We start from the raw sequence: 55831 nt of genomic DNA, 5'->3' as shown, positions 1-55831 counted from the left end.
GGCAGCTGCGGTCCGGGGAGGCGTACGCCGTCGTCACGCAGGAGGGCACGACCCGCATCGCCACCGCCCGGATCGTCCCGCGCGCCGACGGCACGGTCGGGTACGCGGAGGTCGAGCACCTCGACCTGCCCGCGTCGTTCGAGCTGCCCGACGGCACCACGTGGACGCCCTGCGACGAGCCGGGGGTGGGCCCGCAGCTCGAGGGGCTGTCCGTCGACCAGCGCACGGGCACCCTGTACGCCGCGCAGGAGGACGTCGGCCTGTGGCGCCTGCCGCTGCCGCTGGGGTCCGGCGAGGCCCGCCTCGTCGACACGGTCACCGACTTCGGGGTCCAGGACGCCTACGACCCCGGGACCGAGGAGTGCTCCCCCGCCGACGGCTCGTCCGAGGCGGAGGCCGTCGCCGCGAACCCGTTCGGCGGCGACCTGCTCACCGCCGACGCCGAGGGCGTCGACGTCTACCACGGCCCCGGCCGCACGGGGTACGTCATCGTGTCCAGCCAGGGCGACGACACCTACGCCGTGTACTCCACGACGGGCCGCAACCGTGCCCTCGGCTCGTTCCGCGTCGCGGGCACGGACGGCGTGGACGACGTCAACGGCTCCGACGGCCTCGCGGTGACGAACCGCCCCGTCGGCCCGTACCGCCAGGGCCTGCTCGTCACCCATGACGAGCCGGAGACCGGCGCCGACGTCGAGCCGGGCCGCGGCGACGCGACCGGGTTCTCGTACGTCGCCTGGGACGACGTCGCCGACGAGCTGGGCCTCGTCGTCAGCACCCGCACCGGGAACGACCCGCGCTTCCGCTGACCCCGTTCGCCATCGTGCGTGCCGAATTGCTCCTCAAACGGGCCGTTTGAGGAGCAATTCGGCACGCACGATGCGCAGGCGGGTCAGGCGGTGCGACGGCGCAGGGTGGCGACGCCGAGCACGACGGCGCCGACGATGAACAGCGCGATGGCGCCGACGGCTCCCCGCACGTCCGCCCACGCGCCGCCGGCGGCGAGGGTCTGCATCGCCTCGACGGCGTAGGTGAGCGGGAAGACGCGCGAGAGCCACTCGAGCACCTGCGGCATCTCGTCGCGCGGCATGAGCAGCCCGCAGGTGATGAGCTGCGGGAAGATCACGGCGGGCATCATCTGCACGGCCTGGAACTCCGTGCGCGCGAGCGCGGAGGCGGCGAGGCCGAGGCAGCAGCCGAGGACGGCGTCGAGCATCGCCACGACGAGCACCAACCAGAGCGGGCCCAGCACGTCCATCCCCACGGCGAGCGCGAAGCCGACCACCACCAGCGACTGCAGCAGCGCGAGGCCGGCGAACGCGAGCGCGTAGCCGGCCACGAAGTCGCCCTTGCGCAGCGGCGTCGTCATCAGCCGCTCGAGGGTGCCCGACTGCCGCTCGCGGAGCGTCGCCACGCTCGTCACGAGGAACATGACGATCAGCGGGAACAAGCCCACGAGCATCGGGCCGAACTGGTCGAGCACGGGGGTGCCGTCGAACATCCACGCGATGAGGCCGAGCAGCAGGCACGGCAGCACGAGGATCAGCGCCACGGTGCGGCGGTCGAAGCGGAGCTGCGCCAGCACGCGGCCCGCCGTCGTCGTGGTGAGCGTCATCGGGAGCCCTCCCCGGTCGTCGCGGCCTGCTGGTCGATGAGCGCGAGGAACGCCCGCTCGGCGTCCGGCGCCCCGGTCGTGGCGAGCAGCTCGGCCGGCGTCGTGTCGGCGACGAGCGCGCCGTCGCGCAGCAGCAGCAGGCGGTCGCACTGGGTGGCCTCGTCCATGACGTGGCTGGAGACGAGGAGGGCGCGCCCCTCGCCCGCGAGGCGGCGGAACATCGCCCACAGGTCGCGGCGCAGGACGGGGTCGAGGCCCACGGTGGGCTCGTCGAGCACGAGGAGCTCCGGGTCGCCGACGAGCGCCGCGCCGAGCGAGACGCGCGAGCGCTCCCCGCCGGACAGGGTGCCGACGCGCTGCCTCTCGTGCCCGCCCAGGTCGACGGCGGTGACGGCGCGCCGCACCGCCGCCTCGGCGCCCGCGCGCGGCAGGCCGGCGAGCCGGGCGAAGTAGCGCAGGTTCTGCACCACCGTGAGGTCGGTGTACACGGAGGCCGCCTGCGTCACGTAGCCGACGCGGCGCCGCAGGCCGGGCGAGCCGGCGGGCGCGCCGAGCACGGTCACCTCGCCGGTGACGCGGGCCTGGACGCCGACGACGGCGCGCATGAGCGTCGTCTTGCCCGAGCCGGACGGGCCGAGCAGTCCCACCACCTGGCCGGCGGGCACCGACACGTCCAGCCCGTCGATGATCGTCCGGCCGCCGCGCTCGACCCGGAGCCCCCGGACCCGCACCGCGTCGCCGTTATTCCCCATGTGGAGAATTCTGCTCCCGCGGGCCGATGCCGCGCAATCCCCCGGGTGTTGTGGGCGCGATTTCGGGGACAATTCGAGCCCGGATTATCCCCGAAATCGCGCCCACAGCGTCAGGCCGGAGGGAGGTCCCCTGTGAGGTAGCGCTGCACGGACGGGCCGACGAGCGCCGCGACGCCCGCGGGTGACTCCGACGCGAGCGGCTCGATCGGCACGAGGTAACGCGTCATCAGCACCCCCGCCATCTGCGAGGCGACGAGCGAGGCCCGCAGCCGCGCGTCCGCGACCCCGAGGCGCGCGACGATCGGCCCGAGGAGCTCCGCCCCGAGGAACTGGGGCAGCAGGGCGCGCAGCCCCGGGTCGGACATCACCGCCGGGATCACCAGGCGCACCGTCTCGCCGTAGTCCGTGTCCCAGACGTCGACCACGGCGCGCACGAGCCGCTCCCCCAGGCTCTCCACCGGCCCGTCGGCCGCGGCGCGCACGATCGCCGCCGGGTCGACGTCGACGAGCCCGAGAGACGCGGTGAACAGCTGCGTCTTGCCGCCGAACCAGTGCCGCACCGTGCCCGGGTCGACGCCGGCACGCCGCGCCACCGAGCGGACGGACGCCGCCTCGTAGCCGCGCTCGCGGAACTCCTCGCGGGCGCCGGCGAGCACCACGGCGCGGGTGTCCTGCCCCGCCGGCCGCCGCCCCCGGCGCGCGCTCCCCGCGCCGTCGTCCGCCCGACCGCCGCTCACCACCGCTCCACCTCGGACCCGGCTCAGGCGTGCTCGGCCGCGAGCTCGCGGGAGCGGTCGCGCGCAGCCTCGAGCGCGTCGAGGAACGCGGCACGCACGCCGCCGTCGTCGAGCTTGCGCAGCGCGGCGACGGTGGTGCCACCGGGCGAGGAGACCTTCTCGCGCAGCAGGACCGGGTGCTCCCCGGTCTCGTCGAGCAGCTTGGCCGAGCCGAGCACGGTCTCGACGGCCAGGCGGCGCGCGACATCGCGCGTGAGGCCGAGCAGCACGCCCGCCTCCGCCATCGCGTCGACCACGTAGAACACGTAGGCCGGGCCCGACCCGGCGAGCGCGCCGAACGCGTCGATGTCCTTCTCGGCGACACGGAAGACGTGACCGGAGCCGGAGAGCACCTTCTCCACCAGCGCGACGTCGTCCTCGCGGGCCGCGCTGCCGCCGACGACGGCGGTGACGCCCGCACCCACCAGCGCGGGGGTGTTCGGCATCGTCCGGACCACGGGCGTCCCGGCGGGGAGGCGCTGCTCGAAGAACGACAGCGGCAGGCCCGCCGCCAGGCTGACGACGACTGCGCCCGGCTCCAGGGCGTCCGCCACGCGGTCGAGCATCGCCCCCACGTCCTTGGGCTTCACACCGACGACGACGACGTGCGCGCCCTCGACCGCGGCGACGTTGTCCGTCGTCGCGCGGACGCCGAACCGCTCGGTGAGGTGCGCCCCCCGCTCCGCCCGGCGGGAGGTGGCCACCACGTCCTGCGGCGCGACGCCCGCGGCCAGCGCGCCCGCCAGCACCGCCTCGCCCATGTTCCCCGTGCCGAGGAACGCCATCTTCACGCCGCCCACCTGGTGGTTCGTGGGGGTTCCGGCCTGCTCGTCAGTCTGCTCGCTCACGGGCACCACGGTACGTCGCCGCGGCCGGTCCGGGCCGTCGTCGCCGGCTCCGCCCGGGCTACAGCGGGTAGGCGGAGTAGAAGTCCTCGACCAGGTCGGCCGGGCCGGTGGCCTGCAGCACCGCGGTGCCGTTGCGCCACGTCACGACAGCGGTGCCCTCGGTGGAGCCGGGCGTCACCACGTAGGCGCCGGTGGCCTGGCCGTCGACGGAGACCTCGCCCTCGCCGGTCGGCTCGCCGGCGGCCTTGACCAGGGCCCCGTAGGCCGCGGTCGCCGCGTCGTCGTCCTCCCACTGCCCGGCGTGCACCTCGACGGACGTCGCGCCCTCGCCGTCGCCGTCCGCGTAGACGAGCTGCCACGACTCGACGGCGTCGGCGTCCTCCTCCCAGGACTTGTCCTCCGTGACCTCGCGCAGCGCCAGCGCCAGCACGGAGTCGGGCTGCGCCTTGACGAACGCCGTCTGGTCGCCCGGGCGGCCGCTCGGCGCGATCGTCGGCGTCGGCACGGGCGCGGTCACGGTGGCCTGCGGCTCCGGCTCGTCCTGCGCGAACCCGGGCCACACGAAGGCGGTCAGCAGCACCACCAGGAGCACCAGCGCGCCCGCGGCCGACGCCACCACGATGCGCCGGCGTCGGAACACCGCCGGCGACGGGCGGCCCTTCCCGCCCGTGCGTGCCTGGCTCACGATGTCCTCCTGCGGGGTCGGCGGCGTTGCACCCCGCAGCCTAGGGCGCCGTGCGCGGCATCGGCCGCGTCCGGCCACAGCGTGTCGACGACGCCGGCTCAACGCAGCAGCAGCTCCACCTCGGGGTGGTCGGCGAAGACCTCGAGGACGAGCTCGGCGTAGGTCTTGCCGCGCCCGGCCTCGAGGTCGTCGAGCCGCTGGCGGAACAGCGCCGTGTCGAACCACGGGTCCGCGAGCTTCGCCCGATAGTGGTCGCGCGTCGCCGCGAAGCCCAGGGCGTCGCGGGAGCGGGCGAACCCGTGCCAGACGACGGTGAGCCGGTCCGCGCCGTGCGCGGCGCCGAAGCCGCCGTGCAGCAGGTCGTCCAGCGCGTCGAGGCTCGGCCCGAGCCGCCAGTCCTCGCCCGCCATGAACACGCGGTTCAGCTCGTCGTAGAACGTGGCGATCGAGTCGACCCGGGCGGCGTCGAGGTGGAGCGTCACGTGCCCGGCGTCGTCGGCCGGGCCGACGTCGTCGAACTCCGTGACCTCCGTGCGCCAGTACTCCGCGCCGTCCCGGGTGCGGTGCACGAGGCCGAGGTCCACGAGGGCCCGGCGCGCCCCGACCGGGTCGTCGGCGATCTCCGCCAGCCGGCCGGTGAGCTCGCGCTCCCCCACGGTGTCGAGGAGGACGGGCAGGGCCCCGTGCGCGAGCCACCGGGCCACCGTCCTGCGGCGCTCCCGCCGCCGCGGCATCGTCTCCAGGCGGCCGTCGCGCAGGAAGCGGCTCACCTCCGGGGGCACGGGGACCATGCCGTCATCATCGCCGCCGTCATCGTGCGTTGTCATCGTGCGCCGTCATCGGGCGTCGTCGTCCGGCGCCACGATGGAGCGCTGTCGGTGCCAACCCCTAGCGTCGGACGACGTGAGCACCACGACGTCGTCCCGCACCCGCGCCAAGCAGTCGCGCCCCGGCTACCGCTGCACCGAGTGCGGGTGGACCACCCCCAAGTGGGTGGGCCGGTGCGGCGAGTGCCAGGAGTGGGGCACGGTCACGGACGAGGGGCCGGCGTCGGCCGGGCCGCGCACGGTGGCGACGAGCCCGGGGCGCGCGCCCGCGCGCCCCATCGGGGACATCGACGTCGCCGCCGCGCAGGCGGCGCCCACCCAGGTGCCGGAGCTGGACCGGGTGCTGGGCGGCGGCCTGGTCCCGGGCGCGGTCGTGCTGCTGGCCGGCGAGCCCGGGGTCGGCAAGTCGACGCTGCTGCTCGACGTCGCGGCCGCCTACGCGCGCGGCGCGGACGGCCACGACGCCCGCACCGTGCTGTACGTGACGGGCGAGGAGTCCGCCGGCCAGGTGCGGCTGCGCGCCGAGCGGGTCGGCGCGCTCGCTCCCACGCTGCTGCTCGCCGCCGAGACCGACCTCGGCACCGTGCTCGGCCACATCGAGGCCAACGAGCCCGACCTGCTGGTCGTCGACTCGGTGCAGACCATCGCGTCGGCCGAGGTGGACGGCGCCCCCGGCGGCGTCAGCCAGGTGCGCGAGGTCGCGGCGTCGCTCATCGCCGTCGCCAAGTCCCGCCAGGTCCCCGTGCTGCTGGTCGGGCACGTCACCAAGGACGGCACGGTCGCGGGGCCGCGCACCCTGGAGCACCTGGTGGACGTGGTGTGCCAGTTCGAGGGCGACCGGCACTCGCGGCTGCGGATGGTCCGGGCCGTGAAGAACCGCTACGGCCCCACCGACGAGGTGGGCTGCTTCGAGCTGTCCGAGCGGGGCATCATCGGGCTCAGCGACCCGAGCGGCCTTTTCCTCTCCCACCTCGGCGCGGGCGTACCGGGCACGTGCGTCACCGTGACCCTCGAGGGCCGCCGCCCGCTCGCCCTGGAGCTGCAGTCGCTGGTCGCGCCCTCGCCGCTGGCCAACCCGCGCCGCACCACCAGCGGCGTCGAGTCGTCCCGCCTCGCCATGATCCTCGCCGTCCTGCACCGGCACGCGGGCCTGCGCCTGGCCGACCAGGACGTCTACGTCTCGACCATCGGCGGCGCGCGCGTGACCGAGCCTGCCGCCGACCTGGCGACGGCCCTCGCGATCGTCTCGGCCCGCACCGGGGAGCCGCTGCCCACCGGCACCGTCGCGGTCGGCGAGGTGGGTCTCGCGGGCGACATCCGTCCCGTCACCGGCCTGGACCGGCGGGTCGGCGAGGCCGCGCGGCTCGGCTTCGTGCGCGCCGTCGTCCCCGCCGGGACGTCGGTCAGGGCGCCCGCGGGGATGCAGCTGCTGGAGGCCCGTCACCTCGCGGAGGCGGTCGAGCTCGCAGGGGTCGGCGTCCGATCGGCGGATCGCCGGGGCGAGTGACTCCTGAAGCCGTAGGATGCCCCCGTGGCTCCCTCCTCCGTGCACTCCGATGCCCTGCTCAGGGAGACCCTTGCCGCGGTCGCCCCCGGCACCGAGCTGCGTGACGGGCTGGAACGGATCCTGCGTGGGCGCACCGGCGCGCTCATCGTGCTCGGTCTCGACAAGACGGTCGAGCAGATGTGCTCCGGCGGCTTCGAGCTCGACGTCCAGTTCTCGGCCACGCGCCTGCGCGAGCTGTCGAAGATGGACGGCGCCTGCGTGCTCGACCACGACGCCACCCGCATCCGCCGCGCCGCCGTGCAGCTGCTGCCCGACCCGTCGATCGAGACCAGCGAGTCCGGCACCCGGCACCGCACCGCCGAGCGCGTGGCCAAGCAGTCCGGGCTGCCGGTGATCTCGGTCAGCCAGTCGATGCGGATCATCGCGATCTACGTCGGGTCGCACCGGCACGTGCTGGAGGACCCGGACACGATCCTCGGCCGCGCGAACCAGGCGCTCGCCACGCTCGAGCGGTACCGGTCCCGCCTCGACGAGGTGTCCGGCACGCTCTCCGCGCTCGAGATCGAGGACCTCGTCACCGTGCGCGACGTGTGCTCCGTCGTCCAGCGCCTCGAGATGGTCCGCCGGATCTCCGAGGAGATCGACGGGTACGTCGTGGAGCTCGGCGCCGACGGCCGCCTCCTCGCCCTGCAGCTCGACGAGCTCATCGGCGGTATCGGCGCCGACCGCGACTTCGTCGTGCGGGACTACGTGGAGCTCGAGCGCAGCGGCCGTTCCCTCGCCGGCGTGCACGCGGACCTCGCCGCCCTCGACTCCGCGCAGCTGCTCGACCTCGGCCACATCGGGCGCGTGCTCGAGCTGCCCGGCGGCGGGGTGGCGCTCGACGCCGCCGTCGCACCGCACGGGTACCGCCTGCTGTCCAAGGTGCCGCGCCTTCCCGCCGCCATCATCGAGCGGCTGGTCGGGCACTTCGGCGGCCTGCAGAAGCTCCTCGCCGCGAGCGTCGACGACCTCATGGCCGTCGACGGCGTCGGCGAGCAGCGCGCACGCGCCGTGCGCGAGGGCCTGTCGCGCCTCGCCGAGTCCAGCATCCTCGAGCGCTACGTCTGACACCGGCCGTCCCGCCTGCCGCCGGGCGCGACGACCCGCGGGTCACCCCGCCAGCGCCAGGCGCCACGCCACCTCGCGGTCCAGCTGACCGGTCTGCCGGAACAGCCGCACCTGCTGCGCGTCGGGCAGGGCGGCCGCGAGCGCGTCCGTCGTCGATCGGACGAACCCGAGCCGCTGCCAGAACGGCCCCGAGCGCCGGGAGAACAACCACGCCGTGGAGGCCCCGGAATCCCGGGCGCGCTCGACGGCGAACGTGGCCGCCGCGAGCCCGGCACCCCGGCCGCGCAGGTCGGGACGCACGGCCGTGCTGCGAATCAGGGCGTGCCGACCGTCCCCGCTGAGCTCGTAGCCCGCGCTCGCCGCGATCCCCGCATCGTCGCGCCGGACCCACAGCCGCACCGCCGGCGCGTCCAGGCCGGCCACGGTGAGGTCGGCACCCCGCAGGAAGTCGGACAGGTCGGGGACGTCGCCGGGGCGGACGGGTTCGAGCACTCCGGCACGCTACGCGAGGTTCGCCGCGCCGCGCCGCACGGTCCGCGGTCGGGTCGCCTCGCGGTCAGCGCGCGGCTTTCTCGTCCTCCGCAGCCTTCTTGGCGGCCGCACCGTCGGCGCCGTCAACGCCCCGGTCGCGGGTGCCGGCGTCGGCCTTCGCCTCCGCGTCGCTGTCGTCGTCCCCGTCGTCGGTCCCGGCAGCGTCCCCCTCCGCGCCGGCCGCGGCGGAGTCCTTCGCCTCGCCGTCCGACGCCGGGGCGCCGCTCGCGCCCGGCTCGGGCGTGGCCCGCGGCTTCGCCTTCGCCGCGACCGTGAACGTCACGGGTTCGCTCGCGGCGCCCGGGACGTCCTCGAGCGTCGCGGTGGCCTGGTACGTGCCCGCCCCGACGGCCGGCGCCTTCTGGGCGCAGCCCTGGACGGACTTCCAGTGCACCTCGCCGGCGTCGACCCCCTCCGGCCCGAGCAGCAGCGGCCGGGACCCTTCGGCGCAGTCCGCGGACGACCAGATCGTCTCCTTGCCGGTCTCGTCGGTGATCGTCACCGCCCGGCTGGCAGCGGCGCCGTCGAACAGGCAGGGCACGCGGCCCACGTTCGTGACGCGCACCATGAAGGACATCGGGGTGCCCTCGGTGACGGTCGTCGCGCTGGACGACAGCCGCAGGTCCACCGCTTCGGCCCGGCACGTGGTGGCGGGCCCGCCGACGTCCAGCGGCTCGGGCGCCGCCACCTTGTCGGCGGGCAGGCTCTCGGGACCGGCGAGCAGGTTCCGCGCGCCGTCCACGGCCAGGCCCACGCCGTAGCCGCCCGCGGCGCCCACCGCGCACAGCAGCACCACGACCAGCATCGAGACGATCAGCGAACGGCGGCTGCGGCGCGGCGCCGTCGCGCGCGGCCGACGGCTCGCTGTCCTGCGGGACGACGCCGAGCGTGAGCCCGCGCGCGACCCTCCCGGGGCCACCAGCTGCGACGCCGTCGCGACGCGGCGGTCGCCACGGCGAGCGCCTCCCGCGCGGGACGACGGCGAGCCCGACTGCCGCGACGAGGCCGCGCGCGATCCCGAGGAGCGCGCCGCCGAGGAGGACGAGGTGCGCGACGTGGCCGACCGCGACGTGGCCGACCGCGACGTCGACGAACGAGCGCTGGACGGCCGGCCCCCCGACGCGCTGCCGGAGGACCGGCCGGACGCCGTCGCGCCGCCCCGCGAGGCGGCGCCACGCGAGCCGCCCTGCGCCGATCCCTTCGAGGCGGGCCGCCCGCCGCCCTTCGGAGCGCTCTTCTGGGTGCTCTTCTGGGTGCTCTTCTGCGCGCCCTTCTGAGGCCCCTTCGCAGCGCTCTTCGATGCGCCCTGGGTGCCCCCCGACGCCGTCCTGCGCGCCCCGCCGCCGGACCGCCCCGTGCCCGCGGAGCCGGTCCGCCCTGCTCCGGAGCGCGCGCCGGAGCCGCGCGAGGTGCCGGCACCTCGACGCCCGTCGTCCGCACGTGCCACGGGCCATCCCTCCGTCTCGATCGTGCCGCGGCGCCACCGTACGACGCACGCCCCCACCTGCGGCGGAGCCGCGCCGCCGTCGCACCCACCCGCCGACCTGTCAGGACCAGCGCCCGGTATACGTGGCGCTGGTCCTGACACCTCGCGCGCGCCCCGGACCTGTCAGGGCCAGCGCCCGGTATACGTGGCGCTGGTCCTGACAGCTCGTGGGCGAGAATGGGCGCCGTGCCCGTCAGCTCCGCCCCGCTCCGCCCGACGTCGTCCGCGCCGGAGACGTCGGACGCGCTCGTCGCGCGCACCGTCGCGTGGTTCGACGACGCCGCCCGCGACCTGCCCTGGCGGCGTCCGGACCGCACGCCGTGGGGCGTGCTCGTCAGCGAGGTGATGCTCCAGCAGACGCCCGTGGTCCGGGTCGAGCCGGTGTGGCGGACCTGGCTGGAGCGGTGGCCGACGCCGGCCGACCTCGCCGCGGCGCCCACGGCCGACGTCCTGCGCGCCTGGGACCGGCTCGGCTACCCGCGCCGCGCGCTGCGCCTGCAGCAGTGCGCGGCCGCGATCGTCGAGCGGCACGACGGCGCCGTGCCGGACGACGAGGAGGCGCTGCGGGCCCTGCCCGGCATCGGCGAGTACACGGCGGCCGCGGTACGCGCATTCGCGTTCGGGCGCCGCTCCGTCGTCGTCGACACCAACGTGCGGCGCGTGCTGGCCCGCACCCTCGGGGGCACCGCGCTCGCCGCGCCCTCCCCCACGGCCGCGGAGCGCGACCTCGCCGCCGGCGTCGTGCCCGACGACGACGCCGACGCCGCGCGCTGGGCGGCCGCGTCCATGGAGCTCGGCGCCGTCGTGTGCACCGCGCGGGCCCCGCGCTGCGGCGCCTGCCCGGTCGCCGACCTGTGCGCGTGGCGCGCCGCCGGCCACCCGCCCGACGCGCACGCGCACCGCCGGCGCACGCAGGCCTGGCACGGCACCGACCGCCAGGTGCGCGGCCGGGTCATGGCGGCGCTGCGTGCCGCCGTCGAGCCGGTGCCCCGCGCCCTGCTGGCCGACTCCGGTCCCGACCAGGCCCAGGTCGACCGGTGCCTCGGCGGCCTCGTCGAGGACGGCCTCGTCGAGCAGGACGACGCCGGCCGCTACCACCTGCCCACCTGACCCGTTGTGAGCGCAATTTCGGGGACTATCCGGCCGCGGATAGTCCCCGAAATCGTGCTCACAACATCGCGGGCAGGGCCGTCAACGGTCAGAGCTCGAGCAGCATCCGGGTGTTGCCGAGGGTGTTGGGCTTCACGCGCGCCAGGTCGAGAAACTCGGCGACGCCGTCGTCGTGGGAGCGCAGCAGCTCGGTGTACACCTCGGCGTCGACGGGCGTGCCGTCGATCTCACGGAACCCGTGGGTGCGGAAGAAGCCCACCTCGAAGGTCAGGCAGAACACCCGGCGCAGCCCCATCCGGCGGGCGCGCTCGACGAGCCCCTCGACGATCGCGTGCCCCACCCCGCGACCCCGCCAGGCCGGGTCGGCGGCGAGGGTGCGCACCTCGGCGAGGTCGTCCCACATGACGTGCAGCGCACCGCACCCCACGACGCCCCCGTCGGCGTCCGCCGCCACCAGGAACTCCTGCACGGCCTCGTAGTAGCCGACCATCTCCTTGGCCAGCAGGATGCGGCGCTCGGCATACGGCTCCACGAGGCGGCGCACCGCCCGCATGTCGGCCGGCAGCGCGGCGCGGACGGCGAACGACGCGCCGTGGTCCTGGGGCCGGCGGTCCCCGGCCGGTTCCGGAAGCACGCCGTCACTCTACGGTCGCGCCCCCGCCCCGGCGCGGGCGTCCCGGTGCACGGACGTTCACCCTTCCTCCACGAGCGCGGCGGCCGTGACCTCGTCGATGACGAGGTCCGTGACCACCCCGGCCGCGAGCGCCGCCCGCAGGGCCGCCACCTTGTTGCCGCCCGCGACGGCGCACAGCCGCCGCGGGACCCGGCGCAGCTCGGCGGGGGCGGGGCCGGTGGCCCGGGCGTTGAGGGGGATGTCGCGGTAGGTGCCGTCGGCGCGCACGAAGACGGTGCAGACGTCTCCCACCACCCCCTCGGCGTCCAGCACGGCCACGTCGTCCGGGTCGAGGTACCCGGCGGAGTACACGTGCGACGGCACGCCCCCGGTGAGGGCGCCCACGGAGAACAGGGCGATGTCGGCGCGGCCCTGGACGTCGAGCACGCGGCGCACGGACCGCTCGCGCCACATCGCGGCCTTGGTCTCGGCGAAGTCGAAGAAGGCCGGCACGGGGAAGTAGTGCACGGACGCGTCGAAGGCGGTGCCGAAACCGGAGATCAGGTCCCCCGCGTAGCTCATGCCGGAGGTCCGCATGTTGGCGGCGCCGTTGAGCTGCACGACGGCGGACCCACGGGTCGGCTTGTGGGGCAGGTGCTCGGTGATCGCCGCCAGGGTGGTCCCCCAGGCCACGCCGAGCACCATGTCGGAGTCGAACCAGCGCGCCAGGAGCCGCGCGGTCGTGATGGAGACCTGCTGCAGCCGGTCGTCGTCGGTGGAGGAGTCCGACACGGGCACCACGTAGGCGTCGATGCCGTGCCGCTCGGCGATCTCCTGCCCCAGCCCGGGCGCCCGCGACGGGCCCGGGCGCAGCGTGATCTCGACGACGCCGGTCTCCCTCGCGCGCTTGATCAGCCGGGACACGGTGGAGCGTGACGTGCGCAGGTGCCGCGCGATCGTCTCCATCTTCATGTCCTGCAGGTAGTACATCGTCGCGGCCATGACCACGTCGCGTTCCCGGTAGGTCGCCATGCCCTCAGCATGCCCCACTGCACGTTTGTGCACCCAGGTTGCGCGGACGTGCTGGCGGTGCTGACCTGGGAGCGTCGTCGATCGGAAGGAACCCACGATGGCCTCCACCCGGCTCACAGCCGAGTCACGCACCCAGGCCCTCGCCGCGCTCAAGGCGTCCCAGGACCCCAGCGGCGAGCTCGACGTGCTCGTCGTCGGCGGCGGGGTCACCGGCGCCGGCATCGCGCTCGACGCCGCCACCCGCGGCCTGTCGACCGCGATCGTCGAGGCGCAGGACTGGTCGTCGGGCACCTCCAGCCGCAGCAGCAAGCTGGTGCACGGCGGGCTGCGCTACCTGCAGATGCTCGACTTCCACCTCGTCAAGGAGGCGCTCACCGAGCGTGACCTCCTCCTCAAGGACATCGCCCCCCACCTGGTCAAGCCGGTGCCGTTCCTGTACCCGCTGGAGCACCGGCTGTGGGAGCGCGCGTACGTCGGGGCCGGCATCGCGCTCTACGACACGCTCGCCTCGCTCGCCCCGGGACGCCGGGCCATGCCGCTGCACCGCCACCTGTCGCGGCGGCGGATGGCGACCAAGTTCCCCGACCTCGCGCACGACGCCGCCATCGGGGCCGTGCAGTACTGGGACGCGTCCGTCGACGACGCCCGGCTCGTGTCCACGCTCGTGCGCACGGCCGTGAGCTACGGCGCGCACGCGGCGGCACGCACCCAGGTCGTCGCACTGACCAAGGGCGCCACGGGGGCCGTGAACGGCGCCGTCCTCGTCGACCTCGAGAGCGGCGAGGAGATCACCGTCCGCGCCCGCCACGTCATCAACGCGACCGGCGTGTGGACCGAGGACACGGAGGCGCTGGCCGGCGACACCGGCGGGCTGCGGGTCCTGGCGTCCAAGGGCGTGCACATCGTCGTCCCGCGCGAGCGCATCAAGGGCTCGGTCGGCCTGATCCTGCAGACCGAGAAGTCCGTGCTGTTCGTCATCCCGTGGTCCCGCTACTGGGTGGTCGGCACGACCGACACCCCGTGGACCCAGGACCCGACGCACCCGGTCGCGACCGCCCAGGACATCGACTACGTGCTGGACCACGCCAACGCGGTGCTGGCCCACCCGCTGTCCCGCGACGACATCATCGGCACCTACGCCGGCCTGCGACCGCTGCTGCAGCCCGGCACCAAGGAGGGCACCAGCTCCGCCAAGGTGTCGCGCGAGCACACCGTCGCCAGCCCGGTGCCCGGCCTCACCGTCATCGCCGGCGGCAAGCTCACGACCTACCGCGTGATGGCGAAGGACGCCGTGGACTTCGCCATCGGCCAGCGTGCCGCCGCGCTGCCCTCGATCACGCACCAGATTCCGCTGCTGGGCGCCGTCGGCCTGCAGGCCACGCGACGCCTGGCGCGCACCTGGGCGGCGCGGTTCGGGTGGAAGCCGCAGATGGTGGACCACCTGCTGCACCGCTACGGGTCGTCGCTGCGGGAACTGGTCGAGCTGTGCGAGCAGGACCCGTCGCTCGCCCGGCCGCTCGAGCACGCCCCCGCGTACCTGCGCGCCGAGATCCACTACGGCGTCAGCCACGAGGGTGCGCTGCACCTCGAGGACCTGCTGCTGCACCGCACCCGCCTCGTCTACGAGGTCGCAGACCGCGGCGTGGCGGCGCTGCCCGAGATCGCCGACCTCGTCGCCCCGCTCCTCGGCTGGGACGACGCGACCAAGCAGGCCGAGATCGACGCCTACACCGCCCGCGCCCAGGCCGAGGACGCGGCGGAGGACGAGCCCGACGACGCCAGCGCGGAGGCCGTACGCCTCGGCGCCCCCGACGTCGCCGCCATGCAGCCCCTGCGGGGCTGATCCGAGCCCGGTCGGGCGTCCGGCCGGGATTCCCGCAGGGCTCTGCCTGTCGCGGGCGCTCTCCGACCCCGGAGAGGACAACGTGGTCCCTCAAGAGAAAGAGAACCGACGATGGACTCATTGATCATGCAGGCGTTCTGGTCCGAGATCCTCGGGACCGCGACGCTGATCCTGCTGGGCGCCGGCGTCGTCGCCAACGTGGTGCTCCCGAGAACCAAGGGCTTCAACGGCGGCTGGCTGCTCATCAACTTCGGGTGGGGCCTCGCGGTCTTCGCGGGTGTCTTCACCGCGTACAAGTCCGGCGCGCACCTCAACCCTGCCGTGACGATCGGGCTGTACACGGCGCAGCAGCCGTTCGCGACGCTCACCGGCCCCGAGGGGCGGGTCACCGCCACGATCGAGCCGACCGTGAGCAACATGTTCATCTACTTCGCCGCGGAGATGATCGGCGCCATCATCGGTGCCGTGCTCGCGTTCATCGCGTACAAGAAGCACTTCGACGAGGACGCCCCGGGCGCCACCAAGCTCGCGGTGTTCTCCACCGGCCCGGAGATCCGCTCCTACACCTGGAACTTCATCACCGAGGTCATCGCGACCTTCGTGCTGGTGTTCTTCGTCGTCGTCTCCGGCAAGACGCCGCACCAGCTCGGGCCGCTCGCGGTCGCGCTCATCGTGGTCGCGATCGGCGCCAGCCTCGGTGGCCCGACGGGGTACGCGATCAACCCGGCGCGTGACCTCGGCCCCCGCATCGCGCACGCGTTCCTGCCCATCAAGGGCAAGGGCTCCAGCGACTGGGCGTACTCCTGGGTGCCCGTCGCCGGCCCCCTGGTGGGCGGCGTGCTCGCCGGCCTGCTCGGCGCGGCCTACTCCTGACCGACCCCGCCGGCCGGGCCGCCGAGGCCCGGCCGGCACCCCGCACCACCCACACCGACGTGAAGGGCAACCCCCATGGCTGACTACGTCCTCGCCATCGACCAGGGCACGACGAGCTCGCGTGCCATCGTCTTCGACCACTCCGGCCGGATCGTCTCCACCGGCCAGCTGGAGCACGACCAGATCTTCCCCAAGGCGGGCTGGGTCGAGCACAACGCCGAGCAGATCTGGAGCAACGTGCGCGAGGTGGTCGGGCTGGCGCTCACGCGCGGCAACCTGGCGCACACCGACCTCGCCGCCATCGGCATCACCAACCAGCGCGAGACCGCCGTCGTGTGGGACAAGAACACCGGCAAGCCGGTGTACAACGCGATCGTGTGGCAGGACACCCGCACGCAGGCGATCGTCGACGAGCTCGGCGGCTCCGAGGGCGCCGAGAAGTACAAGTCGATCGTCGGCCTCCCCCTCGCCACCTACTTCTCCGGCCCCAAGGTCAAGTGGATCCTCGACAACGTCGAGGGCGCGCGCGAGGCCGCCGAGAAGGGCGACCTCCTGTTCGGCAACACCGACACGTGGGTGCTGTGGAACATGACCGGGGGCCCCGACGGCGGCGTGCACGTCACCGACGTCACCAACGCGTCGCGCACGATGCTCATGGACCTCGACACCCTGAGCTGGCGCGAGGACATCGCCGCCGACATGGGCATCCCGCTGTCGATGCTGCCCGAGATCCGCTCCTCCTCGGAGGTGTACGGGACGGGCCGTGCCCGGGGCCTGGTGCCCGGCGTCCCGATCGCCGGCATCCTCGGCGACCAGCAGGCCGCGACGTTCGGCCAGGCGTGCTTCGAGGTCGGCACCGCGAAGAACACCTACGGCACCGGCAACTTCATGCTGCTCAACACGGGCACGGAGAAGGTGCCGAGCAAGAACGGCCTGCTCACCACGGTCTGCTACAAGATCGGCGACGCCGCACAGGTGTACGCGCTCGAGGGCTCCATCGCCGTCACGGGTTCCCTCATCCAGTGGCTGCGGGACAACCTCGGCATGTTCGAGGACGCCCCCGACGTCGAGTGGCTGGCCCGCAAGGTCGAGGACAACGGCGGCGCCTACTTCGTGCCCGCGTTCTCCGGCCTGTTCGCCCCGTACTGGCGACCCGACGCCCGCGGCGCGCTCGTCGGGCTCACCCGGTACGTCAACCGCAACCACATCGCGCGCGCGGCGCTGGAGGCCGTGGCGTTCCAGACCCGCGAGGTCGTCGACGCCATGAAGAAGGACTCCGGCGTCGACCTCACCGAGCTCAAGGTCGACGGCGGCATGGTCCAGAACGAGCTGCTCATGCAGTTCCAGGCCGACCAGCTCGGTGTCGACGTCGTGCGGCCCAAGGTCGCCGAGACGACGGCGCTCGGTGCCGCCTACGCCGCCGGCATCGCCGTCGGGTTCTGGAAGGGCGAGGAGGACGTCACCGCGAACTGGGCGGAGGACAAGCGCTGGTCGCCGGCCATGGCCGAGGACGAGCGCGAGCGGCTCTACCGGTCGTGGAAGAAGGCGGTCACGAAGACGTTCGACTGGGTCGACGCTGACGTTGAGTAGTCCGTAGACCGAAACCTCGGTGCTGCCGCTGAGGGGACGGCATCGCTTCGCCCGGACGCGTTCACGGGCGCCAGGGCGCCCTCCACTTCGGGAGGGATACGTCCAGGCGAAGCGATGCCGTCCCCTCAGCTCTGCGTCCGGCCTCTGCCTGTGGTGGGTGCTGGGGGTGGGTGCTGTGCTCCGCTCCGCCGTTGGCCGGTGGCCCGTAGGCCGCCCGCCTACCCTTGCTCTCGTGAGCATCACGTCCCCGCGCGAGTACACGATCCCCGGCGTCCACGTCACCGACCGCACCCTGACGGTCCCGCTGGACTGGTCGCACCCCGACGACGGGCGCACCATCTCGCTGTTCGTGCGCGAGCTCGTGGACCCGACGAGGAAGTCCGACGACCTGCCGCTGCTGGTCTTCCTGCAGGGCGGCCCCGGCGGCAAGGGCCCGCGCCCCACCGGCCCGGACGGCTGGGTGGGCGAGGCGCTCAAGCGGTTCCGCGTGGTCCTGCTCGACCAGCGCGGCACGGGTCGCTCGACGGCGGTGCGCGCCGGCGCGCTCACCGCGCTCGGGTCCGCTGAGGCGCAGGCCGAGCACCTGACGCACTTCCGCGCCGACTCGATCGTCGCCGACGCCGAGCACGTGCGGAAGACCGTCTACGGCGGCCGCCGCTGGTCGACGCTCGGCCAGTCGTACGGCGGGTTCCTCACGCTCACCTACCTGTCGCGGGCCCCCGAGGGCGTGGCCGCGTCGTACGTCACCGGCGGGCTCGCGGGCCTGACCGCGAGCGCCGAGGACGTCTACCGCCGCACCCAGCCGCGCGTCGTCGCGAAGAACGCCCTCTACCGCGAGCGGTACCCCGACGACGTCGAGCGCGTCGCCCGGATCGCCGACCGGATCTCCGCCGGCGACGTGCGCCTGCCCGGCGGCGACCTGCTCACGGTCGAGCGGTTCCAGACCCTCGGCATGGCCTTCGGCATGGGCCCGGGCTTCGAGCGCGTGCACTGGATCGTGGACGAGGCCTTCGACGAGGGCGCTCCCGACGAGCTGACCGACACGTTCCTCGCGGAGGTGGAGGCGGCCACCGGCTTCGCCACCAACCCGATGTACGCCGTCCTGCACGAGTCGATCTACGCGCAGTCCGGCACAGGCGCCACGGCGTGGGCCGCGCAGCGCGTGCGCGACGAGGACGCGTCGTTCGACGCCGGCGCGCGCCCGCTGCTGTTCACGGGCGAGATGATCTACCCCTGGATGTTCGAGCAGCTCGCGGAGCTGCGCCCGTTCGGCCCCGCTGCCGAGGCCCTGGCGGCCCGCACCGACTGGGACGACCTGTACGACCTCGACGTCCTCGCCCGCAACGAGGCGCCGCTCGAGGCCGCCGTCTACCACGACGACATGTTCGTGGACGCCGGGCTCTCGCTGGAGACGGCCGCGCACGTCGGGAACGCTCGCGCCTGGGTGACCAACGAGTTCGAGCACGACGGCCTGCGCCTGGGCGACGTGCTCCCCAAGCTCCTGGCACGGATGGACGCGCGCGGCGGCGCACGGTCATGACCGGACCGGCGGCGGAAGGGCCGTCCGACAGCCCCGACGGAGATGACGGCTCCGGACCCGGCTGGTTCGCCTACGCTCCGCTGTCCGGCCAGGTCTTCATCCCCCGACGCGGGTCGGCGGGCATGCCCGTCCCGCCCTCGCACGACCCGTACCGGGTCCGACTCATGAACGAGTACACGGTCAAATGGCCGATCTGGGTCGGGACCGACCCCGCCCGGAAGGCCGTGGTCGCGGAGGCCGTGGACGACGCGCTCACGGCCCGGCTGCGCGCATGGGCGGACGTCTTCAACGCGCACTACAGCTACGAGCACGGCTGGGACGACCCGCACGTGGCCGCGGCGCACCGGACCGAAGGCGAGGCACTGCGCGACGCCCTCGCCGCCGTCCTTCCCGAGCCGTGGCACGTGGAGCTCCACTACTGGGAGACGAATGGCGCCTGACTCAGGTGGCCGCCGTCCAGGCCTTCCCCGGCCAGTACGCCCACTCCTCGAAGTCCGCCACGCGACCGTCGTCGGCGAAGCGCAGCACCCACAGGTCGCGGTACTCCTGCTCCCGCGGCGCCGTGTAGCGGACCTCCAGGCGCACGACGGCGACGTCGCCGTCGACGGCGAGGGTCTCGGCCGTCATCGTGAACGCGGCGCCCTCGTCCACGGTCCAGAACCCGCGGATCGCGTCGTGGCCGACGAGCTCCTCGGGGTCGTAGGGCGAGCGCGCGTACCTCGCGTCGGGCGTGAAGAGCCGCTCGACGGCGTCGGCGTCGGCGTCGCGCCACGCCGCCTCGTACGCGGCGACCCACTGCCGCACCGACTCCCGATCCACCATGCGTGCAGTATGACCGGCGCCGGGATACGTCGCCCGGGCGGGACGTCGCTGCAGGTGGGGGCACATTTTCGCTACCGTGCGGTGCGTCGAGTCCCCGAACGCCAGGAGCTGATCGCCCATGTCCCACGACTCCCCCGTGCCCGCCGACCACGCGCCCGACAGTCCGGTGCTCGAGACCGACGTCCTCGTCGTCGGGACCGGTCCGGCGGGCGCCTCGGCCGCCCTCTTCCTCGCGACGTACGGCACGCGGGTGATGGTGGTGACCAAGTACGGCCGCCTCGCCGACAGCCCCCGCGCGCACATCACCAACCAGCGCACGATGGAGGCGCTGCGCGACATGGGGGTCGAGGACGTCCTCCTGGCCGAGGCCACGCCGTGGGACTCGATGGGCAACACGACGTTCTGCACGAGCCTGGCCGGCGAGGAGCTCGGGCGCATCCCCTCCTGGGGCACCGACACCGCCCGGCGCGCCCGGTACGAGCTGCAGAGCCCGTGCCCGATGGTCGACGCGCCGCAGACCATCACCGAGCCGATCCTCGTGCAGGCCGCGCAGGAGCGCGGGGCGACGGTGCGCTTCGACACCGAGTACCTCGAGCACGTGCAGGACGCCGACGGCGTCACCACCACGGTGCGCGACCGGCTCACGGGGGCGACCTACCGGGTGCGTTCGCGCTACCTCGTCGGCGCCGACGGCGCCCGCAGCACCGTCGCGGAGCACCTGGACCTGCCCTACGAGGGGCCCGGAGCGGTGGGCGGGTCGATGAGCATCGTGTTCGAGGCGGACCTCTCCCGCTTCGTGGCCCACCGCCCCGCCGTCCTGTACTGGATGCTGCAGCCGGGTGCGGAGCGCGAGGGCGTGGGGCTCGGCGTGCTGCGCATGATCAAGCCCTGGAACGAGTGGATGCTCATGTGGGGCTACGAGGTCGCCGCCGGCCCGCCGGAGCTCACCGACGAGTTCGTGCGCGAGCTCGCCGTGAACCTCGTGGGCACCGACGACTTCGAGATGCGCGTGAAGTCGGCATCCCCCTGGACGGTGAACCACCACTACGCCACGACCCTGTCGAAGGGGCGCGTCTTCTGCGTGGGCGACGCCGTCCACCGGCACCCTCCGACGAACGGGCTGGGCTCCAACACCTCGATCCAGGACTCCTACAACCTCGCCTGGAAGCTCGCGCACGTCGTCGCCGGGACGGCCGACCCGGCGCTGCTCGACTCCTACGACGCCGAGCGGGCCCCGGTCGCGAGGCAGATCGTCGAGCGTGCCAACCAGAGCATCGCCGACACCGGCCGCATCCTGGCCGCGCTGGAGCTCGAGGACACGAGCGACCCCGCCCGGCTGGAGGCCCAGCTGGAGCTCCGCAAGGCGCCGGGCCCGGACGGCGAGCGGGTGCGGGCCGCCCTGCGCGAGGCGATCGCGTACAAGCAGTACGAGTTCGACGCCCACGGCGTGGAGCACAACCACCGGTACGCCTCGGGCGCGGTCCTGCCGGACGGCACGCCGGAGCCCGAGTACACGCTCGACCCCGAGCTCTACGCCCAGCCCACCACCTGGCCGGGCGCGCGGATCCCGCACACCTGGGTGACCGTCGACGGCGCCCGGACCTCGACGCTCGATCTCGTCGGCCGGGGGCGGTTCGCCGTCGTCACCGGGATCGGCGGCGACGCGTGGGTCGACGCGGCGCGAGAGCTCGGCGAGGAGCTCGGGCTCGACCTCACGACCGTCGCGGTGGGCCCCGGCCAGCAGGTCGAGGACCCGTACGGCACCTGGGCGGCCCTGCGGGAGACGGAGGACTCCGGGGTGCTGCTGGTCCGCCCGGACCTGCACGTCGCCGCCCGCCGGGCGAGCGCCCCTGCCACGGCGGCCGAGGCACGCGCGTGGCTCGCCGAGGCGCTGTCGACCGTCCTCGGCCGGGGCACGACCGCGGCGAGCACGACGTCCGGAGAGCCCGAGGAGCCCGCCGAGGCCGTGCTCGCCACCGTGTGACGGGCACCCTCGCGGCCCGGCGTGAGAGTCCCGCCGCCCTCGTCAGCGAGGGCGGCGGGAACCGCGGGGTACCGTCGTTCGTCGGACTGTCGGGCCGGCCCTGTCGTCCGGCGCACGCACACACGAAGGTGACACCAGCATGAGCTCGACCTCCTCCGCCCCGATCCTGCGCGCGACCGACCTCGTGGTCGGCTACGGCGGCCCCGCGATCCTGGAGGGGATCGACCTGGAGCTGCTGCCCGGGGCGGAGCCGGTGGGCGTCGTCGGCGAGTCCGGCGCGGGCAAGTCGACGCTGGTGCAGGCCCTGCTCGGGCAGCTGCGCATCCGTGAGGGCCACGTGACGTTCCAGGGCCGCACGGTGGCCAAGCTCGGGCGGCGGGACAAGAAGAAGTTCCGCGCGGCGGTGCGCACGGTCGCGCAGAACGGGCTCGACGTCGACCTGCGGTGGACGGTCGAGCGCGCCGTCTCCGGGGCCCTGACCGAGGCCCGCAAGGCCGGCCGGGCGAGCGGCCGCACCGTGACGGACCTGCTGGACGACGTCGCCCTCGAGCCGCACTTCGCGAAGCGCGCGATCTACTCGCTCTCCGGCGGGGAGAAGCAGCGCCTCGCGCTCGCGCTCGCCCTGGCCACCCGCCCGGGGGCGCTGCTGCTCGACGAGCCGCTCACCGCCGTCGACCCGGCGATGCGCGGCGAGATCGTGCGCCGGCTCACCGACGCCACCCGCGCCGAGGGCACCGCCGTGCTGCTGGTCTCGCACGACGTCGAGCTCGTCGGCCGCCTGTGCCCCACGGTGCACGTGCTCGCGGACGGCACGTTCGTCGCCTCGGGTCCGATGAGCGACGTCCTCGCGTCCGGCACCGACGACGACGCGCACCCCGCCGTGCGCGGCCTCGCGGAGGCCGCTCCCCTCGCGGCGCAGCGCTTCCGCTGACCGCCCGGTCCGTCCCGGCGGAACCGAGCCGCGCCGCGACGCGTTGACGGGGGTGACGACCCCGGGGCGACCGTCGGCGCCTCGGCCGGCGACCGACCGAGAGGATCCCGGTGGACGCGGACACCTGGTGGAACATCGCGCTCGTCCTGCTCTTCGTGCTCCTGGGCGGTGTCTTCGCCGGCACGGAGTTCGCCTTGGTCTCGCTGCGGGGCACGCAGATCGACCAGCTCGAGCGCAGCGGGCCACGCGGGCGACGTGTCGCGGGCATCGCCCGGGACCCCAACCGCTTCCTGGCCGCCGTCCAGATCGGCGTCACCGTCGCCGGCTTCTTCTCCGCGGCGTACGGGGCGTCCACGCTGGCGCCCGACGTCGCTCCCGCGCTCGAGGCCGTGGGGCTGCCCGCGGGCGTCGCGGCGCCGGCCGCGCTGGTCGGGCTCACCCTCGTCATCGCGTACCTGTCCCTCGTGCTCGGCGAGCTCGTGCCGAAGCGGATCGCGCTGCAGCGCACGGCGCAGGTCGCGCTCGTCGTCGGCCCGCCGCTGGACCGCTTCGCGGTGCTCATGCGGCCCGTCATCTGGCTGCTGTCCCGTTCCACGGACGCCGTGGTGCGCCTGCTGGGCGGCGACCCGACCGTGCGCTCCGAGGAGATCACCGAGCAGGAGCTGCGTGACCTCGTCTCCGCCCACCCGGGCCTGCACGAGGACGAGCGGCGCATCCTGTCCGACGTCTTCGCCGCCTCCGAACGCAGCCTCGGCGAGGTGATGCGGCCCCGCGGCGACGTCGTCTTCCTCCAGGCGGACCTGTCGCTCGCCGACGCCGAGGAGCGCACGCGCGACCAGCCCTACTCCCGGTATCCCGTCACCGGCGAGGACGTCGACGACGTGCTGGGGTTCGTGCACGTGCGCGACCTGGCCCGCGGCGCGGGATCGCCCTCCGGCGGTCGGCGCACCGTGCGCGACGTGGCACGACCGGTGCTCGACCTGCCGGCGACCGGACGGCTGCTGCCGACGCTCGCCGAGATGCAGCGCACGCGCACCCACCTTGCGCTGGTCGTCGACGAGTACGGCGGGACGGACGGCATCGTCACCCTCGAGGACCTCGTCGAGGAGCTGGTCGGCGACATCCGCGACGAGCACGACCCGCTCGCCGCGGTGCACGTGGCGGGCACCTACGACGCCGGGCTGACGATCGAGGACTTCGCCCGGCTCTCCGGCGTCGAGCTGCCCGACGGACCGTACGAGACCGTCGCGGGCTACGTCCTCGCCCGGCTCGGTCGCCTCGCCGAGGAGGGCGACCGTGTGGTCGTCGACGGCGCGGTGGCCGACGGCGAGGTGTCCGACGGCGAGACCGGCGACGACACCGGTGGCCGCGCCCTGCGCGTCACCGTCGTGCAGGAGCGACGGATCCGCGAGGTCCGTCTCGAGTGAGCGGCCCCCGGCCGCTCGTCAGGGCCGGGACGCGTCGGGCGCGTGGCGCTGCAGGAAGGCGAGGACGTCGGTGTCGTCGACGCCGGGGAACGCCCCGCGCGGCAGCGCGGCGAGCACCTGCTGGTGCATGCGGGCGCTCGGCCAGGCGACGCCGTCCCACCGCTCGGCGAGGTCGGCGGGCGGGCGCTGGCAGCACGCCGGGTCGGGGCAGGTGGAGGCGTGCCGCACCTGCGTGTCCCGGCCGCGGAACCACTTGGCGTGCGCGTAGGGCACGCCCACGGTGATGGAGAACTGCCGTCCGTCCGCGCCCGTGCCGGTCTGCACCGAGTCCCAGAACGTGCCCGCCGGGGTGTCGGTGTACTGGTACGACTCGGTGGCCCGGTCGCGGCGGGTGAACGCCTCGCGTCCCGCCCACCACCGGCACACCAGCTGCCCCTCGATCGCGCCGGTGACGTCCTGCGGCAGGGGCAGCCCGTCGTTGGCGTAGCCGCGGAACAGGGCGCCGTCGTCGCCCACCCGCAGGAAGTGCAGCGGGATGCCGAGGTGCACCGTCGCGAGGTTCGTCAGGCGCATCGCCGCGGCCTCGTGCGTGACGCCGAACGCGTCGCGGAAGTCCTCGACCGCGAGGTCCTTCTCGCGCTTGCGCCGCTGCAGGAACTCGACCGCTACGGACTGCGGGATGAGGCAGCTCGCCGCGAAGTACGTGATCTCCACCCGCTGGCGCAGGAACTCGGCGTAGCTGCGCGGACGCTCGTGCCCCAGGACGCGGTGCGCGATCGCCTGCAGCGCGAGCGACCTCAGGCCGTGCCCGCCCGGGATGGACGCCGGCGGCAGGTAGATCCGGCCGTTCTTCAGGTCGGTGACCGATCGCGCCGACCGCGGCAGGTCGTCGACGTGCAGCAGGGTGAGCCCCAGCTGCTCGGCCATGCGCGCCACCGTGCGGTGCGTGAGGGCGCCCGCACCGGCATACCCGGCGCGCTTGGTCAGCTCCTCCCCGAGCGCCTCGATCTGGGGGAAGTAGTTGTCGCGCTCCTGTCGCTCGTGGCGCAGCTCCGTGTTGGCGCGGCGCGCCTCCTCCGGCGTGGCGATCGCCTCCTCCTCGCGCCGCGACAGCTCGGAGTGCAGGCCGACGAGCTGCTCGAGCACCGGCATCGGGAGCTTCTGGCTGGGCTTGACCGACGGCAGGCCAAGGGCGCCGAAGAGCGGACCGCGCTGCGCCCGCTCGAGGGCGATCTCCAGCTCCGCCCGGCGCGACGGCGGCTCGTCGGCGAGGAGGTCGGGCACGGCCACGCCGACGGCCCCCGCGATCGACCGCAGCAGCGACAGCCGCGGCTCGCGCCGCCCGTTCTCGACGAGGGACAGCAGGCTGGGTGCCGCGCCCACGCGTTCCCCGAGCGCCTCGAGGGTGAGCCCGCGGGAGGTGCGGGCGTGCCGGATGCGCCGGCCGAGGGTGATGAGGTCCGGGGACTCCGCCCCGGGCGCGTCCTTCGCAGCCATGCTTTGACGTTACGTGAAGATCGGCCGATCTTCACGGCCGATCGGCTGGAAAGTCGGTTCCCCGGAGGAGCACGCTGGAGGGAGCCCACCCGGCTCAGCACGCCGGGGCCACGACGGACGGAGCATCCGATGACCTTCACCGCGAACCCGCGCCGCACGCGACTCGCGATCGCCGAGCTCGCCCCGGACATGCTGGCCCCCAGCACGACGACGCCGCGCGAGCAGGCGGGCCCCGCGCCGTCGCGCGCCGAGGCGGCCGCCGGGGTCTCCGCGACGTCCCGCCGGGACGCCCGCGCGTGGGTGCGCCAGGTCGCCGAGCTCACGCAGCCCGACGAGATCGTGTGGTGCGACGGGTCGGCGGCGGAGAAGCAGCGCCTGCTCGACGGCATGGTCGAGGTGGGGACGCTGATCAAGCTCGACGAGGCGAAGCGCCCGAGCTCCTACCTCGCCCGGTCGAACCCGTCCGACGTCGCCCGCGTCGAGTCGCGCACCTTCATCTGCTCGGAGCGCGAGGAGGACGCCGGGCCGACGAACAACTGGCGGGCGCCCGGCGAGATGCGCCAGGTGCTGGCGGGCCCCGACGGCGTCTTCGCGGGGTCGATGCGCGGCCGCACCATGTACGTGGTGCCGTTCTCCATGGGGCCCGTCGGCGGGCCGATCTCGCAGGTGGGCATCGAGATCACCGACTCGCCGTACGTCGTCGTGTCGATGCACGTCATGACCCGGGTCTCGCGCGAGGTGCTCGACCTCATCGACGCCGGCCAGCAGTGGGTGCCGGCCGTGCACTCCGTGGGCGCCCCGCTGGCCGACGGCGAGCAGGACGTGCCGTGGCCCTGCAACGACACCAAGTACATCGTCCACTACCCGGAGACGCGCGAGATCTGGTCGTACGGCTCCGGGTACGGCGGCAACGCCCTGCTCGGCAAGAAGTGCTTCGCGCTGCGCATCGCGTCCGCGATGGCGCGCGACGAGGGCTGGCTCGCCGAGCACATGCTGCTGATCCGGGTGACGTCCCCGGAGCAGCGGCAGTACCACCTGGCCGCCGCCTTCCCCAGCGCCTGCGGCAAGACGAACCTCGCCATGCTGCGCCCGACGATCCCCGGCTGGACGGTCGAGACGCTCGGCGACGACATCGTGTGGATGCGCCCCGGCCCCGACGGGCGCCTGCGCGCGATCAACCCCGAGGCGGGCTTCTTCGGCGTCGCGCCGGGCACCGGCGTCGAGACCAACCCGACGGCGATCGACACCCTCACCCACGACGTCATCTTCACGAACGTGGCCCTCACCGACGACGGCGACGTGTGGTGGGAGGGGCTCACGCCCGAGCCGCCCGCCCACCTGACCGACTGGCAGGGCAACGACTGGACGCCCGGCTCGGACACGCCCGCCGCGCACCCGAACTCGCGCTTCACCGTGTCGGCGGCGCAGTGCCCGTCCATCGCGGACGCCTGGGAGGACCCGGCGGGCGTCCCCGTCGACGCGATCGTCTTCGGCGGGCGCCGCGCCACCAACGTGCCGCTCGTGACCCAGGCGACCAGCTGGGACCACGGCGTGTTCATGGGCGCCACGATCAGCTCCGAGCGCACGGCCGCCGCCGAGGGCACGGTCGGCGAGCTGCGTCGCGACCCCTTCGCGATGATGCCGTTCTGCGGGTACAACATGGCGGACCACTGGGCGCACTGGCTCGCGGTGGGCAAGGGGCTCGAGGCCGACAAGCGCCCCAAGGTGTTCCAGGTGAACTGGTTCCGCAAGGGCGAGGACGGCGGCTTCCTGTGGCCCGGGTTCGGCGAGAACTCCCGCGTCGTGGAGTGGATCGTCACGCAGCTCGACCGGGCGCACGGGCTGCGCACCGACGCGGGTGCGGTGCACTCCCCCGTCGGCCTGCTGCCCGCGGAGGGCGCGCTGCGCACCGACGGCCTCGACCTGTCCGACGACGACCTCGCCGCCCTCTTCGACGTGCCCGCCGAGGCGTGGCTCGCGGAGACGGCCCTGACGGGCGAGTTCTTCGACACCTTCGGCGACCGCGTGCCCGAGCAGCTCTGGGCGCAGCTCTCCCTGCTGCGCGAGCGGCTCGGCGCGTGACCCACTGACCCGGGCCCGCCGGAGAGGCACCGGCGGGCCCGTACCCACCGAGGCATCGTGCGTTCCTGGGGTCGTCAGGCGTAGACCGTGCCCATGAGCTCGCGGACGTCGGCGAGCGTGCGCTCGGCGACCTCGTTCGCCCGCGCGTTGCCCCGTGCGAGGACGTCGCGGACGACGGCGGGACCGTCGGCCGCCAGCGCGGCCCGCCGCTCGCGCAGGGGGCGCAGGCCCTCGACGACGGCCTCCGTCACGACCGCCTTGAGGCGCCCCGCCCCGGCGTCGCCGACCGACGCGGCGAGCTCCTGCGGCGTCGTGCCCGCGAAGTGGGCGCCGATGCGCAGCAGGTTCGCCACCTCGGGTCGGCCCTCCGGGTCGTAGGCGACGTTCCGCTCGGAGTCGGTGCGGGCGCGGCGGAAGAACCGCGCCGTCTCGTCCTCGGTGGCGCGCAGCTCCAGGGCGTTGCCGCGCGACTTGCTCATCTTGGCGCCGTCGTGGCCGAGCACGGTGAGCGACGGCGTGAGCAGCGCGTCCGGCTCCGGGAAGTACGGGCTCGCCGCGGCGTAGCGCTGGTTGAACCGCCGGGCCACGGTCCGCGTCGTCTCCAGGTGGGGCAGCTGGTCCAGCCCGACGGGGACGAGGTTGCCGTGGCAGAACAGGATGTCCGCGGCCTGGTGCACCGGGTAGGTGAAGAGCAGGCCGGACATGCCTCGCCCCTGCCGCCGCTCGGCGTCGGCGGCCTCCGCCTTGACGGTGGGGTTGCGCTCCAGCTCCGCCACGCTCACCAGGGACAGGAACGGCAGCAGGAGCTGGTTCAGCGCCGGCACGGCCGAGTGGGTGAAGACCGTGGAGCATGCCGGGTCGATGCCCGCCGCGAGGTAGTCGAGCACGACCTCGCGCACGACGGCGGGCAGGTCGCCCGCGTCGTCACGGTCGGTGATGACCTGGTAGTCCGCGACGACGAGCACCACCTCCACCCCGGCGTCCTGCAGGCGCACGCGGCTGTCGAGCGTGGCGAGCAGGTGGCCCAGGTGCAGGGCGCCCGTCGGCCGGTCGCCGGTGAGGACACGGAAGCGGGAAGGGTCGCGGGCCAGCTCGCCCTCGAGCTCGGCGGACCGGGCCTGCGCGACGGCGGCGCTCGCCGTCGCGGCGTCGGGCAGGGGCATGGTCAGGACGGTCGGTGCGGTCATCGGGTCGGCTCCTCAGGGGATCGCCACCCGTCGGACCGGTCCGGACACGGAGGCGTCCCGGCTGCGACGGGCAGCTCGGGACGGGGACGTGGGCGCGTCGGTCAGGGCTGCGGAGGCAGCCACCACCAGCACGCGCGCGTCGTCATGACGTCAGCCTACGCCTCCGCGCCCAGGCAGAATACGGGTCGTGATCCGCTGCCTGTTCGCCCTGTCCCTCGGCGTGCTCGTGGCGTCGATCCTCGGTGACGCCCTCACGGGCGACCCGCTCTACGGCACTCTGCTCGTCGTCGCGATCGTGGTGGCGAGCATCGCCCTGCCCCTCACCATCATCGGCAGCGTGACGAGCGGGATGGGGCTCCACGACCCGAAGAAGGTGGCCGCGGCGAAGGCGGCCGGCCGCACGACGCTCGCCCGGGTGACCGGGATCAGAGCCACCGGCTCGGCCGTCAACGACCAGCCGGTGTGCGAGCTCGAGCTGCTGGTCGTGTCCCGCCAGGGGCACGGTCCGTACCGCACCACGCTCCGGCAGGTGGTGAACCTCGCCCGGCTGCCGTCCCTGCAGCCGGGGGCGGTGGTCGTCGTGACGCAGCTCGACCCCGAGCGGCCCGAGGTCGCGCTCGACGACGCCCCGGACCCCGACTGGCAGCGGCGCGCCGAGACCGACCGGCAGGTCCGCGACCTGCCCACCGCCGACGTCTGGGTGGCGCCGCGGCGCGGGCGGGCGCCGGGCGCGATCCGGCGCATCCCGTTCGTCGTCTTCCCCGTGCTGGCCGTGCTCGGCCTCGCCGGCGCGCTGTACCCGGCGTGGGACGAGGTGGGCCGGCTGGTCGAGACCCGCTCGATCGACACCGTCCGCGCGGAGCACGACGCCGCGGCCGCCGCCGAGACGTCGATGTTCACGCCGGGGAACCTGCGGCCGGCGCTGGACGCCGTCCTCGCGCTGTCCGGCGACGACGTCACGGAGGTCTACGTCTACGACCAGTGGGTGCGGGTCACCGCCCCCACCTCGCCGGGAGCCACCACGACCGACGAGTGGCAGTACCGCGACGGCGAGGCGACCCACGAGGGCGCGTCGCTCATCCAGCCGGAGCCCGAGGACGTCCCCCGGCAGCTGTTCGACGCCTCGGAGATCGACTGGGAGGACCTGCCGCCGCTGTTCGACGAGACGGAGCGCCTCACCGGCATCGACGACGCCGACGACCCGATGCTGTGGGTCGCGCGCAAGGTCTGGGCCGACGAGAAGCCCAGCGACCCGCAGGTCCACGTGTACGTCTCCGACGACTACTACGACGGCTCGGTGGACTTCGCTGTCGACGGCACGGTGGTCGACGCGTACGGCGGGGCGCCCGGCTCCGAGGTCGCCGCCGCGGCGGAGGACGACGCCTGAGCCCGCTCAGGCGGGCGGCGTGAGCAGGGGCTCGAGATCGGAGGCGTCCACCAGCGGGTCGTCGAGGTCGACCGTGAGCTGCGACCGCGCCATCACGCGGGCCGCGCCGGTGACGGCGGAGCGCAGCGCCGGGTAGTCGCCCACCCTGGTTCGCTCCAGCACCGTGCCCACGAACCGGCTGCCGCGCGGCGACACGGTCTCCAGCGACTCGCCCTCACGGATCTCCCCGCGCCGGGCCATGAGCGCGAGCCGCGCCGAGGTGCCGGTGCCCGTGGGGCTGCGGCAGAGCACGCCCGGGTGCACGTAGGTGGCGGACGGGGACTCCCAGCGGCCGTCGCCGACCCGGCGGAGCGGGCCCATGAAGTGCGCGAAGGGCAGGGGCCCGACGTCGCCCAGGTCGGGGTGCTCCTGGCGCAGGCCGGGCCGGGCCGCGCGGACGAAGGCGTCCCCGAACGCGGTGAGCGCGACCTGCTCCGTCGGGCCGATGTCGAACCCGTAGCGGGACGCGTCGACCAGGGCGTAGTACGCGCCGCTCCACACGAGGTCGAACAGGACGTCGCCGTGGTTCGGCACCTCGACGCTCAGCGCCTCGTCGGCCACGTACGCCGGCTCGCCCTCGGTGGTGATGGACACGACGCGGCCGTCGACCACTCGCGCGCTGACCCGGGCCAGCCCCGCGGGGGACTCCAGGGTCACGTCCTGCAGACCGTCGCCGTCACGCAGGGGGATGGCCCCGCTCTGCAGCAGGGCGGTGGCCGTGCAGATCGTGTTGGAGCCCGAGTACAGCGGGTACCCCATCGCCTCCATGATCACGTAGCCGGCCTGCGCCCGGGGGTCGCTGGGCTCCACGATCAGGTCCACCGACATCGCGGGGTCGCCGTACGGCTCCGAGAGCAGCAGGCGGCGCAGCCCGTCGCCCTGCCGCTCCAGGTAGCGCGCCTTCTCCAGCACCGTCGTGCCGGGCAGCGGCTCGACGCCGGACATGACGACCCGGCTGACGTCGCCGCCGGACTGCGCGTCGATCAGCTCGAGGGTGCGCTCACGGCTGCGCATACGGTGCCCCCACGCGGTCCCAGTGCCGGTCGGGCACGACGACGAGCTTGCCCACGTAGCGCTTGGACATGAAGGCGCGCTGCGCCTCGTGCAGGTCGGAGAGCCGGAACGTGCGGTCCAGGAGCGGACGGATCTCGGCGTCGGAGATGTAGCGCACCAGCCGGCGGAACGCCGTGCGCGTGCCCTGCGAGGAACCGTGCAGCTCGATCTGCTTGAGGTACATCGTGCGCAGGTCGAGCTGCACGACCGGCCCGCCGATCGCGCCCGCCGTCGTGTACCTGCCCTCGGGCCGCAGGATGCGCAGCAGGTCGTTGAACATCGGCCCGGCCACCAGGTCGGCGACGACGTCGATTGGCCCGTCCACCACCCGCCCCACCTCGGCGACGAGGTCGCCGGCGTCGCGCAGGACGACGTCCTGCGCGCCGATCTGCCGCAGCGCGTCCTCCTTGCCGGCGCTCGTCACGGCGTACGGGACCCCGCCGCGCACGCGGGCCAGCTGCACGATCGCCGACCCCACGCCGCCGGACGCCCCCGTCACGAGCACCCGCTCCCCCGCGGCCAGCCGCGCCCGGTCGAGCATCTGCTCCGCGGTGAGGTAGGCGCAGCAGAAGGTCGCGAGCTCCGCGTCGGCGATGTCGGCCGTGATCTCGTACGCGTTCTCGGCGGGGGCGGTCATGTACTCGGCGTACCCGCCGTCGCGCCCGTGCCCGATGTAGTCGATGTCCGCCAGGCTGTCGTCGCCCTCGGGCCGGTGGTAGATGCTGAAGTCCACGATGACGCGCTCGCCGACCCGCTCCGGCGGCACCCCGTCCCCGACGGCGGCGATCACGCCGACCGTGTCAGCGCCCTGGATCCGGGGGAAGGTGAGCGTGGATCTGCCGCGTCTCCAGGTCGAGACGGAACTCGGGTCCGTCTCCGTGCCGTACGCGCCCTCGCGGACCCACACGTCCGTGTTGTTCATGCCGCAGGCGTGCACGTCGATCAGCACCTCGCCCGGCGCGGGCGTCGGCGTCGGCACGTCCTCGCGGTACACCAGCCGGTCGAGGCCACCGTGGCCGACGAGCTGGACCGCCTTCATCACCGCCGGGATCTCCGCCATCAAGTGAGCCTAGGGGCGCGAGGGGCGTCCCGTCATCGGGTGCGGCGGCACGTCGCCCGGCCACGCTCGGCCGGTGGGAGAATCGGGCCCGTGCCCGACCAGCTCCCGCCCGCGCCCGCGTCCCCGTTCGCCCACGTCGTGTACTACGAGCCGCGGATCCCCGGGAACACGGGATCGGCGATCCGGCTCGCCGCCGTCACCGGCGCGCGGCTCCATCTCGTCGAGCCGCTGGGCTTCGACCTGTCCGAGGCGAAGCTCAAGCGCGCCGGGCTGGACTACCACGACCTCGCCGTCATGGACGTGCACCCGACGTACGACGACGCGCTCGACGCCCTGCCCGACGCCCGGGTCTTCGCCTTCACCGCGCACGCCGACACCACCTACACCGACGTCGAGTACCGCCCCGGCGACGTCCTGCTCTTCGGCCCCGAGCCCACTGGCCTGCCCGAGGAGGCCATGGACCACCCGCGCGTCACCGACCGCGTGAAGATCCCCATGCTGCCCGGGCGGCGGTCGCTCAACCTCACCAACGCCGCGTCGGTCGTCGTGTACGAGGCGTGGCGGCAGGCGGGCTTCCCCGGCGCCGTCTGAGTGCGGGGGCGCCGCCGGCGGTCACCCGGGGAGCACGTCGAGGACGCCCCGCGCCACCATGCTCACGTGACCGCCGACGCGGACGTCGTCCAGCGCGTCGGGCCGCCCCTGCGGCAGGACGGAGAGCAGGCTCGGGCGGCCGGTGAAGCGTCCCTGCCGCAGCACGAGCTCCTCGCCCACGGGCACGACGCCGTGACGGGCCAGGTAGGCGCCGACGCAGCCGGCGGCGCTGCCCGTGGCGACGTCCTCCAGGATCCCGTCGTTGTTCCAGTGCCTGCCCTCGAGCGCGCCGACGTCGAGCACGTACGCGTACTGCGCCCCGTACCGCGCGAGCAGCTCCGCGAGGTCCTGTCGGGCGATCCTCGCCTCCGCCAGCCCGGTCTCTACCGGCACCACCAGGTAACGCAGGCCCGTGGAGACGACCTCCAGCGGTAGGTCCGCGAGCGCGCGCTCGGGCAGGTGGAGCGCGGAGGCCACCTCCGCCCGGTCCCCGTCAGGCACCGTCCCCAGGAACTCCGGCGCGCCCTGGGCGAGCTCCGCGTGGTACCCGGTGGCGGTGGGCCGGGTGGAGACCTCGACCACCCGGCCGGGCAGTCGCAGTGCCCACGTCCGCGGGCCGGCGGAGCCGTCGCGCTCGTGCAGCACCGCGCCCGCACCCAGGAGCGGGTGACCGGCGAACTCGAGTTCCCCGAAGAGGTCGAAGACCCGGGCGGCGACGGCCCCGTCGTCGCCCGCCCGCAGGAAGACCGCCTCGAAGTGGCGCAGCTCCTGGGTGATGGTGAGCATCTGCGCGGCGGTGAGGCCGGAGGCGTCGGGGACGACCGCCAGCGGGTTGCCCGTGTACGCCCGCGAGGCGAAGACGTCGACGTGCCGGTACACCAGCGACGCACGATCCTGCACGGTCGTGCCCGCGCCGGTCACGCTCCCGCCTCCACGACGCGGACGCGCCGGGCCAGGCGGCCCATGACCTCGCTGCGGGGGTCGGCGTCGGTCACGACGCCCGCGACGGCGTCGAGACCGACGACCTCGAACGGGGAGGCGGCGCCGATCTTCTCGGACGAGCCCAGCACGTAGGTCTCGGCGGCGCGCCCGGCCAGCACCCGCTTCATCGCGGCCTCGTCCGCGTCGCCGGTGGTCAGCCCGGCGTCGGGATGGATGCCCGTGACGCCCAGCAGGAAGAGGTCGGCGGAGATGCGCTGCGCGGCCTCGACCGCGGCCGCACCGCTGGCCACCGCGGAGTGCTTGAAGAGCCGGCCGCCCAGCACGAAGACCTCGGCGACGGGATGCTCGACCAGCGCGGCAGCCACCGTGGGGCTGTGCGTGACGACGGTGCAGCGCAGGTCGGGCGGCAGCGCCCGCGCCACGGCGAGGGCCGTCGTCCCGCCGTCGAGGATGACGGTGCTGCCCGGGTCGATCAGCCGCACCGCCGCTACGGCGACGCGCTGCTTGCCGGCCGGCTCGACCTCCTGCCGGCCCGCGTAGTCCGCGACCGCCGGGGAGACGGGGAGCGCCCCGCCGTAGACCCGCTGGCACAGGCCCTCGGCCGCCAGCTCGCGCAGGTCGCGCCGGATGCTGTCCTCCGAGAGTCCGAGCTCTGCCGCGACCGTCTTGGCCACGACCTTGCCGTCTCGACGCAGGGTCTCGAGGAGGTGGTCACGTCTCTCGGCAGCAAGCATCGCCTATCCTCGTTTCTTCGTAGTTCTGCATGTTTATGCCTAGTCTACGACCATGACACGACCGATGCTCATCCTGATCGCCGGACCGTACCGCTCCGGCACCGACGGCGACCCCGCCGCCATGGAGGCGAACCTGCGCCGCCTCGAGGAGGCCGCGTGGCCGATCTTCGCCGCCGGCCACGTGCCGATGATCGGCGAGTGGGTGGCGCTGCCGGTGCTGCGCTCGGCCGGCGCGACGCTCGACGACGACCTCGCGGACGACGTGCTCTACCCGACCGCGCAGCGGCTCCTCGAGCACTGCGACGCCGTGCTGCGGCTGCCCGGGGAGTCGACGGGAGCCGACCAGGACGTCGCGATCGCCGAGAGCCTCGGCCTGCCCGTCTACCGCGACATCGCCGAGATCCCGCGCGGCGTCGAGGCCGCCCGGTGACCGGCCGGCCGGGCGTCGACGTCCCCGACCACCGCGGCCGCACCGGGCTCGACCAAGCCGGCAGAGACCTGCGCCGCAACCCCGACGTCGTCGTGCGCGACGTCGAGCTCACCTCCTCCGGGTGGCACGTGCTGCGCCGCACGACCCTCGACCACCGCCGCCGCGACGGGACCTGGCGCACGCTCGAGCGCGAGACGTACGACCGCGGTGACGGCGCGACGATCCTGCTGTACGACGACGCGCGGTCGACCGTGCTGCTCACCCGGCAGTTCCGGTTCCCGGCGTACGTCAACGACCACCCGGACGGCATGCTGCTGGAGACGGCCGCCGGCCTGCTCGACGGTGATGACCCCGAGACCGCGATCCGGCGCGAGGTCGCCGAGGAGCTGGGCGTCGCCGTCGGGCCGGTGCAGCACGTCTTCACGGCGTACATGAGCCCGGGGTCCGTCACCGAGAAGGTCCACTTCTACGCCGCGCCGTACACGCCGCGCGACCGCGTCGGAACCGGCGGCGGCGTCGCCCAGGAAGGCGAGGACATCGAGGCGGTCGAGCTCCGCCGCGACGACGCCCTGGCCATGATCGGCGACGGGCGCATCGTGGACGGCAAGACCATCATGCTGCTGCAGTGGTGGGCGCTGCGCGGCTGAGCCCGGCCGCAGGGTCATCCTCCTGGCGGATGCCCCCGGCGCCCGCGCACGACAGGATGATGACCATGCGCAGCAGCCTCTTCCACCACACCGAGCCGCAGGGCGAGCCCGGCAGCTTCCAGCTCGTCAACCCGCGGATGCTCAAGGTGGACCTCGCCGGCTCCGGCGGGTTCTTCTACGCCAAGCAGGGGTCGATGGTCGCCTACCAGGGCGACGTCGACTTCGCCTACGAGGGCGCCGGCGGCATGACCAAGCTGTTCAAGAAGGCGTTCACCGGCGAGGGCATGTCGCTGATGAAGGTCTCCGGGAACGGCGACGTCTTCCTCGCCCAGGACGCCGACGAGGTCTTCGTCCTGTACCTGGAGAACGAGAGCGTGACCGTCTCCGGCAGCAACATCCTCGCGTTCTCCAGCACCCTGACCTGGGACATCAACCGCGTCCAGGGCGCGTCGATGCTCAGCGGCGGCCTGTTCAACACCACGTTCACCGGCACCGGTGCGCTCGCCGTCACCGCCTACGGCACCCCGGTGGTGCTCGAGGTCGACGAGCCCACCTACGTCGACATGCAGAGCGTCGTGCTCTGGTCCACGACCCTGACCAGCACCGTGCGCAGGACCGCGAAGCTCGGCGCCGCCATCGGCCGCGGCTCGGGCGAGGCGTACCAGCTCGGCCTCACCGGCCAGGGCATCGTCGTCGTGCAGGCGTCGGAGGGCCACCCTCTCCCCACCCAGAGCTGACGCCGCGTCGGCCGTCGTGGACGAGGTGCGGCGACTGGGGGCATGCCCCGACACCTCGTGACGGCCGCTTGCGCGTTCCGGCGCGCCTGGGATGCTCGGCCCATGACGCCTCGCGACCGTGCGCTGCCGAGCGACCCCGAGCATTCCCGCGGACTGGTCCTGCGCTGGGCCGGTCCCACGGCGAGGCGGCCCGACGTCGAGCACCTCGCGGTCGACCTCGTCAACGAGGGCACCGAGCTCTGGACACCCCTGGAGGGGGAACGCCTCGTCGCCGCAGGCTTCCTGCTGTCGGCGGGGGACGAGCGCGAGAGCTTCGGCTTCGCCCAGTTCGGGAGCCAAGGCACGGCGGCCCCCTTGGACCCCGGCGACTACATGCGCCTCCCGGTGTCGATCAATGGCTCCGAGTGGGCGCGCGCGAAGGCCGGCCCAGCGCACGTCCGCGCCGTGCTCCCCATGCTCAGTCTCTGGACGGAGGATCCCCTCCCGCTGGACCTGACCACCGACGCCATCTCTCGCCATCGGCCCCCCGACCGGGCGAGCACGGACGGAGATGACACGGACCGGGAGGACACGACACGGCGCGCACTCGACATCATGTCCGCTCTCCACGCCGCGCGCGCCCGGCTGGCGCGAGTGGCGGACGAGGTGTTCGCCTCCGACTCCGACGACGAGGCCGTCGCCCGAGTCGCCGCGCTGCTGGGGTGCGACCACGCGTCCGCCCGGACCGTCCTGCACGCCGGGCTCCTGCGATTTCGGTCGAGAGAACATCTGGAGGCCGAGATCGCGGCCCTGCGCGAGGGGCTCGTCTCCCCGCCGGCCTGAGCACAGGCCGTGCTGTCGTCAGACGGGCGCAAGCACTTCCACGCGGTTTCCCGCTCCGTCCCGCGTGTGGAACCTCAGGTAGCCCGTGAAGGTCTCACGCTCGGACCGGTCGACGGCGAAACCCGCGCCCTCCAGCCGGTCCGCGGTCGCGTCGAGCGCGGCGGCGTCGTCGACCAGCAGCGCCGGGTGCGCCTTGCGCGCCGGGGCGAAGGGGTCCTCGACGCCGACGTGGATCTCGGCACCCACCACGCCGTCACCGTCGTATCCCCGGAACCAGCAGCCTCCGCGACCTGCCAGCTCCGGCGGCTTCGCCACCTCGGTCAGCCCCAGGGCCGCGCCGTAGAACGCGCGGGCCACGTCCTCGCCGCCCGGCGGGCACGCCACCTGCACGTGATGCAACCGCATGTCGCTCCCTGGCCCTCGAAAGTATCTCGACGTCAAGATATCCGGTCGCGGGCGCGCTCTCGACGACGGCGCTCCGCGGCGGCCCGGACGGCCAACCCGCCCCCCACGAAGATCGGCAGGTTGACCAGGAACCGGCCGAACGGCGAGATGTCGGGCGCGGGCGCCTCGATCACGTAGACCGACGCGCCCGCCGCGACCACGAACAGCAGCCCGATCACGAACACCCGCACGCTCAGCCCTCCAGCAGCCAGCGGGCCGCGCGGCGCAGCAGCTCGGTGTGCGACGGCGAGTCGTAGGCGCGCACGTCGTGCCCCAGCCCGCTGTACACGGTGCGGCCGCCGTGCGCGTCGGCGACCCACACGGCGGGGTGCCGCTCGCCGTCGTCGTCGACCACCCACCCCAGCACCTGCGACGACGGCGCCACGCGCAGGTGGCAGTACCGCTCGTCGACCACGTCGACGGCGCCCAGCCCCTCGGTGATCGGGTGTGCGCCGATCGCCAGCGGCACGGTCGTCGGGCCCAGCGGCGGGTGCATCGAGGTGCCGGGCACCCACCGGCCGCCGAGCACCTCCTCCCACGCCGGGTGGTCGCCGAACGCGTTCGCCGCCTGGTGCACGGCCAGGATCCGGCCGCCGTCGCGCGCCCACGCGTCGAGCCGCGCGTGGAACTGCGCCCACGCCGCGTCGTCGGGCCCGATCCCGGCCTCCCGCAGCCCCGGCCACGGGGTGCCGGCGTTGACGACGAGCAGGTCGACGCCGTCCAGGTCGTCGAGGCTGTCGGGGAACGTCGAGCGCACCGCGACCTCCGGGGGGCCGGCGGCGAGCTCCAGACCGGAGAGCACCAGCGCCAGCCGGTGCGAGGTGGCGGCGTGGTCGTGCCAGGGGTCCTCGTGGCGGCCGCGGCCCGCCAGGATCAGGATGCGGGGCGGTCGGGGGTCGCGCGTCGTCGTCACGACGCACCATCCTGCCCGGCCGCGCAGGTCCGGTGCCACCGACCGGCCAGGAACGATCGGTGCCGCGGGCTCCCGGGCCGGCGCTCGCGGCGGCAGTTCGGGTTCAGCGCGGCAGTTCGAACTGCCGACGTCAGCCCGAACTGCCGCCGCGACGCGCGAGAGGGCGCGCCGTCACGCCTCCAGCAGCACCGCCGAGCCCTGGCCCCCGCCTCCGCACAGCGCCGCGGCACCCACGGACCCTGGCCCGAGCAGCTCCAGCCGCCGGGCGAGGTGCCCCACGACGCGCGCGCCCGACGCGCCGATGGGGTGCCCCAGCGCGATGGCGCCACCGTGCGCGTTCACCAGCTCCGGATCGAGCCCCAGCATGTCGACCGACGCGAGGACGACGGCGGCGAACGCCTCGTTGATCTCGACGGCGCCGAGGTCGCGCGGCGCGACGCCGGCCCGCTCGCAGGCGGCGGCGATCGCGTTCGCCGGCTGCGCATGCAGGCCGACGTCCGGCCCCGCGACGAGCGCGTGCGAACGCACCCGCACCCCGGTCAGCCCGCGTGCCGCGGCGACGTCGTCGGCCATGAGCACCAGCGCCGCCGCGCCGTCGGAGATCTGGGACGCGTTGCCCGCGGTGATCGTGCCGTCCTCGCGGAACGCCGGCCGCAGCCGGGCCAGCCCGTCGAGCGTCGAGTCCGGGCGCACGCCGTCGTCGGCCTCCACCCGCACGGCGCCGCGCCTCCCAGGCACGTCGTAGGGCGCGATCTCCTCGGCCAGCAGCTCGGCCGCCTTGGCCGCCCGCGTGTGCGACGCGACGGCCAGCGCGTCCTGCGCCTCGCGCGTGTTCCAGGCCGCGGCCGCCATCGCCTCGCCGTGCCGCTCGGTGCTCAGCCCCATCGAGTCGTGCTCGAAGGCGTCGGTCAGCCCGTCGTGCGCCATCGTGTCGATCAGCTCGACCGGCCCGAACCTCTGCCCGGCCCGCGAGCCGACCCAGGCGTGCGGCGCGAGCGTCATCGACTCCATCCCGACCACCGCGACGACCCGCGCCTCCCCGCCCACGATCAGGCGGTGCGCCTGCACCACGGCCTCCGCCCCGGACAGGCAGACGGCGTTGAGCGTCACGGCGGGCACCGTCATCGGCACCCCGGCGCCGACGCCCGCCTGCCGGGCCGGGTTCTGCCCGGCTCCGCCCTGCAGCACCTGCCCGCCCACGACGACGTCCACCTCCCCCGGCTCCACGCCCGCCGCCGCGAGCGCCGCCGCCAGCGCGTGCGCGCCCAGCGTCGTCGCCGGCACGGCCGCGAACGCCCCGTTCGAGCGCACGAACGGCGTCCGCCGGTACCCCGCGATCACGGTCATCGTCGTCCCTCCTCTGCCACGGCCGGCGAGCCGTCGCCCGTCCCGGCCCCGTCCTTGGGTTCGTCCTCCAGCTCCACGACCAGCTCCGCCTCGGTCGCCTCGCGCACCTCCTCGACCGTGACGCCGGGAGCCAGCCGGCGCAGCACGAAGGCCGCCTCCAGGCCGTGGTCGGTGACGTCGAGCACGGCACGGTCGGTGACGACCCGGTCGACGACGCCCTCCCCGGTGAGCGGCAGCGTGCAGCGCCGGCGCAGCTTGGGCGACCCGTCGCGGGCCACGTGGTCCATGAGGGCGACGATGCGCCGCGCCCCGACCACGAGGTCCATCGCGCCGCCCATCCCCTTGACGAGCTTGCCGGGCACGGTCCAGCTCGCCAGGTCGCCCGTGGCGGACACCTGCAGCGCTCCGAGGATGGCGATGTCGATGTGCCCGCCGCGGATCATGGCGAACGAGTCGGCCGCGTCGAAGAAGCTCGCGCCCGGCACGGCGGTCACCGTCTGCTTGCCCGCGTTGATGAGGTCGGCGTCCTCGGTGCCCTCGACGGGGAACGGCCCGATACCGAGCAGCCCGTTCTCGCTCTGCAGCGTGATGCCGACGCCGGGCGGCAGGTGGTTCGCCACCAGCGTCGGGATGCCGATGCCGAGGTTGACGTAGTCTCCGTCGCGCAGCTCGGCCGCCGCCACGGCCGCCATCTCGTCGCGCGTCCAGGTCATGCCGCACCTCCCGCCGTCGTCGCGGCGCCCGTCTGCGCAGGGCGCACCGTGCGCTGCTCGATGTCCTTGACGCGCTCGCGCGCCAGCACCAGGCGGTGGGTGTAGATGCCGGGCGTCACGACGACGTCCGGGTCGATCGGCTCGTCGGTGATCTGCTCCGCCTCGACGACCGTCACGCGCCCGGCCGTGGCGACCACCGGGTTGAAGTTGCGCGCCGTGTACCGGTAGACGAGGTTGCCGAACCGGTCCGCGCGGCGCGCGTGCACCAGCGACAGGTCGGCCACGATGGCCCGCTCCAGCACGTACCGGCGGCCGTCGATCTCGTCGACCGGCTTGCCCTCCGCGACGGGCGTGCCGACCCCGGTGGGCGTGTAGAACGCGGGGATGCCCGCGCCGCCCGCGCGCAGCCGCTCGGCGAGCGTGCCCTGCGGCACGAACTCGACCTCGAGCGCGCCGTCCAGGTACTGCTGCGCGAACAGCTTGTTCTCCCCCACGTACGACGCGAGGACGCGCCGCACCTGGTCGTTCTCCAGCAGGATGCCGAGGCCCTTGCCGTCCACGCCCATGTTGTTGGACACGACGGTCAGGTCCTTCACCCCGGAGTCGCGCACCGCCTCGATGAGGTCGTTCGGGTTGCCGCTCAGGCCGAACCCGCCGACGGCGATCGTCATGCCGTCGTGCAGCAGGCCGTCCAGCGCGGCCACCGCGCTGGGCTGACGCCGGTCCACCGTCCTCGACACCGTCATCGTCGTCCCCCGTTCTCCTCGACCGTACGTCCGGTGCGGGGCTCGTCGGGAGCCCCCTCCTCGCCATGCTCCGCCCGTCGCAGCACGGCCTCGGCGTGCCGGAGCAGCGGCGCGTCGATCATCTGCCCGCCCACGGTGAGCACGCCGGCGTCGGCCGAGCGCCGCCGTGCGCCGTCCCCGGCCAGGTCCGCGAGCGCCTCCGCCCGCCCGGAGGCCGCAGCGAGCACCTCGCGCGCCCGCTCCACCTCCGCCTCCGACGGCGCGAAGGCGGCGCGCACGACGGCGACGTGGCTGGGGTGCACGCACAGCGAGGCGACGAACCCGCTGGCCGCGGCGTCCTGCGCCTCCGCGCGCAGCCCTGCGACGTCGTCGATCTCCAGGTGGACGGCGTCGATCGCCGCCTTCCCCGCCGCACCGGCGGCCAGCAGCACCGCCGACCGCGCATGCCGCGCGACGTCGCGGTACGCGCCGTCGGCCCGCCGGCTGGACGTGCCGTGCAGGGAGGCCACCAGGTCCTCGGCGCCCCACGCGAGCGCCACGACGTCGGGCCGGGCGGCCAGCGCCGGCGCGGCGAGCACCCCCGCGGCCGTCTCGCACAGCGCCACGACGGCGTACGGGCCGCCGTCCGGCGCGAGCAGCGGGCCGACGAACCGCCCGTCCGCCTTCGGCAGCATCACCGTGCGGTACGGGGTGCGGGCGAGGGCCGCGAGGTCGGAGTCGTGCTCCGGGGTGCCGACGGCGTTGACGCGCACGATGACGCGCTCCGGGTCGAGGACGGTGTCCACCAGCGCGGCGCGGGCGGCGTCCTTGTGCCCGGGCGCGACGGCGTCCTCCAGGTCGAGGATCGCGGCGTCGGCGCGGTCCAGGGCCTTGGCGAACCGGTCGGGCCGGTCGGCCGGGCAGAACAGGAGCGCCGGCCCGAGCGTGAAGGGGGCGGGGTTCACAGCACTCCCCCGCCATGCTCGCTGGCGTTCTTGTGCTCGTGCTCCTCGTGGCCCTCGCGGGTCCACATCAGCATCGTCCGCCCCGCCTTCGCCACGACGTCGCCGTCCTGGTTGCGGCCCACGTGCTGCACGGTCACGACGCCCGTGCCGGGCCGTGAGCGCGACAGCCGCCGGTCGAGCACCGTCGTCTCGCCGTACAGCGTGTCGCCGTGGAACATCGGGTGCGGGAACGCGACCTCCGTGAAGCCCAGGTTCGCCACGAGCGTGCCGCGCGTCAGGTGCGCCACCGACAGCCCCACCAGCGTGGCCAGCGTGAGCATCGAGTTCACGAGCGGCCTGCCGAACGGCTGGGTCGCCGCCCACGCCGCGTCGAGGTGCAGGCCCTGCGGGTTCATCGTGACGGACGTGAAGAGCACGTCGTCCGCCTCCGTCATCGTGCGACCGGGCTTGTGCACGTACCGCACGTCCGGATCCAGCTCGTCGTAGTACAGCCCGCGCTGCACCTCGTCACGCATGACGCCCTCCCTCGCTCGTGCCGAACAGGCGGTTGACACCGTTATCGGGGGCCGAACGACGGCATAACGGTGTCAACCGCCTGTTCGGCGCCCGGCCGGGGCTCACGACGCCAGCCCCAGGTCGCGGGCGATGATCATGAGCTGCACCTCCGTGGTGCCCTCGCCCACCTCGAGGATCTTGGAGTCGCGGTAGTGCCGGGCCACCGCGTTCTCGTTGAGGAAGCCGTAGCCGCCGAAGATCTGCGACGCGTCGCGCGCGTTCGCCATCGCGGCCTCGCCGCCCACCAGCTTCGCGACCGACGCCTCCGCCTTGAACGGCTTGCCGTGCACCTGCTTGAGGGCGGCGTCGAGCCAGCACAGCCGCGCCGAGTGCACACGCGCCTGCATCCGCGCCAGCGTGAACGCGATGTGCTGGTTGCCCCCGATCGCGTGGCCGAAGACCTCCCGCTCCTTGGCGTAGCGCAGCGCCTCCTCGAGGCAGCCCTGCGCGGCGCCGGTCGCGAGGGCGGCGAAGGCGATGCGGCCCTCGTCGAGCGCCCGCAGGAAGTTCGCGTAGCCGCGGCCCTGCTCGCCCAGCAGGTTCCCCGCCGGCACGCGGACGCCGTCGAGCGTCAGCGGGTGCGTGTCCGACGTGTGCCAGCCGACCTTGTCGTAGCCGGGCCCCACGGTGAGACCCGCGGTGCCGGCCGGGACGAGGAACGACGAGAGCTCGGGGTGGGTCGCGCCGTCCGCCCCGGTGCGCGTGCCGGTCACGGCGGTGACGGTGATGACGCTGGTGATCGGCGTGCCGGAGTTGGTGATGAACTGCTTGGACCCGTCGATCACCCACTCGCCCGCTCCGTCCGGCCCCGCGCCCTCCTCGAGGCGGGCGGTGGTGCGGGTGGCGCCGGCGTCCGACCCGGCGCCCGCCTCGGTGAGGCCGAAGGCGGCGAGCGCCCGGCCGTTCACCAGGTCGGGCAGCCAGCGCTCCTTCTGCGCGTCGGTGCCGTGCCGGAAGATCGGCATGATCCCGAGCCCGACGCCCGCCTCGAGCGTCACCGCGATCGACTGGTCCACGCGCGCGAGCGCCTCGACCGCGAGGCACAGCGACACGTAGTCCTTGCCCTGCCCGCCGACGTCCACCGGGAACGGCAGGCCGAACAGCCCCAGCTCGCCCATCTGCTCGATGATCTCGACGGGCAGGCGCCGCTCGGTGTCGTACCGGTAGGCGGCGGGCGCCACCACCTGGTCCGCGAACTCGCGCACGACCTCGCTGAGCTTGCGCTGCTCGTCGGTGAGCACGGTGGACTGGGTCTCGCTGATCATGACGCTCCTCGGGTGGCTGGGTCTGCCGGAGTGTGTGCTGCCGCGACGGCGGGGTCTGCCGGAGCGGGAGCAGGGTCTTCGGTGGTGCGGGGCGGGGTGTCGACGGAGGTGTCGACGGCGGGGTCGACGACGGCGACGACCTGGTCCAGGCGCACCTGGTCGCCCGCGCGCACGTCGAGGCGGACGACGCCGCCGACGGGCGCGAGCAGCGGGTGCTCCATCTTCATCGCCTCGACGACGACGACGGGCTGGCCCGCGGCGACGACGTCGCCGTCCGCGACGGGCACGGCGGACACCGTTCCGGGCATGGCGACCCGGACGGTCGTGGCGCCGGGTGCGGCGCCGTCGCCGCCGGCCAGCGCGCGCTCCGCGCGCCGTCGCGCGGCCAGCGCCGCCCGGTCGAGCACGGTGAACGACGACGCCCGTCCGTCCACGTGCACCCACACCACCGCGGGCGGCGCTGTGAGCGGGCTGTCGGCCCCGTCGCCCGGCGTGTCGTGGGCGCGTCTTCCGCTCACAGCGGCCGCCAGGGGCAGGGTGACGCCGTCGACGGTGAGCAGGTGGCGGCCACCGGCGAGACCGTCGAGCGCGCGCAGGGCGGCCCGCACCGGCTCGCCGTCGTCGACGGTGACGACGGCGTCGTCGGGCGACCCGGTGACGGCGACGGCGTGCTCCGCGCCGGCCGCGTCGACGAGCACCGAGCAGCGGGGCGCGGCCGACGCGTTGAGCCGCCAGCCGTCGAAGGCGGCCCACGGGCCGGCCGCGGCAGCTGATGACGCGTGCGCGAGCAGCGCCGCCGCGACCAACGAGCTGTCAGACACGTGTCGTGCTCGGGTGCCCTGCACGTCTGACACGTCGGTAGGCCCGGCACCGTTGTCAGACGCTGACGGTGCTCCGGTGGGCTGTGCGTCTGACAGCTCCGTGACGAAGCGGTCGATGAGGCCCGTGTCGAGGCGGCCGGCGCGCACGTCGTCGTCGGCGAGCAGGTCGCGCAGGAAGCCGGCGTTGGTCTCCAACCCCAGCACGACGACGTCGGCCAGGAGGCCGTCCAGCCGCGCGATCGCCTCGGCCCGGGTGGGCGCCCACGCCACGGCCTTGGCGAGCATCGGGTCGTAGTCGCCGGTCACCTCGGCGCCGGGCAGGAGCCCGCTGTCCAGGCGCCGGGGCGTGGCCCCGGGGCCCGCCGCGACGCCGGCGTCGTCGTACGCGAGCACCCGCCCGGCCGCGGGCAGGAAGCCCCGCGCCGGCTGTTCCGCGTACAGGCGGGCCTCGACGGCATGCCCGTCCAGGCGGACGTCGTCCTGGCGGAGCCCGAGCGGCTCGCCCGCCGCGACGCGCAGCTGGAGCTCCACCAGGTCCAGGCCGGTGACCAGCTCCGTGACCGGGTGCTCCACCTGGAGCCGGGTGTTCATCTCGATGAACCAGAAGGCGGTGGTGTCGTCGCCCGGCACGAGGAACTCCACCGTGCCCGCACCGACGTAGCCCACCGACCGCGCCACCGCGCAGGCGGCCTCGCCGAGCCGGGCCCGGGTCTCGGGGTCCACCGCGGGCGACGGCGCCTCCTCGACCACCTTCTGGTGGCGGCGCTGCAGCGTGCACTCGCGCTCGCCCAGGTGCACGACCGCGCCGTGCGTGTCGGCCAGCACCTGCACCTCGATGTGCCGCGGCCGCTCGACGAGCCGCTCCAGCAGCAGCCCGTCGTCGCCGAAGGACGCCGCGGCCACGCGCCGGGCCGAGGCCAGCGCGCCCGGCAGGCTCTCCGCGGTGCGCACCACCTCCATGCCCTTGCCGCCGCCGCCCGCGACGGGCTTGACCAGCAGCGGGAACCCGACGTCGCCGGCCGCCGCGACCAGGGCCGCGTCGTCGAGCCCGTCCTGCACGGTGCCGGGCAGCACGGGCACGTCGTGGGAGGCGACGAGGCGCTTGGCCGCGGCCTTGTCCGCCATCGTCTCCAGGGCCTCGACCGACGGCCCGACGAAGACGATCCCGGCCCGCGCGCACGCCCGGGCCAGGGCCGGGTTCTCGGAGAGGAAGCCGTAGCCCGGGTGGATCGCCTGGGCGCCGGTCGCGACGGCCGCGGCCACGACCGCCTCGACGTCCAGGTAGCTCCGCGCCGCGGGCGCGGGCCCGAGGCGCACGGCGACGTCGGCCTCGCGCACGTGCCGCGCCCCCGCGTCGGCGTCGGAGTACACGGCGACGGACCGGATCCCCAGCCGCCGCAGCGTGCCGATCACGCGGCACGCGATCTCGCCGCGGTTGGCGACGAGGACGGTCTCGATCGGTGCGGTCGTCATGCGGCTCACATCCGGAAGAGCCCGAAGCGGGGCTCGGTCGGGGCGGTCGTGGGAGCTCCGTCGGGCAGCGGCGTGCGGGCGCACACGCCGAGCGCGAGGCCGAGCACGCGGCGGGTGTCGGGCGGGTCCACGATGCCGTCGTCCCACAGGCGCGACGTCGCGTGGTACGGGTCGCCGGCCACCTCGTAGCCGTCGCGGATCTCCGCGCGGAACGCCTCCTCCTCGCCGGCGTCCCACTCCTCGCCGCGGCGGGCGAGCTGGTCGCGCTTCACGGTGGCGAGCACCGACGACGCCTGCGCCCCGCCCATCACGGAGATCCGCGACCCGGGCCACGACCACAGGAAGCGCGGCGAGTACGCCCGCCCGCACATGGCGTAGTTCCCGGCGCCGAACGAGCCGCCCACGACGACGGTCAGCTTCGGCACGCGTGTGGTGGCGACGGCGGTGACCATCTTGGCGCCGTCCTTGGCGATGCCGCCCGCCTCCGCGTCGCGGCCCACCATGAAGCCGGAGATGTTCTGCAGGAACAGCAGCGGGATGCCGCGCTGGTCGCACAGCTCGACGAAGTGCGCCCCCTTGAGCGCCGACTCGCGGAACAGCACGCCCGCGTTGGCCAGCACCCCGACCGGGTGGCCGTGGATGCGCGCGAACCCCGTGACCAGCGTGGTGCCGTACTCGGGCTTGAACTCGTGCAGCTCGCTGCCGTCGACGATCCGCGCGATCACCTCGCGCGGGTCGTACGGCTGCTGCACGTCGACTGGTACAGCGGCGTACAACTCCGCCGGGTCGACGGCGGGCTCGCGCGACGGCGCGACGTCCCACGCCGGCTCGGGGTCCGGCGGGAGGGTCGCGACGATGTCGCGCACCAGGTCGAGCGCGTGCTCGTCGTCGTCGGCGAGGTGGTCGACGACGCCGGAGCGTCGGGCGTGCAGCTCCCCGCCGCCCAGCTCCTCCGCGCTGACGTCCTCGCCGATCGCCGCCTTCACCAGCGGCGGCCCGCCGAGGAAGATCGTGCCCTGGTCGCGGACGATGACGGTCTCGTCGCTCATCGCCGGCACGTAGGCTCCGCCCGCGGTGCACGAGCCCAGCACCGCCGAGATCTGCGGGACACGCGCCGCCGACAGCCTCGCCTGGTGGTAGAAGATCCGGCCGAAGTGGTCGCGGTCGGGGAACACCTCGTCCTGCCGGGGCAGGAACGCGCCGCCCGAGTCCACGAGGTAGACGCACGGCAGCCGGTTCTCCAGCGCGATCTCCTGCGCGCGCAGGTGCTTCTTCACGGTGAGCGGGTGGTAGGTGCCGCCCTTGACGGTCGCGTCGTTGCAGACCACCATCACCTGCCGCCCGCTCACCAGCCCGATGCCGGCGATCACGCCCGCGCCCGGCCACTCGCCCGGCTCCCCCGGCCCGGCGTCCACGCCGTACGCGGCGAGCGGCGCGATCTCGAGGAACGGGCTGCCCTCGTCGAGCAGGCGGGCCACGCGGTCGCGCGGCAGCAGCTTGCCGCGCGCGACGTGCTGGTCGCGGGCGCGCGGGGTGCCGCCGAGGGCGGCCGCCGCGGTGCGCTCGCGCAGGCGGTCGGCGAGCGCCCGCTGCGCCTCGTCGTTGGCGCGGGCGGCGTCGGCGCGGGGGTCGACGGCGGAGGCGAGGACGGTCATGGTGCCTCGCTCTCGCCGGAGGTCGCGGGCGCGGCGTCGCCGCCGAGCAGGAGGGCGAGCGCCGGGTCGGCGAGCACCGCCCCGAGGTCGGCGAGGAAGCGGGCGCCCTGCTCGCCGTCGACCACGCGGTGGTCGAACGTGAGGCTGAGCGTCGTCACCTGCCGCAGCGCCACCTCGCCGTCGTGCTCCCACGGGCGGCGGGCGACCTGGCCGAGCCCCAGGATGGCCGGCTCGCCCGGGTTGAGGATCGGCGTGCCGGAGTCGACCCCGAAGACGCCGACGTTGGTGATCGTCAGCGTGCCGCCCGTCAGCCGCTCGGGCGTGGTCCGCCCGGCCCGCGCCGTCGTCGTGAGCTCCGTGAGCGCGGCGGCGAGGCCCGGCAGGGACAGCGTGTCCGCGGCGGGCACGTGCGGCACGACGAGGCCGCGGTCCGTCGCGACGGCGATGCCGAGGTTCACGTGCGCCGGCCGCACGATCTCGGCCTCGCCGCCCGGCAGGTCCACCCAGCGGCTCGTGAGCGACGGGTGCCGCGGGAGCAGCGCGAGCACGGCGCGCGCCACCAGCGCGAGCACCGTGATCCGCTGCCCGCCCGCCATCGGGTGCGCCTTGAGCCGTGCGAGCAGCTCCATGCTCTGCGTGACGTCCACGGTGAGGAACACCGACGCCTGCGGCGCCGCCGCGCTCGCCACCATCGCCGCCGCCGTGCGCCTGCGGACCCCGCGCACGAGGGTGCGCGTCTCGCCGTCCGCGACCCTCGCGGGTGCCGTCGTCGGCGGCTGCGCCACCGAGACTGCCGTCGAGGCCGCCGTCGTCGCGCCCGGCGACGCCGCCTCGACGTCGTCCCGGGTGATGCGCCCGTGCGGGCCCGTGCCCGTGATCGCGGCGAGGTCGATCCCGCGCTGCCGCGCCAAGGCCCGCACGACCGGCGTCGAGCGCGGCCGCTCCCCCCGCCCGTCCGAGGGGGCGGAGGCGACGCCGTTCGAGGGGGCGCTCACCGCGACCGGGGTGGACGTCGCGGTCGGAGCCGCCGGCACGTCCCGCCGTCGGCGTCGCGCCGGCCGTCCCGAGCGTGCGGGCCGCGCGCCGTACCCGACCAGGTTCGGCTCCGGGCCGTCCTCCGCCGCCGAGGTGTCAGGACCAGCGCCCTGCGTACCGCGCGCACGTCCTGACGCCTCGGGAGCCCCAGAGTTGTCAGGGCCAGAGCCGGGTATACCGGGCGCTGGTCCTGACACCTCGGCCGACCGGTTGGCGGTGTCGGACAGGTCGAAGGTGACCAGCGGCTCGCCGACCTCGACGGTCTGCCCCTCCTCGGCGTGCAGCGCCCGCACGACGCCGGCGCACGGCGACGGCAGCTCCACCAGCGCCTTGGCGGTCTCCACCTCCGCGATCACCTGGTTGAGCTCGACGGCGTCGCCCACCGCCACGCGCCACTCGACGACCTCGGACTCGGTCAGCCCCTCGCCCAGGTCGGGCAGCCTGAACTCGCGCGTCGCCATCACGCTCCCACCCCCACGCCCGCGCGACCGAGCACGCGGTCCACGGCGACGAGCACGCGGTCGAGGTCCGGCACCTGGTTGCCCTCCAGCTTCGCGGGCGGGTACGGGATGTCGTACCCGGTGACGCGCGCGGGCGGCGCCTCGAGGAAGTCGAAGCAGCGCTCGGTGACCGACGCCGCGATCTCCGCGCCGACGCCGGCCTGCCGCGGCCCCTCGTGCAGGACGACGAGCCGACCGGTGCGCCGCACGGACGCGGCGACGGTGCCGTGGTCGAGCGGGGACAGCGAGCGCAGGTCGATGACCTCGACCGAGACACCCTCGTCGGACGCCGCGGTCGCCGCGTCGAGCGCCGTCGCGACGTGCTGGCCGAACGTCACGAGCGTGACGTCGTCCCCCGGCGCGACCACACGCGCGGCGCCCATCGGCGGCGCGTCGTCGAGCGGCAGGGCCGGGTCCACCTCGCCCTTGACGTGGTAGAGGCGCTTGGGCTCGAAGAAGACGACCGGGTCGTCGCAGGCGATGGCCTGCCGCAGCACGGTCGACGCGTCCTGCGGGTTCGACACCGACACCACGCGCAGCCCGGCGGTGTGCACGAAGTACGCCTCCGGCGACTCGGAGTGGTGCTCGGCCGCGCCGATGCCGCCGGCCACGGGGATGCGGATCGTCACGGGCAGCTTCACCTTCCCGTTGGTGCGGGCGTGCATCTTGGCGAGCTGACTGACGATCTGGTCGAACGCCACGTACACGAAGCCGTCGAACTGGATCTCCACCACGGGCCGGTACCCGCGGTAGGCCAGCCCGACGGCGGTGCCGAGGATGCCGGACTCCGCCAGCGGCGTGTCGACCACGCGGCGCGGCCCGAAGTCCGCCTGCAGCCCGTCGGTCACGCGGTACACGCCGCCCAGTCGGCCGATGTCCTCGCCGAGCACCATGACCGTCGGGTCGTCGGTCATGGCCTGGCGCAGCCCGGCGCCGAGCGCCTTGGCGAGGGTGAGGGTCAGGGCCTGGGTCTGGGTGGTCATCGGTCGGCCCCCTGTCCGGCGCTGCCGGTCGTCGTCGTGCCGGCGCCGGTGTCGGCCTCGGTGTCGGTGTCAGCGTCGGTGTCGGCGAAGCCCGCGAGGTACGCGGCGTGCTCGGCGCGCTCGGCCGCCACGGTGGGGTGGGGCTCGGCGTACACGTGGTCGAAGACGCTCAGCGGCGGCGGGTCCTCGAGGGCGACGACGCCGGCCCGCAGCTCGGCGGCGACGGCGTCGGCCGCCGCGCGCACCCGCGCCTCGTCGTCGTCGGCGAGCAGGCCGCCCGCGCGCAGGTACGCGGCGAGCCGCGCGATCGGGTCGCGCTCGGCCCAGGCGTCCAGCTCGGAGGCGTCGCGGTAGCGGGTCGGGTCGTCGGCGGTGGTGTGCGGGCCCATGCGGTAGGTGACGGCCTCGACGAAGGTGGGGCCGCCGCCCGTGCGGGCCCGGTGCAGGGCCTCGCGCGTCACGGCCAGGACGGCCAGCACGTCGTTGCCGTCCACCCGCACCCCCGGGACGCCGAACCCGTCCGCCCGGCGCACCAGCGGCACTCCCGACTGCAGCGTCACCGGCTCGGAGATCGCCCACTGGTTGTTCTGGCAGAACAGGACCAGCGGCACCTGCCAGGTGGCCGCGAAGACGAACGCCTCGTTGACGTCGCCCTGGCTCATCGCCCCGTCGCCGACGTACGCGACGACGGCGGCCGTGCCGTCGTCGCCCACCTCGACGGCGCCGCGCTCGACGTCGGCCTGGATCCCCAGCGCGTAGCCCACGCCGTGCAGCGCCTGCGCGCCGATGATGACCTGCGGCGTCGCCATGTTCACGGCGTACGGGTCCCAGCCCGAGGCCGTGATGCCGCGCCACACGCGCAGCAGGTCCACGGGGCTGACGCCGCGCTTGCGGGCGACGGCGTGCTCCCGGTAGCTGGAGAACACGAAGTCGTCGCCCCGCAGGGCCGTGGCCGAGCCCACCTGGGCGGCCTCCTGGCCCTGGAGCGGGGGCCACAGCGCGAGCTCGCCCTGCCGCTGCAGCGCCGTCGCCTCGGCGTCGATGCGGCGCGCCACGACCATGTCCTCGTACAGCGCCAGCAGCGCCGCGCGGGCCTCGTCCGTGCCCGCGTCGACGTCCGTCAACCAGCGGTCGAGCGCCGGGTCCGGGTGCCGCACGCCCTTCTCGTCGAGCAGCCGCAGCGGCACGTCGCCCGGCTGCGCCGTGCTCGCCGTCGTGCCGCCGTTCGTGCTGCCTGCCGTCGTTCCGTCCGTCGTACCGGACGCCGTCTCCGCCCGCGCTCCACCCGCTCGTGACAGGTCGTCGCGGGACGTCGAACCCATGGTGCTGGGCATCGTCGCCTCACCTCGCGTGTCGCCGGCCGCTCCGCGTCGAGCGCCGGATACCGCGAACGTAACGCCGCTCACAGAGTGCGACCAGCACCCCGCGACACGTTGAGCAGAGTGCTCAGGCCCACCCCGTTACGCTGGTCGATGTGCGCAGCTACGACGCCGTGGACCTGAGCCTCCTGACGGCCCTCGCCGACGACCCGAGGGCCACGATCGCCGCCCTCGCCGAGCGTCTGCGCCTGTCCCGGAACACCGTCCACGCCCGGCTGACCCGGCTCGAGGAGTCGGGCGCCTTCCTCGACTTCGACCGCCGCATCAACCCCGCCGCGCTGGGCCACCCGCTGACGGCGTTCCTCGAGGTCACCGTGCGCCAGCGCGAGCTGCCCGCCATCGTCGACCGGCTGGCGGAGATCCCGGAGGTCGTGCAGGCGTACGGGCACAGCGGCGCCGCCGACCTGCGCGTGCACGTCGTCTGCCGGGACACGGACCACCTGTTCCGCATCGACGCCGCCATCCTCGCCATCGACGGCGTGGAGCGCACCGAGACGTCGCTGTCCATGGGCGAGCTCATCCCCTACCGCATCCGTCCCCTCATCGAGGCGGCGCGCGAGCGGCTCTGAACGGGCTCGGCGACACGATCAGCCGGCGTGGCTGATCCAACCCTCCGGAGGCGCGTCCGGCGCCGACCATTCGACGCTCAGGAGGATGCTCGGGTCGGCGTCCAGGGTGAGCTCCAGGGCCTGCGCTCCGGGGGCCGCTCCTGATGCCGAGGCCTCGGCCGAGACCCAGCGCGAGGAGGTCAGCGACCAGCCGGCCGCTCCCAACCGGTCCTCAAGGTCCGCGACGTCGCCGACGGCGTCCAGCTCGACCGACACCAGCCCGGGTGGCCCCGCGGAGTCATCGCACCAGAGCTCGCCCTCGGCGCGACCGCCGAGCTCCTCGACCAGCGCCGCGGCTTCCTCGACGAGCGGCTGGCCATAGCTCTCCAGCTCCGCCGCGCACTGCTCGTCGTAGCCCCGCCACGCCCCCATCACGTCTCCCGAGCAGCCGGAGAGCGCCCACACCGCGACCACCGCCGCAGCGCCCGTCCGTGCCGGCACCTGCCTCATCGCCGCTCCCACATCTCGCCGGAGCGAACCCGCCGCGACCCTGTCCGCGGCGGGGCGAGGCGCCGGGGTGACGTCGTCTACCAACCCACCGAACGACGACGTCGGCCCCGGCCCGGGTGGCCGCGATCAGCTCGGCGTTGACCTGGTCGGAGCCGCGCGCCCAGCGGCGCGCCTCGTCGCGGCTCTTGCCGAAGGCGCGGTGGCGCTCCTCCAGACGGGCGAGGCGGACGTCGTCGGGCACGTCCAGGTACCAGACCTCCGCCATGCGGGCCCGCGCCTGCGGCCAGGCCCCGGTGGCCGCGAGCAGGTAGTTGCCCTCCGTCACGACCAGCGGCACGTCGGACGGCACGGCCACGCCGGCCGCGACCGGCTCCTCGATCTCGCGCCGGAAGACGGGCGCGTACACGGGCGGGTCGCCGGGCCGGGCTCCCGCGAGCCGGGCGACGAGCGCCGCGTACCCGGCGTCGTCGAACGTGTCGACGGCGCCCTTGCGGTCGCGCCGCCCGAGGTCGGCGAGGACGGCGTCCGACAGGTGGTAGCCGTCCATCCCGACCTCGACGGCGAGGGCCGGCCCGAGCGCCCCGACGACCGCGTGCGCGAGCGTCGACTTCCCCGCCCCGGGCGCACCGACGATCCCCAGGATCCGCCGCTCCCCCGCCACCGCGAGCCGGCGGGCGCGCTCGACGAGCTCCGGCGTCGTCGCCGCGACCGGTGTCACACCTCGCCCCGCGGGCTGTCAGTGGTCTCCCCCTGCGGCCCTGACAGCTCGGGGAGGTGGGCGAGCCAGGCGCGTGGCCCGACCTTCCGCACGCGCACGCTCGCGACGCGCACCGCCGCGGCGCAGGCGTCCTGCAGCTCCGCCCCGCGGGCGAGGTCCACGGCCAGCGCGCCGTGGAACGCGTCGCCGGCCCCGAGCGTGTCCTGAACGTCCACGGTCGGCACGGGCACGGTGCCCCGCTCGCCGACCTCGACGGTCCCGTCCTCGCGCCGGCGCGGCCGGGCCCAGGTGACCGGGTCGCCGCCGTGGGTGACCACCACGGACCGCGCCCCGAGCAGCAGCGCCCCGTGCGCGGCGTCGGTCGCGCCGGGCACCACGTCCGCCGGCACCGCGAAGTCCGCGCTGAGGGCCGCGACGTCCGCCGCGGCCAGCAGCTCCGCGAACACGGGCCGCCACCGCCCCCCGTCCACCACGACCAGCGGGCGGGGGCGCAGCTCGTCGACGTGCGCGAGCACCGCCCGGGCGACCTCGGGGTGGTGCCCGTCGAAGAGGACGACGTCGGGCCGCGGCAGGCCCGCGAGCGCGTCCGGGCGGGGCGGGGGCACCGTGACGAGCGCGGCGTCGGGCGAGACCACCGACCTCTGGCCCGTCGCGTCGTCGACGAGGACCGCCGAGACCGCGACCGGGAACTCCTCGTCCGGGCCGGCGACGTCGTGCACCTGCACCTCGCGGTCGTCGAGGTCGGCCCGCACCGCCTGCGCGATCGGCCCGGCGCCGAGCGCGCTGACCAGGATCGCGTGCGTCTCGAGCGCGGCCGCCGTGACGGCGGCGTTGGCGGCCGGACCGCCCGCCGCGACGTCCTGCCGCGAGGCCGTGACCTTCTCGTCCGGGCCCGGACGTCCTGACGCCCGGTGCACGACGTCGAGCGTCGTCAGCCCGACGAACCAGCAGACCACCATCGACCGCTCCTTCCCTCGTGGTGAGGCCCGCAGGTCAGCGGCCGGTGCCGTCCACGGCGTGCGGCTCGATGGCGGCGATCTCGTCGTCGGTGAGGGCCGGGGCGGACAGGGCGGCCACGTTGTCCTCGAGCTGCGCCACCGACGACGCGCCGATGAGCGCCGACGTGACACGGTGGTCGCGCAGCACCCACGACAGCGCGAGCTGCGCGAGCGTCTGGCCGCGCCCCTCCGCGATCGCGTTCAGCGCCCGCGCCCGCTCGAGGTAGTTGCCCGTGAGGTTCGACGACGAGAGGAACGGCGAGTCGCTGCGCGCGGCCCGCGACCCCTCGGGCGCAGACCCGCCCAGGTACCGCCCGGTGAGCAGCCCCTGCGCCAGCGGGGAGAAGACGATCGTGCCGACGCCCAGGTCCTCCACGACGTCGAGGAGCGACTCGCTCTGGTGGCCGTCGTAGGCGTCGTCGCGGTCCGCGATCTCGACGTGCCGGTTGAACATCGAGTAGCTGGGCTGGTGGATGAGCAGCGGCACGCCGAGGTCGGCGAGCACCTGCGCCGCCTCGCGGGTGCGCGACGGCGAGTAGTTCGAGACGCCGACGTACGTCGCCTTGCCCTGCTGGACGGCGGACGCCAGCGCGCCCATCGTCTCGGTGAGCGGCGTCGAGGGGTCCGGCCGGTGGTGGTAGAAGACGTCGACGTGGTCCAGCCCCATGCGGGTCAGGGACTGGTCGAGCGAGCCGAGCAGGTACTTGCGCGAGCCGTGGTCGCCGTACGGGCCGGGCCACATGTCGTAGCCCGCCTTGGTCGAGATGACGAGCTCGTCGCGGTACGGGCGGAAGTCCTTCGCCAGGTGGCGGCCGAAGTTCTCCTCCGCCGAGCCGTACGGCGGGCCGTAGTTGTTGGCCAGGTCGAAGTGCGTGATGCCCAGGTCGAACGCGCGGCGCAGGATGGCGCGCTGCGTGTCGAACGGGTTCACGTCGCCGAAGTTGTGCCACAGGCCCAGCGACAGGGCGGGCAGGTCGAGGCCGGAGCGGCCGGTGCGGCGGTAGGTCATCGACTCGTAGCGGGCGTCGTCGGCCAGGTACCGAGGTGCGAGAGGCATGGCCACATCCTCGCGCATGACTCGCCTCGTTGTGAGCGGGGGGTGGGGGCGGGGGGGGGGGGGGGGGAGGGGCACCAGAAACCCCGCCCAAGACCCGGGACACAGCCCGCGCCGCCC

At 74.6% G+C, this 55831-nt stretch carries 56 protein-coding genes (1 of these 56 cut by a window edge); 21 read left to right on the top strand and 35 right to left on the bottom strand.

The genetic code is table 11. From position 1 onward, the window contains the following. On the top strand, nt 1-809 hold the 3' portion of the coding sequence (locus tag ACH436_RS09730; protein ID WP_430560002.1) for a phytase. The gene continues 571 nt to the left of window position 1, outside the view; 809 of the gene's 1380 nt are visible here — the last part of the coding sequence; its start codon lies off the left edge, out of view; it ends in the stop codon at nt 807-809. 83 nt (nt 810-892) lie between these two features. On the opposite strand, the gene ACH436_RS09725 is transcribed toward ACH436_RS09730, so the two are convergent. The 6 genes from ACH436_RS09725 to ACH436_RS09700 form a co-directional block, all read right to left on the bottom strand. Next, nucleotides 893-1615 (bottom strand): ABC transporter permease, encoded by a 723-nt coding sequence (locus ACH436_RS09725; protein ID WP_430560001.1) that lies wholly within the window; start codon nt 1613-1615, stop codon nt 893-895. Next, nucleotides 1612-2367: an ABC transporter ATP-binding protein gene (locus ACH436_RS09720; RefSeq protein ID WP_430560000.1), complete on the bottom strand. Its 756-nt coding sequence runs from the start codon at nt 2365-2367 to the stop codon at nt 1612-1614. The genes ACH436_RS09725 and ACH436_RS09720 overlap by 4 nt, the downstream gene beginning before the upstream one ends. Before the next feature lie 110 nt (nt 2368-2477). Next, nucleotides 2478-3104: a TetR family transcriptional regulator gene (locus ACH436_RS09715; RefSeq protein WP_430559999.1), complete on the bottom strand. Its 627-nt coding sequence runs from the start codon at nt 3102-3104 to the stop codon at nt 2478-2480. Between the two features lie 23 nt (nt 3105-3127). Beyond that, nucleotides 3128-3991, bottom strand: coding sequence for a pyrroline-5-carboxylate reductase (gene proC / locus ACH436_RS09710; protein WP_430559998.1), 864 nt, complete (start codon nt 3989-3991; stop codon nt 3128-3130). Nucleotides 3992-4049: 58 nt separating this feature from the next. Continuing rightward, nucleotides 4050-4676 (bottom strand): hypothetical protein, encoded by a 627-nt coding sequence (locus tag ACH436_RS09705; RefSeq protein ID WP_430559997.1) that lies wholly within the window; start codon nt 4674-4676, stop codon nt 4050-4052. 98 nt (nt 4677-4774) lie between these two features. Beyond that, nucleotides 4775-5467, bottom strand: a complete 693-nt coding sequence (locus ACH436_RS09700; protein WP_430559996.1) for a DUF2087 domain-containing protein — start codon at nt 5465-5467, stop codon at nt 4775-4777. A gap of 112 nt (nt 5468-5579) precedes the next feature. On the opposite strand from ACH436_RS09700, the gene radA reads away from it, so the two are divergent. Together radA and disA are read left to right on the top strand one after the other, a co-directional pair. After that, complete coding sequence (radA, locus tag ACH436_RS09695) at nt 5580-7010, top strand: DNA repair protein RadA (RefSeq protein WP_430559995.1); 1431 nt, start codon at nt 5580-5582, stop codon at nt 7008-7010. Between the two features lie 24 nt (nt 7011-7034). Beyond that, a complete protein-coding gene (gene disA, locus ACH436_RS09690) occupies nt 7035-8120 on the top strand; it encodes a DNA integrity scanning diadenylate cyclase DisA (RefSeq protein WP_430550624.1) in 1086 nt (361 codons plus the stop codon). 42 nt (nt 8121-8162) lie between these two features. Here the strand turns inward: disA and ACH436_RS09685 are convergent, their stop codons facing one another. After that, nucleotides 8163-8612 (bottom strand): GNAT family N-acetyltransferase, encoded by a 450-nt coding sequence (locus ACH436_RS09685; protein ID WP_430559994.1) that lies wholly within the window; start codon nt 8610-8612, stop codon nt 8163-8165. A 64-nt stretch (nt 8613-8676) separates the two neighbouring features. Then, nucleotides 8677-9456 carry a hypothetical protein gene (locus tag ACH436_RS09680; RefSeq protein ID WP_430559993.1) on the bottom strand — a complete coding sequence of 260 codons (780 nt, stop codon included), beginning with the start codon at nt 9454-9456 and terminating at the stop codon, nt 8677-8679. A gap of 241 nt (nt 9457-9697) precedes the next feature. Between ACH436_RS09680 and ACH436_RS09675 the strand changes: the two genes are divergently transcribed. Further along, on the top strand, nt 9698-9928 hold the full coding sequence (locus ACH436_RS09675; protein ID WP_430559992.1) for a hypothetical protein: 231 nt from the start codon (nt 9698-9700) through the stop codon (nt 9926-9928). 386 nt (nt 9929-10314) lie between these two features. Next, entirely contained in the window at nt 10315-11247 is a 933-nt protein-coding gene (locus ACH436_RS09670) for an A/G-specific adenine glycosylase (RefSeq protein ID WP_430559991.1), read from the top strand. A gap of 88 nt (nt 11248-11335) precedes the next feature. Here ACH436_RS09670 and ACH436_RS09665 read toward each other — a convergent pair whose 3' ends face one another. Continuing rightward, a complete protein-coding gene (locus tag ACH436_RS09665; RefSeq protein ID WP_430559990.1) occupies nt 11336-11881 on the bottom strand; it encodes an amino-acid N-acetyltransferase in 546 nt (181 codons plus the stop codon). Nucleotides 11882-11938: 57 nt separating this feature from the next. Then, nucleotides 11939-12892: a sugar-binding transcriptional regulator gene (locus tag ACH436_RS09660; protein WP_430559989.1), complete on the bottom strand. Its 954-nt coding sequence runs from the start codon at nt 12890-12892 to the stop codon at nt 11939-11941. A gap of 97 nt (nt 12893-12989) precedes the next feature. Between ACH436_RS09660 and ACH436_RS09655 the strand changes: the two genes are divergently transcribed. The 5 genes from ACH436_RS09655 to ACH436_RS09635 all read left to right on the top strand — a co-directional run bounded on the left by ACH436_RS09655 (nt 12990) and on the right by ACH436_RS09635 (nt 19178). After that, nucleotides 12990-14735 (top strand): glycerol-3-phosphate dehydrogenase/oxidase, encoded by a 1746-nt coding sequence (locus tag ACH436_RS09655; protein WP_430559988.1) that lies wholly within the window; start codon nt 12990-12992, stop codon nt 14733-14735. Nucleotides 14736-14846: 111 nt separating this feature from the next. Continuing rightward, nucleotides 14847-15608 carry an MIP/aquaporin family protein gene (locus ACH436_RS09650; RefSeq protein ID WP_430559987.1) on the top strand — a complete coding sequence of 254 codons (762 nt, stop codon included), beginning with the start codon at nt 14847-14849 and terminating at the stop codon, nt 15606-15608. A gap of 75 nt (nt 15609-15683) precedes the next feature. After that, nucleotides 15684-17198, top strand: a complete 1515-nt coding sequence (gene glpK, locus ACH436_RS09645; RefSeq protein WP_430559986.1) for a glycerol kinase GlpK — start codon at nt 15684-15686, stop codon at nt 17196-17198. A 238-nt stretch (nt 17199-17436) separates the two neighbouring features. Further along, on the top strand, nt 17437-18738 hold the full coding sequence (locus tag ACH436_RS09640) for an alpha/beta fold hydrolase (protein ID WP_430560521.1): 1302 nt from the start codon (nt 17437-17439) through the stop codon (nt 18736-18738). Next, complete coding sequence (locus ACH436_RS09635; RefSeq protein ID WP_430559985.1) at nt 18735-19178, top strand: hypothetical protein; 444 nt, start codon at nt 18735-18737, stop codon at nt 19176-19178. The genes ACH436_RS09640 and ACH436_RS09635 overlap by 4 nt, the downstream gene beginning before the upstream one ends. 1 nt (nt 19179) lies before the next feature. On the opposite strand, the gene ACH436_RS09630 is transcribed toward ACH436_RS09635, so the two are convergent. Beyond that, nucleotides 19180-19560, bottom strand: coding sequence for a nuclear transport factor 2 family protein (locus ACH436_RS09630; RefSeq protein WP_430559984.1), 381 nt, complete (start codon nt 19558-19560; stop codon nt 19180-19182). 118 nt (nt 19561-19678) lie between these two features. On the opposite strand from ACH436_RS09630, the gene ACH436_RS09625 reads away from it, so the two are divergent. The 3 genes from ACH436_RS09625 (at nt 19679) to ACH436_RS09615 (ending at nt 23902) form a co-directional block, all read left to right on the top strand. Continuing rightward, nucleotides 19679-21544: an FAD-dependent oxidoreductase gene (locus ACH436_RS09625; RefSeq protein WP_430559983.1), complete on the top strand. Its 1866-nt coding sequence runs from the start codon at nt 19679-19681 to the stop codon at nt 21542-21544. A 139-nt stretch (nt 21545-21683) separates the two neighbouring features. After that, nucleotides 21684-22475 carry an ABC transporter ATP-binding protein gene (locus ACH436_RS09620; protein WP_430559982.1) on the top strand — a complete coding sequence of 264 codons (792 nt, stop codon included), beginning with the start codon at nt 21684-21686 and terminating at the stop codon, nt 22473-22475. 110 nt (nt 22476-22585) lie between these two features. Beyond that, the gene (locus ACH436_RS09615) at nt 22586-23902 is read left to right on the top strand and encodes a hemolysin family protein (RefSeq protein WP_430559981.1); all 1317 of its coding nucleotides are present in this window, start codon (nt 22586-22588) and stop codon (nt 23900-23902) included. 18 nt (nt 23903-23920) lie between these two features. Here ACH436_RS09615 and ACH436_RS09610 read toward each other — a convergent pair whose 3' ends face one another. After that, nucleotides 23921-25399 carry a helix-turn-helix domain-containing protein gene (locus ACH436_RS09610; protein ID WP_430559980.1) on the bottom strand — a complete coding sequence of 493 codons (1479 nt, stop codon included), beginning with the start codon at nt 25397-25399 and terminating at the stop codon, nt 23921-23923. A gap of 129 nt (nt 25400-25528) precedes the next feature. On the opposite strand from ACH436_RS09610, the gene ACH436_RS09605 reads away from it, so the two are divergent. Then, nucleotides 25529-27481, top strand: a complete 1953-nt coding sequence (locus tag ACH436_RS09605) for a phosphoenolpyruvate carboxykinase (GTP) (RefSeq protein WP_430559979.1) — start codon at nt 25529-25531, stop codon at nt 27479-27481. Nucleotides 27482-27555: 74 nt separating this feature from the next. Here the strand turns inward: ACH436_RS09605 and trpS are convergent, their stop codons facing one another. Beyond that, nucleotides 27556-28668: a tryptophan--tRNA ligase gene (trpS, locus tag ACH436_RS09600; protein ID WP_430559978.1), complete on the bottom strand. Its 1113-nt coding sequence runs from the start codon at nt 28666-28668 to the stop codon at nt 27556-27558. A gap of 187 nt (nt 28669-28855) precedes the next feature. On the opposite strand from trpS, the gene ACH436_RS09595 reads away from it, so the two are divergent. Next, nucleotides 28856-30055 carry a hypothetical protein gene (locus ACH436_RS09595; protein ID WP_430559977.1) on the top strand — a complete coding sequence of 400 codons (1200 nt, stop codon included), beginning with the start codon at nt 28856-28858 and terminating at the stop codon, nt 30053-30055. Nucleotides 30056-30061: 6 nt separating this feature from the next. Here ACH436_RS09595 and ACH436_RS09590 read toward each other — a convergent pair whose 3' ends face one another. Both ACH436_RS09590 and ACH436_RS09585 read right to left on the bottom strand, forming a co-directional pair. Continuing rightward, entirely contained in the window at nt 30062-31108 is a 1047-nt protein-coding gene (locus ACH436_RS09590) for a proline racemase family protein (RefSeq protein ID WP_430559976.1), read from the bottom strand. Continuing rightward, nucleotides 31095-32207 carry an alcohol dehydrogenase family protein gene (locus ACH436_RS09585; RefSeq protein ID WP_430559975.1) on the bottom strand — a complete coding sequence of 371 codons (1113 nt, stop codon included), beginning with the start codon at nt 32205-32207 and terminating at the stop codon, nt 31095-31097. Before ACH436_RS09585 ends, ACH436_RS09590 begins: the two co-directional genes overlap by 14 nt. A 90-nt stretch (nt 32208-32297) precedes the next feature. On the opposite strand from ACH436_RS09585, the gene ACH436_RS09580 reads away from it, so the two are divergent. Next, nucleotides 32298-32798: a tRNA (cytidine(34)-2'-O)-methyltransferase gene (locus tag ACH436_RS09580; RefSeq protein WP_430559974.1), complete on the top strand. Its 501-nt coding sequence runs from the start codon at nt 32298-32300 to the stop codon at nt 32796-32798. Between the two features lie 21 nt (nt 32799-32819). Here ACH436_RS09580 and ACH436_RS09575 read toward each other — a convergent pair whose 3' ends face one another. Next, complete coding sequence (locus ACH436_RS09575) at nt 32820-33719, bottom strand: PhzF family phenazine biosynthesis protein (protein ID WP_430559973.1); 900 nt, start codon at nt 33717-33719, stop codon at nt 32820-32822. Continuing rightward, a complete protein-coding gene (locus ACH436_RS09570; RefSeq protein WP_430559972.1) occupies nt 33716-34474 on the bottom strand; it encodes a DeoR/GlpR family DNA-binding transcription regulator in 759 nt (252 codons plus the stop codon). Before ACH436_RS09570 ends, ACH436_RS09575 begins: the two co-directional genes overlap by 4 nt. A 52-nt stretch (nt 34475-34526) precedes the next feature. On the opposite strand from ACH436_RS09570, the gene ACH436_RS09565 reads away from it, so the two are divergent. The 4 genes from ACH436_RS09565 (at nt 34527) to ACH436_RS09550 (ending at nt 37110) form a co-directional block, all read left to right on the top strand. Then, entirely contained in the window at nt 34527-34904 is a 378-nt protein-coding gene (locus tag ACH436_RS09565) for a DUF4406 domain-containing protein (protein WP_430559971.1), read from the top strand. Further along, nucleotides 34901-35551, top strand: coding sequence for an NUDIX domain-containing protein (locus ACH436_RS09560; protein WP_430559970.1), 651 nt, complete (start codon nt 34901-34903; stop codon nt 35549-35551). The genes ACH436_RS09565 and ACH436_RS09560 overlap by 4 nt, the downstream gene beginning before the upstream one ends. Before the next feature lie 65 nt (nt 35552-35616). Beyond that, nucleotides 35617-36288, top strand: a complete 672-nt coding sequence (locus ACH436_RS09555; protein ID WP_430559969.1) for an AIM24 family protein — start codon at nt 35617-35619, stop codon at nt 36286-36288. 102 nt (nt 36289-36390) lie between these two features. Next, complete coding sequence (locus tag ACH436_RS09550) at nt 36391-37110, top strand: hypothetical protein (protein WP_430559968.1); 720 nt, start codon at nt 36391-36393, stop codon at nt 37108-37110. Between the two features lie 18 nt (nt 37111-37128). Here ACH436_RS09550 and ACH436_RS09545 read toward each other — a convergent pair whose 3' ends face one another. The 14 genes from ACH436_RS09545 to ACH436_RS09480 all read right to left on the bottom strand — a co-directional run bounded on the left by ACH436_RS09545 (nt 37129) and on the right by ACH436_RS09480 (nt 51838). Continuing rightward, nucleotides 37129-37515, bottom strand: coding sequence for a VOC family protein (locus ACH436_RS09545; protein ID WP_430559967.1), 387 nt, complete (start codon nt 37513-37515; stop codon nt 37129-37131). A 32-nt stretch (nt 37516-37547) separates the two neighbouring features. Next, nucleotides 37548-37745, bottom strand: coding sequence for a hypothetical protein (locus ACH436_RS09540; RefSeq protein WP_430559966.1), 198 nt, complete (start codon nt 37743-37745; stop codon nt 37548-37550). Nucleotides 37746-37747: 2 nt separating this feature from the next. Next, on the bottom strand, nt 37748-38467 hold the full coding sequence (locus ACH436_RS09535; protein WP_430559965.1) for a ThuA domain-containing protein: 720 nt from the start codon (nt 38465-38467) through the stop codon (nt 37748-37750). Nucleotides 38468-38638: 171 nt separating this feature from the next. After that, the gene (locus ACH436_RS09530) at nt 38639-39814 is read right to left on the bottom strand and encodes an acetyl-CoA C-acyltransferase (RefSeq protein WP_430559964.1); all 1176 of its coding nucleotides are present in this window, start codon (nt 39812-39814) and stop codon (nt 38639-38641) included. Further along, nucleotides 39811-40527, bottom strand: coding sequence for a CoA transferase subunit B (locus ACH436_RS09525; protein WP_430559963.1), 717 nt, complete (start codon nt 40525-40527; stop codon nt 39811-39813). The genes ACH436_RS09530 and ACH436_RS09525 overlap by 4 nt, the downstream gene beginning before the upstream one ends. Continuing rightward, nucleotides 40524-41273: a CoA transferase subunit A gene (locus tag ACH436_RS09520; RefSeq protein WP_430559962.1), complete on the bottom strand. Its 750-nt coding sequence runs from the start codon at nt 41271-41273 to the stop codon at nt 40524-40526. Before ACH436_RS09520 ends, ACH436_RS09525 begins: the two co-directional genes overlap by 4 nt. Then, nucleotides 41270-42217 (bottom strand): HpcH/HpaI aldolase/citrate lyase family protein, encoded by a 948-nt coding sequence (locus ACH436_RS09515; protein WP_430559961.1) that lies wholly within the window; start codon nt 42215-42217, stop codon nt 41270-41272. The genes ACH436_RS09520 and ACH436_RS09515 overlap by 4 nt, the downstream gene beginning before the upstream one ends. Continuing rightward, complete coding sequence (locus ACH436_RS09510) at nt 42214-42732, bottom strand: MaoC family dehydratase (RefSeq protein WP_430559960.1); 519 nt, start codon at nt 42730-42732, stop codon at nt 42214-42216. Before ACH436_RS09510 ends, ACH436_RS09515 begins: the two co-directional genes overlap by 4 nt. 102 nt (nt 42733-42834) lie before the next feature. Further along, nucleotides 42835-44037: an acyl-CoA dehydrogenase family protein gene (locus ACH436_RS09505; RefSeq protein WP_430559959.1), complete on the bottom strand. Its 1203-nt coding sequence runs from the start codon at nt 44035-44037 to the stop codon at nt 42835-42837. Continuing rightward, entirely contained in the window at nt 44034-46331 is a 2298-nt protein-coding gene (locus ACH436_RS09500) for a biotin carboxylase N-terminal domain-containing protein (RefSeq protein WP_430559958.1), read from the bottom strand. Before ACH436_RS09500 ends, ACH436_RS09505 begins: the two co-directional genes overlap by 4 nt. A gap of 5 nt (nt 46332-46336) precedes the next feature. Beyond that, entirely contained in the window at nt 46337-47986 is a 1650-nt protein-coding gene (locus ACH436_RS09495) for a carboxyl transferase domain-containing protein (protein WP_430559957.1), read from the bottom strand. Further along, a complete protein-coding gene (locus tag ACH436_RS09490) occupies nt 47983-49482 on the bottom strand; it encodes a dihydrolipoamide acetyltransferase family protein (protein WP_430559956.1) in 1500 nt (499 codons plus the stop codon). Before ACH436_RS09490 ends, ACH436_RS09495 begins: the two co-directional genes overlap by 4 nt. Next, nucleotides 49482-50504, bottom strand: coding sequence for an alpha-ketoacid dehydrogenase subunit beta (locus ACH436_RS09485; RefSeq protein WP_430559955.1), 1023 nt, complete (start codon nt 50502-50504; stop codon nt 49482-49484). Before ACH436_RS09485 ends, ACH436_RS09490 begins: the two co-directional genes overlap by 1 nt. Further along, complete coding sequence (locus ACH436_RS09480) at nt 50501-51838, bottom strand: thiamine pyrophosphate-dependent dehydrogenase E1 component subunit alpha (RefSeq protein WP_430559954.1); 1338 nt, start codon at nt 51836-51838, stop codon at nt 50501-50503. The genes ACH436_RS09485 and ACH436_RS09480 overlap by 4 nt, the downstream gene beginning before the upstream one ends. Before the next feature lie 140 nt (nt 51839-51978). Here ACH436_RS09480 and ACH436_RS09475 point away from each other — a divergent pair, with 140 nt between their 5' ends. Next, entirely contained in the window at nt 51979-52452 is a 474-nt protein-coding gene (locus ACH436_RS09475) for an Lrp/AsnC family transcriptional regulator (RefSeq protein WP_430559953.1), read from the top strand. Nucleotides 52453-52470: 18 nt separating this feature from the next. On the opposite strand, the gene ACH436_RS09470 is transcribed toward ACH436_RS09475, so the two are convergent. From ACH436_RS09470 to mgrA, 4 genes are read right to left on the bottom strand one after another with little or no spacing between them, the layout of a single operon-like run. Further along, nucleotides 52471-52707 (bottom strand): hypothetical protein, encoded by a 237-nt coding sequence (locus ACH436_RS09470; RefSeq protein ID WP_430559952.1) that lies wholly within the window; start codon nt 52705-52707, stop codon nt 52471-52473. Nucleotides 52708-52729: 22 nt separating this feature from the next. Beyond that, nucleotides 52730-53659, bottom strand: a complete 930-nt coding sequence (locus ACH436_RS09465) for a nucleoside/nucleotide kinase family protein (RefSeq protein ID WP_430559951.1) — start codon at nt 53657-53659, stop codon at nt 52730-52732. Further along, complete coding sequence (locus tag ACH436_RS09460; protein WP_430559950.1) at nt 53656-54618, bottom strand: carbohydrate kinase family protein; 963 nt, start codon at nt 54616-54618, stop codon at nt 53656-53658. Before ACH436_RS09460 ends, ACH436_RS09465 begins: the two co-directional genes overlap by 4 nt. A gap of 34 nt (nt 54619-54652) precedes the next feature. Then, complete coding sequence (gene mgrA, locus ACH436_RS09455; RefSeq protein WP_430559949.1) at nt 54653-55714, bottom strand: L-glyceraldehyde 3-phosphate reductase; 1062 nt, start codon at nt 55712-55714, stop codon at nt 54653-54655. Nucleotides 55715-55831: the final 117 nt, after the last annotated feature.

It is taken from the genome of Isoptericola sp. NPDC019693 (assembly GCF_044389085.1).
Taxonomy (GTDB): Bacteria; Actinomycetota; Actinomycetes; order Actinomycetales; family Cellulomonadaceae; genus Isoptericola.
Note: the sequence above shows the minus strand (reverse complement) of the source record. Positions and strands in the feature narration are given on the sequence as shown.

Coding starts and splice junctions, on each gene's coding strand:
- ACH436_RS09725 (WP_430560001.1), bottom strand. CDS start 1,615: ATGACGCTCACCACGACGACGGCGGGCCGCGTGCTGGCGCAGCTCCGC.
- ACH436_RS09720 (WP_430560000.1), bottom strand. CDS start 2,367: ATGGGGAATAACGGCGACGCGGTGCGGGTCCGGGGGCTCCGGGTCGAG.
- ACH436_RS09700 (WP_430559996.1), bottom strand. CDS start 5,467: ATGGTCCCCGTGCCCCCGGAGGTGAGCCGCTTCCTGCGCGACGGCCGC.
- ACH436_RS09680 (WP_430559993.1), bottom strand. CDS start 9,456: ATGCTGGTCGTGGTGCTGCTGTGCGCGGTGGGCGCCGCGGGCGGCTAC.
- ACH436_RS09670 (WP_430559991.1), top strand. CDS start 10,315: ATGGGCGCCGTGCCCGTCAGCTCCGCCCCGCTCCGCCCGACGTCGTCC.
- ACH436_RS09660 (WP_430559989.1), bottom strand. CDS start 12,892: ATGGCGACCTACCGGGAACGCGACGTGGTCATGGCCGCGACGATGTAC.
- ACH436_RS09655 (WP_430559988.1), top strand. CDS start 12,990: ATGGCCTCCACCCGGCTCACAGCCGAGTCACGCACCCAGGCCCTCGCC.
- ACH436_RS09650 (WP_430559987.1), top strand. CDS start 14,847: ATGGACTCATTGATCATGCAGGCGTTCTGGTCCGAGATCCTCGGGACC.
- glpK (WP_430559986.1), top strand. CDS start 15,684: ATGGCTGACTACGTCCTCGCCATCGACCAGGGCACGACGAGCTCGCGT.
- ACH436_RS09635 (WP_430559985.1), top strand. CDS start 18,735: ATGACCGGACCGGCGGCGGAAGGGCCGTCCGACAGCCCCGACGGAGAT.
- ACH436_RS09630 (WP_430559984.1), bottom strand. CDS start 19,560: ATGGTGGATCGGGAGTCGGTGCGGCAGTGGGTCGCCGCGTACGAGGCG.
- ACH436_RS09625 (WP_430559983.1), top strand. CDS start 19,679: ATGTCCCACGACTCCCCCGTGCCCGCCGACCACGCGCCCGACAGTCCG.
- ACH436_RS09620 (WP_430559982.1), top strand. CDS start 21,684: ATGAGCTCGACCTCCTCCGCCCCGATCCTGCGCGCGACCGACCTCGTG.
- ACH436_RS09610 (WP_430559980.1), bottom strand. CDS start 25,399: ATGGCTGCGAAGGACGCGCCCGGGGCGGAGTCCCCGGACCTCATCACC.
- ACH436_RS09605 (WP_430559979.1), top strand. CDS start 25,529: ATGACCTTCACCGCGAACCCGCGCCGCACGCGACTCGCGATCGCCGAG.
- trpS (WP_430559978.1), bottom strand. CDS start 28,668: ATGACCGCACCGACCGTCCTGACCATGCCCCTGCCCGACGCCGCGACG.
- ACH436_RS09590 (WP_430559976.1), bottom strand. CDS start 31,108: ATGCGCAGCCGTGAGCGCACCCTCGAGCTGATCGACGCGCAGTCCGGC.
- ACH436_RS09585 (WP_430559975.1), bottom strand. CDS start 32,207: ATGGCGGAGATCCCGGCGGTGATGAAGGCGGTCCAGCTCGTCGGCCAC.
- ACH436_RS09570 (WP_430559972.1), bottom strand. CDS start 34,474: ATGCTTGCTGCCGAGAGACGTGACCACCTCCTCGAGACCCTGCGTCGA.
- ACH436_RS09565 (WP_430559971.1), top strand. CDS start 34,527: ATGACACGACCGATGCTCATCCTGATCGCCGGACCGTACCGCTCCGGC.
- ACH436_RS09555 (WP_430559969.1), top strand. CDS start 35,617: ATGCGCAGCAGCCTCTTCCACCACACCGAGCCGCAGGGCGAGCCCGGC.
- ACH436_RS09550 (WP_430559968.1), top strand. CDS start 36,391: ATGACGCCTCGCGACCGTGCGCTGCCGAGCGACCCCGAGCATTCCCGC.
- ACH436_RS09545 (WP_430559967.1), bottom strand. CDS start 37,515: ATGCGGTTGCATCACGTGCAGGTGGCGTGCCCGCCGGGCGGCGAGGAC.
- ACH436_RS09530 (WP_430559964.1), bottom strand. CDS start 39,814: ATGACCGTGATCGCGGGGTACCGGCGGACGCCGTTCGTGCGCTCGAAC.
- ACH436_RS09525 (WP_430559963.1), bottom strand. CDS start 40,527: ATGACCTGGACGCGCGACGAGATGGCGGCCGTGGCGGCGGCCGAGCTG.
- ACH436_RS09520 (WP_430559962.1), bottom strand. CDS start 41,273: ATGACGGTGTCGAGGACGGTGGACCGGCGTCAGCCCAGCGCGGTGGCC.
- ACH436_RS09510 (WP_430559960.1), bottom strand. CDS start 42,732: ATGCGTGACGAGGTGCAGCGCGGGCTGTACTACGACGAGCTGGATCCG.
- ACH436_RS09505 (WP_430559959.1), bottom strand. CDS start 44,037: ATGATCAGCGAGACCCAGTCCACCGTGCTCACCGACGAGCAGCGCAAG.
- ACH436_RS09500 (WP_430559958.1), bottom strand. CDS start 46,331: ATGACGACCGCACCGATCGAGACCGTCCTCGTCGCCAACCGCGGCGAG.
- ACH436_RS09495 (WP_430559957.1), bottom strand. CDS start 47,986: ATGACCGTCCTCGCCTCCGCCGTCGACCCCCGCGCCGACGCCGCCCGC.
- ACH436_RS09490 (WP_430559956.1), bottom strand. CDS start 49,482: ATGGCGACGCGCGAGTTCAGGCTGCCCGACCTGGGCGAGGGGCTGACC.
- ACH436_RS09485 (WP_430559955.1), bottom strand. CDS start 50,504: ATGACCACCCAGACCCAGGCCCTGACCCTCACCCTCGCCAAGGCGCTC.
- ACH436_RS09480 (WP_430559954.1), bottom strand. CDS start 51,838: ATGCCCAGCACCATGGGTTCGACGTCCCGCGACGACCTGTCACGAGCG.
- ACH436_RS09460 (WP_430559950.1), bottom strand. CDS start 54,618: ATGGTGGTCTGCTGGTTCGTCGGGCTGACGACGCTCGACGTCGTGCAC.
- mgrA (WP_430559949.1), bottom strand. CDS start 55,714: ATGCCTCTCGCACCTCGGTACCTGGCCGACGACGCCCGCTACGAGTCG.